The organism is Streptomyces sp. WM6386 (assembly GCF_000972385.1).
Lineage (GTDB): Bacteria > Actinomycetota > Actinomycetes > Streptomycetales > Streptomycetaceae > Streptomyces.
Genome location: NZ_JXTE01000011.1, coordinates 1 through 56,641, shown reverse-complemented (window position 1 = coordinate 56,641; position 56,641 = coordinate 1). Strand labels below are relative to the sequence as shown.

50 protein-coding genes (1 of these 50 cut by a window edge) are annotated in these 56,641 nt (G+C 71.4%); 22 read left to right on the top strand and 28 right to left on the bottom strand.

Annotation, left to right across the window (positions count from 1 at the left end; all coding sequences use genetic code 11):
• The 7 genes from TN53_RS09300 to TN53_RS09270 all read right to left on the bottom strand — a co-directional run.
• Window positions 1-195 carry the 5' portion of a prolyl oligopeptidase family serine peptidase gene (locus TN53_RS09300; RefSeq protein ID WP_046257963.1) on the bottom strand. 1,797 nt of this gene lie to the left of the window's left edge, so 195 of the gene's 1,992 nt are visible here — the first part of the coding sequence; the start codon lies at window positions 193-195; the stop codon falls past the left edge of the window.
• 15 nt (window positions 196-210) lie between these two features.
• The gene (locus tag TN53_RS09295; RefSeq protein WP_046257962.1) at window positions 211-1,515 is read right to left on the bottom strand and encodes a M20/M25/M40 family metallo-hydrolase; all 1,305 of its coding nucleotides are present in this window, start codon (window positions 1,513-1,515) and stop codon (window positions 211-213) included.
• A complete protein-coding gene (locus TN53_RS09290; RefSeq protein ID WP_046257961.1) occupies window positions 1,508-2,341 on the bottom strand; it encodes a M55 family metallopeptidase in 834 nt (277 codons plus the stop codon). Before TN53_RS09290 ends, TN53_RS09295 begins: the two co-directional genes overlap by 8 nt.
• 82 nt (window positions 2,342-2,423) lie before the next feature.
• Window positions 2,424-3,149 carry a class I SAM-dependent methyltransferase gene (locus TN53_RS09285; protein WP_046257960.1) on the bottom strand — a complete coding sequence of 242 codons (726 nt, stop codon included), beginning with the start codon at window positions 3,147-3,149 and terminating at the stop codon, window positions 2,424-2,426.
• Between the two features lie 153 nt (window positions 3,150-3,302).
• Window positions 3,303-5,762, bottom strand: coding sequence for a SpoIIE family protein phosphatase (locus TN53_RS09280; protein ID WP_046257959.1), 2,460 nt, complete (start codon window positions 5,760-5,762; stop codon window positions 3,303-3,305).
• Between the two features lie 188 nt (window positions 5,763-5,950).
• Window positions 5,951-8,341, bottom strand: coding sequence for an MFS transporter (locus tag TN53_RS09275; RefSeq protein WP_046257958.1), 2,391 nt, complete (start codon window positions 8,339-8,341; stop codon window positions 5,951-5,953).
• Window positions 8,342-8,491: 150 nt separating this feature from the next.
• Window positions 8,492-8,935 carry an SRPBCC family protein gene (locus TN53_RS09270; RefSeq protein ID WP_046257957.1) on the bottom strand — a complete coding sequence of 148 codons (444 nt, stop codon included), beginning with the start codon at window positions 8,933-8,935 and terminating at the stop codon, window positions 8,492-8,494.
• Between the two features lie 158 nt (window positions 8,936-9,093).
• Here TN53_RS09270 and TN53_RS09265 point away from each other — a divergent pair, with 158 nt between their 5' ends.
• The 4 genes from TN53_RS09265 to TN53_RS09250 all read left to right on the top strand — a co-directional run bounded on the left by TN53_RS09265 (window position 9,094) and on the right by TN53_RS09250 (window position 12,814).
• Window positions 9,094-10,134: an Rv2578c family radical SAM protein gene (locus tag TN53_RS09265; RefSeq protein ID WP_046257956.1), complete on the top strand. Its 1,041-nt coding sequence runs from the start codon at window positions 9,094-9,096 to the stop codon at window positions 10,132-10,134.
• Between the two features lie 135 nt (window positions 10,135-10,269).
• Window positions 10,270-11,844 (top strand): alpha/beta hydrolase, encoded by a 1,575-nt coding sequence (locus tag TN53_RS09260; RefSeq protein WP_046257955.1) that lies wholly within the window; start codon window positions 10,270-10,272, stop codon window positions 11,842-11,844.
• 56 nt (window positions 11,845-11,900) lie between these two features.
• Window positions 11,901-12,299, top strand: a complete 399-nt coding sequence (locus tag TN53_RS09255; protein ID WP_046257954.1) for a RidA family protein — start codon at window positions 11,901-11,903, stop codon at window positions 12,297-12,299.
• A gap of 20 nt (window positions 12,300-12,319) precedes the next feature.
• A complete protein-coding gene (locus TN53_RS09250; RefSeq protein ID WP_095046389.1) occupies window positions 12,320-12,814 on the top strand; it encodes a GNAT family N-acetyltransferase in 495 nt (164 codons plus the stop codon).
• Here the strand turns inward: TN53_RS09250 and TN53_RS09245 are convergent.
• Entirely contained in the window at window positions 12,811-13,386 is a 576-nt protein-coding gene (locus tag TN53_RS09245; protein WP_046257952.1) for an adenylosuccinate lyase, read from the bottom strand. The two genes, TN53_RS09250 and TN53_RS09245, sit on opposite strands and share 4 nt — an antisense overlap.
• Window positions 13,387-13,762: 376 nt before the next feature.
• On the opposite strand from TN53_RS09245, the gene TN53_RS09240 reads away from it, so the two are divergent.
• From TN53_RS09240 to pssA, 9 genes are all read left to right on the top strand, one after another.
• Window positions 13,763-15,568 carry a 3-hydroxyacyl-CoA dehydrogenase family protein gene (locus tag TN53_RS09240; protein ID WP_046257951.1) on the top strand — a complete coding sequence of 602 codons (1,806 nt, stop codon included), beginning with the start codon at window positions 13,763-13,765 and terminating at the stop codon, window positions 15,566-15,568.
• Window positions 15,569-15,704: 136 nt separating this feature from the next.
• Window positions 15,705-16,514 (top strand): TetR family transcriptional regulator, encoded by an 810-nt coding sequence (locus tag TN53_RS09235; RefSeq protein ID WP_046258040.1) that lies wholly within the window; start codon window positions 15,705-15,707, stop codon window positions 16,512-16,514.
• 410 nt (window positions 16,515-16,924) lie between these two features.
• Window positions 16,925-18,268, top strand: a complete 1,344-nt coding sequence (gene ccrA, locus TN53_RS09230) for a crotonyl-CoA carboxylase/reductase (RefSeq protein ID WP_046257950.1) — start codon at window positions 16,925-16,927, stop codon at window positions 18,266-18,268.
• 17 nt (window positions 18,269-18,285) lie between these two features.
• Window positions 18,286-20,334 (top strand): protein meaA, encoded by a 2,049-nt coding sequence (locus TN53_RS09225; protein ID WP_046257949.1) that lies wholly within the window; start codon window positions 18,286-18,288, stop codon window positions 20,332-20,334.
• A complete protein-coding gene (locus TN53_RS09220; protein WP_046257948.1) occupies window positions 20,331-21,290 on the top strand; it encodes an HpcH/HpaI aldolase/citrate lyase family protein in 960 nt (319 codons plus the stop codon). The genes TN53_RS09225 and TN53_RS09220 overlap by 4 nt, the downstream gene beginning before the upstream one ends.
• A gap of 5 nt (window positions 21,291-21,295) precedes the next feature.
• Entirely contained in the window at window positions 21,296-21,808 is a 513-nt protein-coding gene (locus TN53_RS09215; protein WP_046257947.1) for a MaoC family dehydratase, read from the top strand.
• 2 nt (window positions 21,809-21,810) lie between these two features.
• Window positions 21,811-23,025, top strand: coding sequence for an acyl-CoA dehydrogenase family protein (locus TN53_RS09210; RefSeq protein ID WP_046257946.1), 1,215 nt, complete (start codon window positions 21,811-21,813; stop codon window positions 23,023-23,025).
• 170 nt (window positions 23,026-23,195) lie between these two features.
• Window positions 23,196-23,855, top strand: coding sequence for a phosphatidylserine decarboxylase (locus TN53_RS09205; RefSeq protein WP_046257945.1), 660 nt, complete (start codon window positions 23,196-23,198; stop codon window positions 23,853-23,855).
• Between the two features lie 22 nt (window positions 23,856-23,877).
• Window positions 23,878-24,696 carry a CDP-diacylglycerol--serine O-phosphatidyltransferase gene (gene pssA, locus TN53_RS09200; RefSeq protein ID WP_046257944.1) on the top strand — a complete coding sequence of 273 codons (819 nt, stop codon included), beginning with the start codon at window positions 23,878-23,880 and terminating at the stop codon, window positions 24,694-24,696.
• 165 nt (window positions 24,697-24,861) lie between these two features.
• Here pssA and TN53_RS09195 read toward each other — a convergent pair whose 3' ends face one another.
• Genes TN53_RS09195 through TN53_RS09175 form a run of 5 tightly spaced genes read right to left on the bottom strand, consistent with a single transcriptional unit; the run spans window position 24,862 to window position 29,692 of the window.
• The gene (locus tag TN53_RS09195) at window positions 24,862-26,133 is read right to left on the bottom strand and encodes an ABC transporter substrate-binding protein (RefSeq protein ID WP_046257943.1); all 1,272 of its coding nucleotides are present in this window, start codon (window positions 26,131-26,133) and stop codon (window positions 24,862-24,864) included.
• Entirely contained in the window at window positions 26,130-27,248 is a 1,119-nt protein-coding gene (locus tag TN53_RS09190) for a branched-chain amino acid ABC transporter permease (protein ID WP_046257942.1), read from the bottom strand. Before TN53_RS09190 ends, TN53_RS09195 begins: the two co-directional genes overlap by 4 nt.
• Window positions 27,241-28,131 carry a branched-chain amino acid ABC transporter permease gene (locus TN53_RS09185; RefSeq protein WP_046257941.1) on the bottom strand — a complete coding sequence of 297 codons (891 nt, stop codon included), beginning with the start codon at window positions 28,129-28,131 and terminating at the stop codon, window positions 27,241-27,243. Before TN53_RS09185 ends, TN53_RS09190 begins: the two co-directional genes overlap by 8 nt.
• Complete coding sequence (locus tag TN53_RS09180) at window positions 28,128-28,892, bottom strand: ABC transporter ATP-binding protein (protein ID WP_095046397.1); 765 nt, start codon at window positions 28,890-28,892, stop codon at window positions 28,128-28,130. Before TN53_RS09180 ends, TN53_RS09185 begins: the two co-directional genes overlap by 4 nt.
• Window positions 28,893-28,897: 5 nt before the next feature.
• Window positions 28,898-29,692, bottom strand: coding sequence for an ABC transporter ATP-binding protein (locus TN53_RS09175; RefSeq protein ID WP_046257939.1), 795 nt, complete (start codon window positions 29,690-29,692; stop codon window positions 28,898-28,900).
• Window positions 29,693-29,873: 181 nt separating this feature from the next.
• On the opposite strand from TN53_RS09175, the gene TN53_RS09170 reads away from it, so the two are divergent.
• A complete protein-coding gene (locus tag TN53_RS09170; RefSeq protein WP_046257938.1) occupies window positions 29,874-31,070 on the top strand; it encodes a PucR family transcriptional regulator in 1,197 nt (398 codons plus the stop codon).
• Here TN53_RS09170 and TN53_RS09165 read toward each other — a convergent pair whose 3' ends face one another.
• Window positions 31,071-32,189, bottom strand: a complete 1,119-nt coding sequence (locus TN53_RS09165; RefSeq protein WP_046257937.1) for a glycerate kinase — start codon at window positions 32,187-32,189, stop codon at window positions 31,071-31,073. It lies immediately after the preceding gene.
• 281 nt (window positions 32,190-32,470) lie between these two features.
• Between TN53_RS09165 and TN53_RS09160 the strand changes: the two genes are divergently transcribed.
• Both TN53_RS09160 and TN53_RS09155 read left to right on the top strand, forming a co-directional pair.
• The gene (locus TN53_RS09160; protein ID WP_046257936.1) at window positions 32,471-33,541 is read left to right on the top strand and encodes an ADP-ribosylglycohydrolase family protein; all 1,071 of its coding nucleotides are present in this window, start codon (window positions 32,471-32,473) and stop codon (window positions 33,539-33,541) included.
• 105 nt (window positions 33,542-33,646) lie between these two features.
• Window positions 33,647-34,141, top strand: a complete 495-nt coding sequence (locus TN53_RS09155) for an NUDIX domain-containing protein (protein WP_046257935.1) — start codon at window positions 33,647-33,649, stop codon at window positions 34,139-34,141.
• 22 nt (window positions 34,142-34,163) lie between these two features.
• Here TN53_RS09155 and TN53_RS09150 read toward each other — a convergent pair whose 3' ends face one another.
• Together TN53_RS09150 and TN53_RS09145 are read right to left on the bottom strand one after the other, a co-directional pair.
• Complete coding sequence (locus TN53_RS09150; RefSeq protein WP_046257934.1) at window positions 34,164-35,309, bottom strand: RNA polymerase sigma factor; 1,146 nt, start codon at window positions 35,307-35,309, stop codon at window positions 34,164-34,166.
• Window positions 35,309-35,722: a YciI family protein gene (locus TN53_RS09145; RefSeq protein WP_046257933.1), complete on the bottom strand. Its 414-nt coding sequence runs from the start codon at window positions 35,720-35,722 to the stop codon at window positions 35,309-35,311. The genes TN53_RS09150 and TN53_RS09145 overlap by 1 nt, the downstream gene beginning before the upstream one ends.
• Before the next feature lie 186 nt (window positions 35,723-35,908).
• On the opposite strand from TN53_RS09145, the gene TN53_RS09140 reads away from it, so the two are divergent.
• Window positions 35,909-36,655: an SIR2 family NAD-dependent protein deacylase gene (locus tag TN53_RS09140; RefSeq protein ID WP_046257932.1), complete on the top strand. Its 747-nt coding sequence runs from the start codon at window positions 35,909-35,911 to the stop codon at window positions 36,653-36,655.
• Window positions 36,656-36,692: 37 nt separating this feature from the next.
• Here the strand turns inward: TN53_RS09140 and TN53_RS09135 are convergent, their stop codons facing one another.
• The 3 genes from TN53_RS09135 to TN53_RS09125 are packed head-to-tail and all read right to left on the bottom strand — an operon-like array spanning window position 36,693 to window position 40,842.
• Entirely contained in the window at window positions 36,693-37,220 is a 528-nt protein-coding gene (locus tag TN53_RS09135) for a methylated-DNA--[protein]-cysteine S-methyltransferase (RefSeq protein WP_046257931.1), read from the bottom strand.
• Between the two features lie 9 nt (window positions 37,221-37,229).
• Window positions 37,230-38,714 (bottom strand): AlkA N-terminal domain-containing protein, encoded by a 1,485-nt coding sequence (locus TN53_RS09130; RefSeq protein WP_324609608.1) that lies wholly within the window; start codon window positions 38,712-38,714, stop codon window positions 37,230-37,232.
• Between the two features lie 55 nt (window positions 38,715-38,769).
• Window positions 38,770-40,842 carry a heavy metal translocating P-type ATPase gene (locus TN53_RS09125; RefSeq protein WP_046257930.1) on the bottom strand — a complete coding sequence of 691 codons (2,073 nt, stop codon included), beginning with the start codon at window positions 40,840-40,842 and terminating at the stop codon, window positions 38,770-38,772.
• A gap of 57 nt (window positions 40,843-40,899) precedes the next feature.
• On the opposite strand from TN53_RS09125, the gene TN53_RS09120 reads away from it, so the two are divergent.
• Entirely contained in the window at window positions 40,900-41,256 is a 357-nt protein-coding gene (locus TN53_RS09120) for an ArsR/SmtB family transcription factor (protein WP_046257929.1), read from the top strand.
• A 16-nt stretch (window positions 41,257-41,272) separates the two neighbouring features.
• Window positions 41,273-42,424 carry an MFS transporter gene (locus TN53_RS09115; RefSeq protein WP_046257928.1) on the top strand — a complete coding sequence of 384 codons (1,152 nt, stop codon included), beginning with the start codon at window positions 41,273-41,275 and terminating at the stop codon, window positions 42,422-42,424.
• Between the two features lie 40 nt (window positions 42,425-42,464).
• Here TN53_RS09115 and TN53_RS09110 read toward each other — a convergent pair whose 3' ends face one another.
• Complete coding sequence (locus tag TN53_RS09110; protein ID WP_159038107.1) at window positions 42,465-44,207, bottom strand: SpoIIE family protein phosphatase; 1,743 nt, start codon at window positions 44,205-44,207, stop codon at window positions 42,465-42,467.
• Between the two features lie 272 nt (window positions 44,208-44,479).
• On the opposite strand from TN53_RS09110, the gene TN53_RS09105 reads away from it, so the two are divergent.
• Window positions 44,480-45,019: a hypothetical protein gene (locus tag TN53_RS09105; protein WP_046257927.1), complete on the top strand. Its 540-nt coding sequence runs from the start codon at window positions 44,480-44,482 to the stop codon at window positions 45,017-45,019.
• A 68-nt stretch (window positions 45,020-45,087) separates the two neighbouring features.
• Here TN53_RS09105 and TN53_RS09100 read toward each other — a convergent pair whose 3' ends face one another.
• The 7 genes from TN53_RS09100 to TN53_RS09070 form a co-directional block, all read right to left on the bottom strand.
• Window positions 45,088-45,597 carry an O-acetyl-ADP-ribose deacetylase gene (locus tag TN53_RS09100; RefSeq protein ID WP_046257926.1) on the bottom strand — a complete coding sequence of 170 codons (510 nt, stop codon included), beginning with the start codon at window positions 45,595-45,597 and terminating at the stop codon, window positions 45,088-45,090.
• A complete protein-coding gene (locus TN53_RS09095) occupies window positions 45,594-47,003 on the bottom strand; it encodes a phytoene desaturase family protein (protein WP_046257925.1) in 1,410 nt (469 codons plus the stop codon). The genes TN53_RS09100 and TN53_RS09095 overlap by 4 nt, the downstream gene beginning before the upstream one ends.
• A 165-nt stretch (window positions 47,004-47,168) precedes the next feature.
• Window positions 47,169-48,014: an inositol monophosphatase family protein gene (locus tag TN53_RS09090; protein WP_046257924.1), complete on the bottom strand. Its 846-nt coding sequence runs from the start codon at window positions 48,012-48,014 to the stop codon at window positions 47,169-47,171.
• Between the two features lie 115 nt (window positions 48,015-48,129).
• Window positions 48,130-49,956 (bottom strand): gamma-glutamyltransferase family protein, encoded by a 1,827-nt coding sequence (locus tag TN53_RS09085; protein ID WP_046257923.1) that lies wholly within the window; start codon window positions 49,954-49,956, stop codon window positions 48,130-48,132.
• 52 nt (window positions 49,957-50,008) lie between these two features.
• Window positions 50,009-50,836 carry a class I SAM-dependent methyltransferase gene (locus tag TN53_RS09080; RefSeq protein WP_046257922.1) on the bottom strand — a complete coding sequence of 276 codons (828 nt, stop codon included), beginning with the start codon at window positions 50,834-50,836 and terminating at the stop codon, window positions 50,009-50,011.
• Window positions 50,837-50,879: 43 nt separating this feature from the next.
• Entirely contained in the window at window positions 50,880-51,539 is a 660-nt protein-coding gene (locus tag TN53_RS09075; RefSeq protein WP_046257921.1) for a response regulator, read from the bottom strand.
• Window positions 51,536-52,639 carry a sensor histidine kinase gene (locus TN53_RS09070; RefSeq protein WP_046257920.1) on the bottom strand — a complete coding sequence of 368 codons (1,104 nt, stop codon included), beginning with the start codon at window positions 52,637-52,639 and terminating at the stop codon, window positions 51,536-51,538. The genes TN53_RS09075 and TN53_RS09070 overlap by 4 nt, the downstream gene beginning before the upstream one ends.
• A gap of 167 nt (window positions 52,640-52,806) precedes the next feature.
• Between TN53_RS09070 and TN53_RS09065 the strand changes: the two genes are divergently transcribed.
• Both TN53_RS09065 and TN53_RS09060 read left to right on the top strand, forming a co-directional pair.
• A complete protein-coding gene (locus TN53_RS09065; RefSeq protein ID WP_046257919.1) occupies window positions 52,807-53,811 on the top strand; it encodes a carboxymuconolactone decarboxylase family protein in 1,005 nt (334 codons plus the stop codon).
• Window positions 53,812-53,961: 150 nt separating this feature from the next.
• On the top strand, window positions 53,962-54,618 hold the full coding sequence (locus tag TN53_RS09060; protein ID WP_046257918.1) for a hypothetical protein: 657 nt from the start codon (window positions 53,962-53,964) through the stop codon (window positions 54,616-54,618).
• A gap of 25 nt (window positions 54,619-54,643) precedes the next feature.
• Here TN53_RS09060 and TN53_RS09055 read toward each other — a convergent pair whose 3' ends face one another.
• Window positions 54,644-56,140, bottom strand: coding sequence for an NCS1 family nucleobase:cation symporter-1 (locus TN53_RS09055; RefSeq protein WP_046258037.1), 1,497 nt, complete (start codon window positions 56,138-56,140; stop codon window positions 54,644-54,646).
• Between the last annotated feature and the right edge of the window lie 501 nt (window positions 56,141-56,641).

Genomic DNA, 56,641 nt, shown 5'->3' with positions numbered 1-56,641 from the left:
CGCCGGCAGCACCGACTCCGTCGCGCCGTCGGTGCGCCGCCGCACCAGCGTGCGCCGGCCGCCCTCGGTGGGGCGTGGCTCGGTCCACCAGGCCTCGTCGCCGACGAAGCCCACGAACTCGGGATGCCCGTCGTGCGCGGCGGCCAGTGCCGCGTCGATCGGCGAGGGCCAGGACCCGTACGCCAGCGTCTCCACTTCTCCCCCAGTCGCTCAGGCCGTGCGCAGAAAGCGGTCCAGGACCCGGACGCCGAAGTGCAGTGCCTCCACCGGGACCCGCTCGTCCACGCCGTGGAAGAGGGCCTGGTAGTCGAAGCCCTCCGGCAGCTTCAGCGGTGTGAATCCGTATCCGGTGATGCCGAGGCGCGAGAACTGCTTGGCGTCCGTGCCCCCGGACATGCAGTACGGCACCACGTGCCCCTCCGGGGCGAACTCCTCGACGGCGGCCCGCATCCTCGCGTACGTCGCCGAGTCCACCGGCGCCTGGAGCGCGACCTCGTGGTGCTGGAACTCCCACTCCACGTCCGGTCCGGTCAGCAGGTCGAGGGTGGTACGGAACTCGTCCTCGCCGCCGGGCAGATACCGTCCGTCGACGTGGGCCACGGCCTCGCCCGGGATGACATTGACCTTGTAACCGGCCTCCACCATGGTCGGGTTGGCGCTGTTGCGGACCGTCGCCTCGACGAGCTTCGCCGCCGGGCCGAGCTTCTCGAGGAGCCGGTCGACATTGTCCAGGTCGGGCTCGATGCCGTACAGGACGGCGAGTTCGGTGAGGGCGGCGCGGACGGTCGGGGTGAGCCGCAGCGGCCACTCGTGCGCGCCGATGCGGGCGATCGCGGCACAGAGGCGGGTGACCGCGTTCTCCTTGTTCACCTTGGAGCCGTGCCCGGCCCGTCCGCGCGCGGTGAGCTTCAGCCAGCCCGTGCCCCGCTCGCCGGCCGCGATCGGATAGATCTGGCGTCCGGCGCCGTCGTGGAAGGTGAACGCCCCGGACTCGCTGACGCCCTCGGTGCAGCCCTCGAAGAGCCCGGGGTGCTCATCCGCGAGGAACCCGGAGCCGTCCACGGCGCTGGCCTCCTCGTCGGCGGTGAACGCGACGACGATGTCGCGCCGGGGCCGGACCCCTTCGCGCGCCCAGGCTCGGACGATCGCCAGGATCATCGCGTTCATGTTCTTCATGTCGACCGCGCCCCGGCCCCAGACGACCCCGTCACGGATCTCCCCGGAGAAGGGATGCACGCTCCAGTCCCGGGCCTCGGCGGGCACCACGTCCAGGTGACCGTGGACGAGCAGCGCGTCCGCAAAGGGGTCGGTGCCCTCGATGCGCGCCACGACATTGGTGCGCCCCCTGGTCCGCTCCAGCAGCACCGGCTCCACGCCCGCCTCGGCCAGCCGCGCGGCCGCGTACTCGGCGGCCGGCCGCTCCTGGCAGTCGCCGCCGCCCCGGTTGGTGGTGTCGATGCGGATGAGGTCGGAGGTGAACGTCACGACCTCGTCCATTGCCTGTCCGTCAGCCATACTGCTCCTCCACCGCGGCCGAGACGATCGTGGTGACCGCCTTGAAGGTGCGAATTCCCTCGTACATGGTGGCGCTCGTGTACCCCACCTTCCGCTCACCGATCCCGCTCACACCCGGCACGACGGTCGCGGCCAGGGCGAGGTGTTCGGCGTCGAACTCCACGGCGACGGTGAACGGCCCCGCCTGCACGGGTTCGTGGCGCACCGCCAGCGCGGCCGCCTCCTTGGCCGCCGCGCGGATGTCGGCGGCGGTCCTGGCCGGTGTCCGGCACACCGCCGCGTACCGCGACACATGGTCCTTGACCGCGACCTTCAGCGCCTCGGGCGCGTAGCCGAGGGCGTCCTCGCAGGCCACGTCGTCGCCGGTGACGAGGACGACCGGCACGCCGTACTCGGCGACCACGTGCGCGTTGAGCAGGCCCTCGCTCGCGCGTACGTCGTTCAGCCACACCCCGGTGATGGAGTTGGCGAGGTAGGTGTGGGCGAGGACGCCCTCCGCGCCGGCGCCCGCGTGGTAACCGACGAAGGCGATGCCGTCCACGTCGCCGTGCTGCACGCCCTCCACCATGGACAGTGACTTGTGCCGTCCGGTGAGCATCTCCGCCCGGTCGTCGAGCCGCTCCAGGAGCAGGTTGCGCATGGTCCAGTGCGCCTCGTTGACCAGCACGTCGTCGGCGCCGCCGTCGAAGAAGCCCTGCACCGCCGCGTTCACGTCCGAGGTGAACATCGCGCGGCACCGCTCCCACTGCGGCGTCCCCGGCAGCACGTCGGCCGGCCAGGTGACGCCCGTGGCGCCCTCCATGTCGGCGCTGATGAGGATCTTCATGCCGACTCACGCTACGCGTTCGCGTCGCGTCCCGTCAGGCCTGTGGACAACCGTCACCGGCTCAGACCGGTTCGGGGATCCCTCAGGCCGTACGCCCCACCACCAGCCACTTCGACGGCAGCTCGATCCGGGCGCCGTCGGGGGTGTACTCGGTGGTCACGAGTGGCAGTTCGCCGCTCGCCAGGACAGTGAGCCCGGCCGTGCCCAGGTACTGGGACACCGCGTCGTCGGAGACCTCGCCGGGCGCGATGCCGTGCCGGAAGATCGGCGCCAGCTTGGGCGGCGGGCCCGAGGGGTGCTGGGCCAGGCCCACCAGGATGGGCTTGGCGGCTTCGGAGAGTTCGACGAGGAAGCCCCGCCCGTGCTCGCCGAGCAGCGCGGCGAGCCCGTCGACCAGTGGTTGCCGGTCGGCGGGCTCGCACTGGTGGAGCACGCCCCGCATATAGACGTTGGCGTCGCCCAGCTCCGCGTGCAGCGACTCCGCCCCGCCCTTCTCCACGGCGTCCAGCACCCGATAGGTGGCCTGGCCGGCCGGATCGGCGTCCCGGGCGCGGTCGACGGCTGCCTCGGACAGGTCGACGCCGAGGACGTGCCGGAAGCGGTCGGCGAGGAAACGTGTCTGGGTGCCGTTGCCACAGCCCAGGTCGACCATGGGCAGGGCCGGGGCGGTCACATGCGGTTCGAACAGGGCGAGGTGGAGGCCGGCCGTCAGCGCGGGCTCCGCGTCCCAGAACACCGCCCCCTGTCCGTCGGGAGCTTCGCTCCAGAAGCTCTCCCAGGCCTCCCGGTACCGACTCGTCACGCTCATGCCCAACTCCCCAGGATGCGGCAACGGCCCGCCGCAAGTGACGGGCCAGTACGGTCTATCGCGCCCCGGTCACGGCTACAAGCGCGCGGCGCAATCCTTCACGCCGTGTGCGACATGCGTACGCCCTTACGCCCCGTGCGCCCCTGGGGCGCCTCAGCGTCGCGGCAACGTCAGTTCGAACCAGACGGTCTTGCCGGCCTTCGTCCGGCTCGTACCCCACTCCCGGGCCAGGGTGGAGACGATGCGCAGACCACGCCCGAACTCGTCCTCGGGGTCGGCGCTCAGCAGGGTCGGCAGGTCGTGGTCGTCGTCGTCCACCTCGCACAGCAACGTGTCACCGCGGACGAGGCGCAGCTGGAGGGGACGGCTGCGGGAGTGCCGTACGGCGTTGGTGACAAGCTCGCTGACCATCAGCTCGGCCGCGTCGGCGAGCCTGGCCAGCCCCCAGTCGTGGAGCTGTTCCCGCACCACGGACCGCGCCCGGCCGACCTCGACCGGGTCCGGGGGGAGCCGCCACTCGGCGACGTCGTCCGGCTCGATGCCGTTGAGGCGGCTCATCAGGAGGGCGACGTCGTCCTTGCGGCCGCCACGCGTGTTGAGGGCGCGGATGATGGTGTCGCAGGCGTCGTCCATGGACGCGGCCGGGTGGGCGGCGGACTCGCACAGGGTCGCGAGGCCCACGCCGATGTCCTCGCCGCGCACCTCGACGAGGCCGTCGGTGCACATCACGAGCCGGTCGCCGGGTTGCACGCGCACGCGTACCGACTCGAAGGCCACCCCTCCGACGCCGATGGGCGCGCCCGTGGGCAGGTGCAGGAGTTCGCTGCGGCCGTCCTGGGCGTGCACGATCACCGGCGGGATGTGGCCGGCGTTGGCGATGTGCAGCTCGCTCGCGATCGGGTCGTACACGGCGTACAGACAGGTCGCGAGGTAGGTGTCGCCGAGACGCTGGGCGAGGTCGTCGAGGTTGCGCAGCAGCTGGGCGGGCGGCAGGTCGAGGGCGGCCATGGTCTGTACGGCCGTACGCAACTGGCCCATCATGGCGGCCGAGTTGAGGCCGTGGCCCATGACGTCGCCGACGACGAGGGCGGTGCGGGCGCCGGGCAGTTTCACCGAGTCGAACCAGTCGCCGCCGACCCGGCCGAGCAGGGTGCCCGGCAGATAGCGGGTGGCGATGTCGCAGCCCGCCATGCGCGGCGGGATGTGCGGCAGCATGCTGTCCTGGAGGGTCTCGGCGACGGACTCCTGGTAGGTGTACATGCGCGCGTTGTCGAGCACGAGGCCCGCGCGGGCGGCGAGTTCGGCGCCGGTGACCCGGTCCATGTCGTTGAACTCGACGCGCTCCGGGTGCCGCAGCAGGATCATGAAGCCGAGGACCACATTGCGGGCCTTGAGCGGTACCACCAGCATCGAACGGCCTGTGATCAGGGGCCGGATGTCACGCTTTTCGAACTGCGAGGCGATGGCGTGGCCCATCTGCTCGCTGATGCGCGGCACGAGGACGGGCTCACCGGTGGTCATGCACTGGAAGAACGGGGTGTGGGCCGGGAACGGCATGGCCTCGCCGACCGGCACGACGTCGTCCCAGCGGCCGGGTTCGTCGGTGTGCTCGAGGGCGACCCGGTGCCACATGGTGGTGGTGTCCGGCACCCCCTCGGGGAACCCCTCGCCCGCGACGACCTGCTCCCGCAGATAGGTGCCGGCGACATCGGTGAAGCGGGGCACGACGGCCCGGCTGACCTCGACGATGGTCCTGGACAGGTCGAGGGAGGTACCGATACGGCCGCTGACCTCGGTGAGGAACTCAAGGCGCTCGCGTACGGCGGTGTACTCCAGGTCCACGCCCTCGTCGGTGAGCTCCTGCGGGACGGGCCGCCCCTCGGCCACGGCCCGCGCGGCCCGCTCACGGCGCGCCCTGCGTTCGATACGGCGGGGCACGCCCCAGTCGGGGGTCACGGGCACCCGGTCGTTCTGGCTGAACTCGAGGACGGGATAGCCCAGTTCGAGGATCTGGGCGACGATCCGCGCGCCTTCCTCGACACTCATGCTGGGCAGGATCTCGGGAAGCCGGCGGGCCAGCTCCTCGGCGCCCGGGAAGTCGGTGTGCAGCGCGAAGGCGGGAGCGATGCGCTCACCGGCGATCTCGTCGTCCGGATCGTCCGCGTGCAGGGCGCCCGCGTCGGCGGCGAGCACCAGCAGCCGCTCCCGTCCGGGGCCCACCAGGGGGTAGGCCCACCACAGGACGTCGAGACGGTCGGGTTCGCAGACCGTGAGGCGGGCGCGGCCCGCGGCCGGGTAGGAGAGCCCGCTGTCGAGGGAGGACTCGAGATCGGGTCCCAACCCGTCGTAGGCCGCGTGCACGCCGTACGGCGTGGGGTCGTCCTCGTCGGGCAGGGCGCCGGCGACGGGCAGCAGGTCGGCCGCCGGGCGGCCGAGCGCCTCTTCCTTGGCGGCGCCGAACAGCCGTCGCGCACCCCTGCTCCAGTGGGACACCAGGCCGTCGCGGTCCACCACGACCACGGCCAGCGGGATACGGCCGGCCGCGGCGTGCTCCACCGCGCCGTCCCCGGCTCCGTGGCCGGGAGCTGCGTCCCTCTCGGTGCCATGGTCCATGACCCAGGCCCTCTCTCCCCACGGCTCCGCAAGATCTGTGCCGCCTAATCCACCGTAGGCCGTGGGCGGTTGTGATGTGCGGCAATGCGGGAATTGGCCGGGGTGGATCGCCCCGGCGTGCGCCCCCGCGCCCCCGTGCCGGGCAGAACCTGCCGGTTGGAGGCAGGTCGGGGTTACTGACGGGTTTTTCAGTCCTCGTGCCCGAGTTGGAGATCCCGTTCCGTACGGCCGCCGCCGGCGACCTGGAGGACGGTGGCGACGGGCGGGTAGCCCGCGGCGATGACGGTGTACTCGCCGGAGGACAGGTCGACGAACCGGAAGGTGCCGTCGGCGCCGGTGGTGAGGGTGTCCACGACGTTGCCCGCCGCGTCGAGGAGCGTCACGCGCGCGTCCTCGACCGGTCGTCCGCCGCCGGCCCGCACGGTGCCGCGCAGCACGGCGCCGCCCGCGAGTTCGACGTCCTGGCGGGTCTCCCGGGATGCCTGCACGGTGACGGGCAGGGCGGCGGGGCGGAAGGTGGGGGCACTGGCCGCGAGGGTGTACTCGCCGGCGACGAGTTCGGTGATGACGTAGCCGCCCTCGCGGCCGCTGCGGGTGGTGGCGACGACCTCGCCGTGGACGTTGGCGAGGGTGACGGTGGCGTCGCGCACGGGGGTGCCGTCGGCGGTCAGCACGTTTCCGGCGAGGCGTCCGGCGCCGCCGAGGACGACATCGAGCTCGACGGGCCGCTCGCCGACGGTCACGGAGACCGCCTGCGGCTGGTGTCCCCCGGCCGCGGCGATCAGGACGTACGCCCCCGAGCCGGGCGTCGACAGCGCGTAGCGCCCGTCCTCGCCGCTCGCCCCGCGCCCGATCTGCTGCCCTACGGCGTCGATCAGTGTGAGCGCCGCGCGCGGTACGACGGTTCCGTCGGGGTGCTGCACGGTGCCGCAGACGGGGATTCCGGCGGTGTATGACGAACGGGCTTGCGGGATCGGGGCGTTCACGGACGCGGTCTCGATTTCGGCGGCGTGGTGGGACACCAGTGGTTTCTCCTTGAGGAAGAAGGCGATGAGCAGGCCGAGGACGAGGACCGGCACGAGATAGAGGAAGATCCGCGGCATGGCGTCGGCGTACGCGCGGATGTACCCGTCCCGCAGCTCGGGCGGCAGCGCGTGGACGAGCTGCGGGGTGATGGCCTCGGCGTCGGGAAGCCCTGTCGTCTCCGGCAGGCGCTTCGCCAGGGCGTCGGTGAGCCGGTCGGCGAAGAGGGTGCCGAAGATCGCGGCGCCGACACTTCCGCCGATCTGCCGGAAGTAGTTGTTCGCGCTGGTGGCGGTGCCGAGGTCGGCGGGGCGCACCGAGTTCTGGACGGCGAGGATGAGGACCGGCATCACCATGCCGATGCCGGCGCCGAGGACGGCCATCCAGAGGCTGTAGTGCAGCCGGGGCGTGTCGGCCTCGAGCCGGGACAGCAGCCACATGCCGAAGACGGACAGGGCGCTGCCCAGCACCGGGTAGATCCGGTAGCGGCCGGTGTGGCTGATGAGCTGTCCGGCGATCACGGAGGCGCCGACGATGCCGCCCATCATGGGCAGCATCAGCAGCCCGGACTCGGTGGCGCTCGCGCCGTCCACCATCTGCAGGAAGGTGGGCAGATAGCTCGCGGCGCCGAAGAGTGCCACGCCCACCACGAGGCCCACCAGAGCGGTGATGTCGAAGACCGGGTCCCGGAACAGCCGCAGCGGGATGAGGGGTTCGGCCGCGAAGTGCTCGGCGACGAGGAACAGCAGGGCCGACGCCACCGCGCCCGCGCCGAGTCCCAGGATGACGCGCGAGTCCCACGCGTACTCGGTGCCGCCCCAGCTGGTCAGCAGCACCAGGCAGGTGGAGGCGGCGGCGAGCAGCAGCGCGCCGGGGATGTCGAGCCGGGGTTTCGCCGTCGGCTTGGGCAGCTTGAGGACGACGGTGACGACGGCCAGGGTGAGAACGCCGAAGGGGACGTTGAAGTAGAAGCACCAGCGCCAGGAGTGGTGGTCGGTGAAGTAGCCGCCCAGCAGGGGTCCGGCGACGGAGGCGAGGCCGAACGCGGCACCGATGAGGCCCATGAAGCGGCCGCGCTCCCGGGCGGGCACGATATCGGCGATGATCGCCTGCACACCGATCATGAGGCCGCCCGCCCCGACGCCCTGTACCGCGCGGAAGGCGATCAGCTGGTCCATGGTCTCGGCACGCCCCGCGAGGGCGGAGCCGACGACGAACACGACGATCGCGAACTGGAAGACGCCCTTGCGGCCGAGGAGGTCGCCGAGCTTGCCGTAGATCGGCAGACCGATCGTGGAGGTCAGCAGGTAGGCGGTGATCGCCCAGGACATCTTGTCCAGGCCGTGCAGTTCACCGACGATCTTCGGCAGCGCGGTGGCGACGATCATCTGCTCCAGGGCGGCCAGGAGCAGCGCGAGCATGAGCGCGAAGAAGATCAACCGCACCCTGCGCGGGCCGAGTTCGACGGCCTGGGCGGGTGCCGGGGCGGGGATCGGCGGTGGTTGCTCGGCCGGTTCTTCCCGCAGTCCGTCCTGTACCGGAGTGGTCCCGCGCACCTTGCCGCTCCCCTCGTCGCACCCTCACAATTCCCGCGTAAGCGACAACTGCGAGCAAGCGCGACGAGTTACGGCAGACCGGTGCGGCGCACGGAGATCCACTCGATCCGGTGAGGGGCTCAACACCCCTCGAACACCGGGGACTTGTTTCTACTTCTCGACCTCGGCGGCGAGCTTGTCGAGCACCTCGTCGTAGATCCGGCCGAGCCCCTTGGGGGCGAAGGTCTTCTCGAAGAAGCCGCCGATGCCGCCGGCGCCGTTCCAGACGGTGCTCACGACGACGCGGGACTTGCCCTCACCGGCCGGGGTGACCCGCCAGGTGGTGACCATGGAGGAGTTGCGGTCCTTCTCGACGAGCTCACCGTCGGTGGGCTCGCTGACCTCGAGCAGGCAGTCACGGATCCGCTTGCTGGTGGCCTGGAGCTTCCAGTGGACGAGGGTCCCCTCGCCGTCGCCGCCCTCGCGCACCTCGTACTCGCTGAAGTGCTGGGGCAGCACCTTCGCGCGCGTGCCGCTGTAGTCGGCGAGGGCGTCGAACACCTTCTCCGCGTCCGCCGCGACGACCCGCTCCGTAGTGGCCTCGACCTGCGCCATTTTTCCTCCAGCACCTGATTCATCGGGGGTTGGTGGCAAGCCAACCACCCCGGTCCCCGCCCGCCCAAATCGGGGCCCCGCAATCCCTTCACATACACACGCGCACGATCAAGGGAACATGTGTTCTATTCTGTGGGCAGTGCTACCGAGGAGGCGTCATGCGCTGGGAGAACCTCACAGCGGACTCCGGCCACAGCCGGGCCGACGACACCGCGCTGTTCGGCGCGGACGCGGTCGTCACCCGCACCTTCGACACACCGGAGTTCAGCGGGATCACCTTTCACGAGATCCGGGCCCGGTCGATCATCAACCGGGTGCCGGCGGTCTCCCGGATGTCCTTCCAGTGGACGGTCAACCCGTACCGGGGGTGCTCGCACGCGTGCGTGTACTGCTTCGCGCGCAAGACGCACAGCTATCTGGACCTCGACACGGGCCTCGGCTTCGACTCGCAGATCGTCGTCAAGACGAACGCTCCGGAGCTGCTGCGCCGCCAGCTCGGCTCGCCTCGCTGGCAGGGCGAGCACATCGCGATGGGCACGAACGTCGACTGCTACCAGCGCGCCGAGGGCCGCTACCGCCTGATGCCGGGCATCATCGGCGCCCTGCGCGACCACGCGAACCCCTTCTCGATCCTGACCAAGGGCACGCTGATCCTGCGCGACCTCGACCTGCTGAAGCAGGCGCACGCGGTGACGGACGTCGGTATCTCCGTCTCGGTCGGTTTCATCGATGCGGAGTTGTGGCGCACCGTGGAGCCGGGCACGCCCGCCCCTGAGCGCCGCCTCGAGGTCGTACGGACCCTGGCCGAGCACGGCATCGGGTGCGGTGTCCTGATGGCGCCGGTGATCCCGTTCCTCAGCGACGCACCGGAACAGCTCCGGGCCACCGTGCGGGCGATCGCCGCCGCCGGGGCCACGTCCGTGACCCCGCTGGTGCTGCATCTGCGGCCCGGGGCGCGGGAGTGGTTCATGGCCTGGCTGGGCCGGCACCATCCGCACCTGGTGCGCCGCTACGAGCGGCTGTACGCGGACGGCTCCTACGCGCCGAAGTGGTACCAGCGCCGGATCACCCGCCAGGTCCACGAGTTGGCCCGGGAGTACGGCATCGGACCCGCGGACGCGCCCATGCCCCGACGGATGCCCGAACCCGAGCCGCCCACGCCCGATCTGCCCGAAGGAACCCAACTCACTCTGATTTGACAGCATTCGAGGGCATACCACGACCCAGTAGGGTCAAGTCTTGCCAGAACGCGTTCTTCCGGACGCGCTTTCCGGGACGATGCGGCGTGGACCGTGACACTCGCGGTCCGAAACCCTCCGTCCTGGGAGGACTCCATGAGAAAACGCGCAGCCGTGCTGTGCGGCGTTTCCGTCGTCGTCGCCGGTTCGTTCACGGCCCTGCCCGCCGACGCGAGCACTCCGCGCACCGCGGACACCGCTCAGGCCGCGAAGCTCACCTGGAAGAGCTGCGGCACCACGAACTACCCGACGCTCCAGTGCGCGTCCCTCAAGGTCCCACTCGACCACCACAACCCGCACGGGCGGCAGATCACCCTCGCGCTGTCCCGTGTCCCGCACACCGCGAAGAAGTCACAGGGCCCGCTGCTGGTCAACCCCGGCGGTCCCGGCGGCAGCGGTCTGACCCTCGCGGGATTCGTCGCCGGCTCGCTGCCCAAGGCGGTCGCGGCGCAGTACGACGTCATCGGCTTCGACCCGCGCGGTGTGGGCAAGAGCAAGCCGGCGCTCGACTGCAAGCCCGGTTACTTCAACCCGGTCCGCCCCGACTCGGTGCCGAGCACTCCGGCCATCGAGAAGGCCAACCTCCAGCGGGCCAAGTCCTTCGCGCAGGCCTGCGGCAAGAAGTACGCCGATGTGCTGCCTTACATCAACACGGTCCAGGCCGTACGGGACATGGACTCGATCCGTGCCGCCCTGGGCGCGAAGAAGATCAATTACTTCGGTTACTCCTACGGCACCTATCTCGGCGCGGTCTACGCCAAGCTCTTCCCCGACCGGGTGCGGCGCCTCGTCCTCGACTCGATCGTCGACCCCACCGGTGTCTGGTACGACGACAACATCGCGCAGGACTACGCCTTCAACGACCGCCACCACGCGTTCCTCGCGTGGGTCGCCAAGTACGACTCCACGTACAAGCTCGGCACCGATCCGGCGAAGATCGAGGCCAAGTGGTACGCGATGCGGGCGGCCCTCGCCAAGACACCGGCCGGCGGGAAGGTGGGCGCCTCCGAGCTGGAGGACACCTTCATTCCGGGCGGCTACTACAACGGTTACTGGCCGTATCTGGCGGAGGCGTTCTCGGCGTACGTGAACGACAAGAACGCCGACCCGCTGGTCGAGGCGTACGAGAACTTCGCCGCCGTCGACGCCTCCGGCGACAACGGCTACAGCATCTACACCTCGGTGCAGTGCCGTGACGCCGACTGGCCGCGCGACTGGAGCCAGTGGCGCGACGACAACTGGGCGGTGTACAAGAAGGCGCCGTTCATGACCTGGAACAACGCCTGGTACAACGCGCCGTGCGCGTTCTGGCCGACGAAGTCGCTGCGGCCGGTGAACGTGGCCAACGCCCATCTGCCTCCGGCGCTGCTGTTCCAGGCGACGGACGACGCGGCCACCCCGTACGAGGGCGGCGTGAGGGTCCACCGTCTGCTGCGCGGCTCCAGCCTGGTGGTCGAGCAGGGCGGCGGCAACCACGGCATCACGCTGAGCGGGAACGCCTGCCTGGACAAGTACCTGGCGGCGTATCTGACCGACGGCACGGTGCCGCGCAGTGGCGGCGAGGTCGACGCGGTGTGCGACAAGCTGCCCGACCCCAAGCCGCTGAGCTCGGCGGCAGCCACGGCATCACGGGGCTCGACCCTGCACGGCATGCTCGGCTTCCGCGGCTGAGCACTGCCTGACGGTCCGTCGGGGGCGTTGTCAGTGCCATGGTCCACCATGGACGCATGAGTGAGCTGACCAGGATTCCCGCCCCCGACGGGCTCGCCCCCGCCGCCCAGTACTCCCATGTCGTACTGGGCACCGGCACGTTCGTCGCGATCTCCGGCCAGCTCGCCCTGGACGAGGACGGCAAGCTCGTCGGCGAGGGCGATCCGACCGCGCAGGCCCGCCAGGTCTTCGAGAACCTGCGCCGCGCTCTGGCCGCCGCGGACGCGACCTTCGACGACGTCGTCAAACTCACCTATTTCGTGACCGACATGGCGCACATGCCGGAGATCCGCACAGCCCGCGCCGAGCACATACCCGACGACCGCCTGCCGGCCGCGTCCGCGGTCCAGGTGGCTGCGCTGGTACGGCCCGAATTCCTGATGGAGGTCGAGGCGTTCGCGGTGGTGGGTTCGTGAGTGGCCCGCGGGTACGCGAGATGACACTCGCGGACTGCGACCGTGTGGCCGAGATCCGTGTCCGGGGCTGGCAGAGCGCGTACCGGGGCCTCATGCCGCAGCCGTATCTGGACGCGCTGAGCGTGACCGAGGACGCCGAGCGCCGTCGCGAACGTTTTCGGCAGTCGGACGGCAGCGTGGTGAACCTCGTCGCGGAACAGGACGGAGAGCTCTTCGGCTGGGCGGCGCACGGCCCCTACCGGGAGGATGAAGTGCGCACCGCGGACGCCGAGTTGTACGCGATCTACGTCGACCCCGGGCGGTACGGCGCGGGCATCGGCCGAGCCCTCCTCCAGGAGTCGATACGCCGTTGCACCGCCGCCGGGCACGACCGCATGTACCTCTGGGTCCTCAAGGGCAACACCCACGCCCGCGCCTTCTACGAACGGGCGGGATTCCGACCGGACGGCACCGAGGAACCCTTCGAGGTGGACGGGATCCCGGTGCCGGAGGTGCGGTACACGCGCAGCCTTTAAGTCCGCTCCGGGATCCGCGCCAGCGCATGCACCGCCGCCTCCGCCAGCGTCGGGTGGGCCAGTGCCTCGTTCAGTACGGGTCTGGCGCGGGCGTCGCCCAGCTCGCCGAGGCCCTCCACACAGGCGAGCGCCACCCGCCGGTACGGGTCGTGCGGGCGCAACCGCCGCTCCAGCGTGGTGACGAGGGCGGGCACCGACTCCGGCGCGCGCAGTTCGGTCAGGAGCCGGACCGGGTGCAGGGCGTAGGCGACGCGCAGTTCGTTGGTGGCGAGGGCCGCGGCCGCGCGGGCGGTGCGCGGGTCGCCGAGGCGGGCCAGGGCGTACGCGGCGGAGGCACAGCGCTGCGGTTCACGGTGGTTGAGCAGCAGGACGAGGGACTCGAAGGCACGGGCGTCCCCCGCGACCCCCAGCCGGAACGCGGCCAGCTCCCTCGCCCACAGCGGCTGCCCGGCCTCGATCAGCACTCCGGCCAGCTCGTCGAGGTCCTTCGTCTCCGCCAGCCGCCCGTAAGCCGCCGACGCCCCCGACTCCTGCCGTAAGCGCTCCGTGAGCGATCGCAACTCTTCGTCCATGACACGCAGCCTAGGTGGGTCGCGAGCGCCTCGGGACGTACATCACAAACACGAGGACTAGCGCGCTCGTTACCCGCCGGTTAAGCTCAGACGAGCGAGTTACCCACTCGTGGAACTCCTCGCGACGGCCTGGTGACGCAGCCGTCGTGAGCGCAGTCGGTTCGGTACCTCAGGTATCGCAGTACGACGTGGCCCCGGGACAGGGCCGGTCGGTCTCGCCGTTCTCCGGGCGTGTGCACGCCTGTGACGACGGCACCGCACCACCGGGCGTGTGCGCTTGCAGCCCGGCAACACCCGCATTCTCCACGCATCCGGTGCGCCTTCGGGCGTACCGGGTCGCGCTCCCAGTCGTCACCCTCATTCCTGGAGTCCCGCGATGGCCGCTCCCCTGTCCGACACCCCTCTGTCCCCGCTGCAGACCATTGCCGTCATCGGCCTCGGCACGATGGGCACCGGCATCGCCGAGGTCCTCGCCAAGGCCGGTCGCGAGGTCGTCGGCATCGACATCAGCGAGGCCGCGGCCGCCCAGGCCGTCACCGCCCTGGAGACCTCGACCGCCCGTGCCGTGGAGCGCGGCCGGCTGACCGAACAGGAGCGCGCCGGCATCCTCGCCCGGGTCCGCACCTCCACCGACCTGCGCACCGCGGCCGACGCCGACCTGGTCATCGAGGTGGCCCCGGAGTCGTACGAGATCAAGCACCAGATCTTCCGTGAACTCGACGGGATCGTGCGCCCCGGGACGATCCTGGCGACCGGCACCAACGCCCTGTCCGTCACCCGGCTCGCCGCCGACTCGGCCCGTCCCGAGCGCGTGCTCGGACTGCACTTCTTCAACCCGGCGCCGGCGATGAAGCTCGTCGAGGTCGTCTCCTCGGTGCTGACCGCGCCGGCCGCCGTCAGCGCGGTCACCGACCTCGCGCTCGCCCTCGGCAAGGAGCCCGTCGCGGTCGGCGACCGGCCCGGATTCGTCGCCGACGGGCTGCTGTTCGGCTATCTCAACCAGGCCGCCGCGATGTACGAGGCGAAGTACGCCTCCCGCGAGGACATCGACGCCGCGATGCGGCTCGGCTGCGGGCTGCCCATGGGTCCGCTCGCCCTGCTCGACCTGATCGGCGTCGACACCGCGCGCACCGTCCTGGAGGCCATGTACTCCGAGTCCCAGGACCGGCTGCACGCCCCCGCGCCGATCCTCAAGCAGCTCAGCGAGGCGGGGCTGACGGGCCGTAAGTCGGGCCGTGGCTTCTACTCGTACGAGGCTCCGGGCAGCGCCACGGTCGTGGCGGACACCCTGACGCCGGCCACCGGGGATTCCCAGGCCCCCGGCCGTCCGATCCGTTCCGTCGGTGTCGCGGGCTCCGGCACCATGGCGTCCGGGATCGCCGAGGTCTTCGCCAAGGCCGGCTACGAGGTCGTCCTCGCCGCCCGCAGCGAGGAGAAGGCCGAGACCGCCAAGGCCCGGATCGGCAAGTCCCTCTCGCGCTCCGTCGACAAGGGGCGGATGACCGCCGAGGCCGCCGCGCAGACCCTGGACCGGATCACGGCGGCGGGCTCGTACGACGCCTTCGCCGACGTCGATCTGGCCGTCGAGGCCGTCGCCGAGGACCTGGAGGTCAAGCAGCAGCTCTTCGCGGCGCTGGACAAGGTCTGCAAGCCGGGTGCGGTCCTGGCCACGACCACCTCGTCGCTGCCGGTCGTCGCCTGTGCCCGTGCCACCTCGCGTCCCCAGGACGTGATCGGCATGCACTTCTTCAACCCGGCGCCGGCGATGAAGCTGGTCGAGGTCGTCCGCACGGTGCTCACCGCCGACGACGTCCACGCCACGGTCCGCGAGGTCTGCGTGAAGATCAGGAAGCACGCGGTCGACTGCGGCGACCGAGCCGGCTTCATCGTGAACGCACTGCTCTTCCCGTACCTCAACAACGCCATCAAGATGGTCCAGGAACACTACGCGTCGCTCGACGACATCGACGCCGCGATGAAGCTGGGCGGCGGCTACCCGATGGGCCCCTTCGAGCTCCTGGACGTCGTCGGGCTCGATGTCTCGCTCGCGATCGAGAAGGTCCTGCACCGCGAGTTCCGGGACCCGGGCCTCGCTCCGGCCCCGCTCCTGGAGCACCTGGTGGCCGCGGGCTGCCTCGGCCGCAAGACGGGCCGAGGCTTCCGCGAATATGCCCGCCGCTGAGCCGTCCGGCGACTGGTCCAAGGACTCCGAGGCCTGGGGCGGACTGCTCGACCCCCACGGAACCCCCCTGCCCGCACCGGGCGGGGGGCACCCGGGACATGAGCGCCAACCTGCGCACATGCAGTACGTTCGGGTCATGTCCCAGCCCGCCAAGTCCTCACGCACACCAGCTACGCCCGACGCGCCGGAAAGTGCCGCAGGCGGTCGCGCCGCCGCCCAGCGGCTCAAGATGCGCCGAGAACTGGCGGCCGCGGCGATGGAGCTGTTCTCGACCAAGGGGTACGAGGCGACCACCGTCGACGAGATCGCGGCCGCGGCGGGAGTCGCGCGGCGCACCTTCTTCCGCCACTTCCGCTCCAAGGAAGAGGCGATCTTCCCCGACCACGACGACACGTTGATCCGCGCCGAGGCCGTCCTCAACGCCGCGCCCCCGCACGAGCATCCGCTCGACACGGTGTGCAACGGCATCAAGGAGGTCATGCGGATGTACGCGGCGCGGCCGGAGATCTCGGTCGCCCGCTACAAGCTGACGCGTGAGGTGCCCACCCTGCGCGAGGCGGAGATCGCGTCGGTGGCCCGCTACGAGCGGCTGTTCACCCGCTACCTCCTGGGCCACTTCGACGAGCACGCGCACGACGACGAGGCCAACGACGACCCGCTGCTCGCCGAGGTCGCCGCGTCCGCCGTGGTCACCGCCCACAACCACGTGCTGCGGCGCTGGCTCCGGGCCGGCGGCCAGGGCGACGTGGAGTCCCAGCTGGACCACGCCTTCGGGATCGTGCAGAAGACGTTCGGGACCGGCATCGGAGTGGGGCGGACCAGTACGCCCCAGCCGTCCGCCGCGACGGTCTCGACCCACGGCGAGGTCCTGGTGACGGTGGCCCGCACCGACGCCCCGCTCGACCAGGTCATGCGGACCATCGAAGAGGCGCTGAAGGGCCGCTGACCGCCCCTCACCCGTGTGATGACGGCCACCCCTCGGGGTGGCCGTTTTGGCATGTCAGGAACCCTTTTCCAGCAGATTTCAAGCCGCGTTCGATCGATCATCGCTCATTTGTTACGTAAAGATTTCACCTGAGAGCAATCAATGGCACTCAGTGCCTTGCGGCATGACACGCGGTGTCATACGTTGATGTTGTCCGGGCGGCCGGCGTGCAGAGACCTTTCGTACGTCGGCTGTCCCAACAAGTCATCGACTTGCCCGCCCGGACGCCTGCGTCACAGGCAACCTCCCGCGCCACAAAGCGCTGCCGAAGCACCACCTCGCCGAACCGACGGCACTTCAAAAAACCCTCAGCAGCACGACGTAACCCTCAGCGTCCCTCCCTCAGGACGCGTATCGCCGGAGGCAACACCGTGACCGTGAAGGACATCCTCGACGCGATCCAGTCGCCGGACTCGACGCCGGCCGACTTCGCCGCTCTGCCGATTCCCGAGTCGTACCGCGCGATCACCGTGCACAAGGACGAGACGGAGATGTTCGCGGGCCTCGAGAGCCGCGACAAGGACCCGCGCAAGTCCACCCACCTCGACGACGTCCCGGTGCCGGAGCTCGGTCCGGGCGAGGCCCTGGTCGCCGTCATGGCATCGAGCGTCAACTACAACTCGGTGTGGACCTCGATCTTCGAGCCGCTGTCGACCTTCGGGTTCCTGGAGCGCTACGGCCGCACCAACGACCTGGCCAAGCGGCACGACCTGCCGTACCACATCATCGGCTCCGACCTCGCGGGCGTCGTCCTGCGCACCGGCCCCGGCGTGAACGCCTGGAAGCCCGGTGACGAGGTCGTCGCACACTGCCTGTCCGTCGAGATGGAATCGTCGGACGGCCACAACGACACCATGCTCGACCCCGAGCAGCGCATCTGGGGCTTCGAGACCAACTTCGGCGGCCTCGCCGAGATCGCCCTGGTCAAGTCCAACCAGCTGATGCCCAAGCCGGGCCACCTCAGCTGGGAGGAGGCCGCCGCACCGGGCCTGGTGAACTCCACCGCGTACCGGCAGCTGGTCTCCCGCAACGGCGCCGGCATGAAGCAGGGCGACAACGTCCTGATCTGGGGCGCCAGCGGTGGCCTCGGCAGCTACGCCACCCAGTTCGCCCTGGCCGGCGGCGCCAACCCGATCTGTGTCGTCTCCAGCGACCAGAAGGCGGACATCTGCCGCTCGATGGGCGCCGAGGCGATCATCGACCGCAACGCCGAGGGCTACAAGTTCTGGAAGGACGAGCAGACCCAGGACCCCAAGGAGTGGAAGCGCTTCGGCAAGCGCATCCGCGAGCTCACCGGCGGCGAGGACATCGACATCGTCTTCGAGCACCCCGGCCGCGAGACCTTCGGCGCCTCCGTCTTCGTCACCCGCAAGGGCGGCACCATCACCACCTGCGCCTCGACCTCGGGCTACATGCACGAGTACGACAACCGCTACCTGTGGATGTCGCTGAAGCGGATCATCGGCTCGCATTTCGCCAACTACCGCGAGGCCTGGGAGGCCAACCGGCTCATCGCGAAGGGCAGGATCCACCCGACCCTGTCCAAGGTGTACTCCCTGGAGGAGACCGGCCAGGCCGCCTACGACGTGCACCGCAACCTCCACCAGGGCAAGGTCGGCGTGCTGTGCCTGTCCCCCGAGGAGGGTCTTGGCGTGCGCGACGAGGAGATGCGCGCCACGCACCTCGACGCCATCAACCGCTTCCGCAACATCTGAGACACCCGGGGTCATAGATGACTGAGCGTCAGCCCGCCGAAGGCAAGCGGGAGAAGGACCGGCCGTGGCTCATGCGCACGTACGCCGGCCACTCCACGGCCGAGGCGTCCAACGAGTTGTACCGGCGTAACCTCGCCAAGGGCCAGACCGGCCTGTCGGTGGCGTTCGACCTGCCGACGCAGACCGGCTACGACTCCGACCACATCCTCGCCCGCGGCGAGGTCGGTCGGGTCGGCGTGCCGGTCGCGCACCTCGGTGACATGCGCCGGCTGTTCCAGGACATCCCCCTGGAGCAGATGAACACCTCGATGACGATCAACGCCACCGCCATGTGGCTGCTGGCGCTCTACCAGGTCGTCGCCGAGGAGCAGGGCGCGGACATCACCAAGCTCCAGGGCACGACCCAGAACGACATCGTCAAGGAGTACCTGTCCCGGGGCACGCACGTGTTCCCGCCGGTGCCCTCGCTCCGCCTGACGACGGACATGATCTGCTACACGGTCAACCACATCCCCAAGTGGAACCCGATCAACATCTGCAGCTACCACCTCCAGGAGGCGGGAGCCACCCCCGTCCAGGAGATCGCGTACGCGATGTCGACGGCGATCGCGGTCCTGGACGCCGTCCGGGACTCCGGTCAGGTGCCGGAAGAGAAGTTCGGTGACGTCGTCGCCCGTATCTCCTTCTTCGTGAACGCGGGCGTCCGCTTCATCGAGGAGATGTGCAAGATGCGCGCCTTCGGCCGCATCTGGGACAAGGTCACCCGTGAGCGCTACGGCATCGAGAACGCCAAGCAGCGTCGTTTCCGCTACGGCGTCCAGGTCAACTCCCTCGGTCTGACCGAGGCGCAGCCGGAGAACAACGTCCAGCGGATCGTGCTGGAGATGCTGGCCGTCACCCTCTCCAAGGACGCACGCGCGCGTGCCGTGCAGCTGCCCGCCTGGAACGAGGCCCTCGGTCTTCCCCGGCCGTGGGACCAGCAGTGGTCGCTGCGCATCCAGCAGGTCCTCGCCCATGAGAGCGACCTGCTGGAGTACGAGGACATCTTCGAGGGCTCTCATGTCATCGAGGGGAAGGTCGAGAAGCTCGTCGAGGCGTCCCTCGCGGAGATCGACCGGATCCAGGAGATGGGCGGCGCGATGGCCGCCGTCGAGTCCGGCTACCTCAAGTCGCAGCTCGTCTCCTCGCACGCCGAGCGCCGGGCCCGGATCGAGTCCGGCCAGGAGAAGATCATCGGCGTCAACATCTTCGAGACGACCGAGCCCAACCCGCTCACCGCCGACCTGGACACCGCGATCCAGACGGTCGACCCGGCGGTCGAGGCCCGCGTGATAGCCGGTCTGCAGCACTGGCGCGACACCCGCTACCAGCCGCCCTTCAACCACCCGCGCCCGTGCAAGGCGCTGGAGAAGCTGAAGGAGGCCGCCAAGGGCACCGGCAACCTCATGGAGGCCACCCTGGAGTGCGCCCGCGCCGGTGTCACGACCGGTGAGTGGTCCGGGGCGCTGCGCGAGGTGTTCGGTGAGTTCCGGGCGCCGACCGGGGTCTCGTCGGCGCCGGTCGCGGTGCCGGCGGAGGAGGGCTCGGCCATGGCGGACGTGCGCCGCAAGGTCGACCTGACGGCCAAGGACATGGGTGTCGGCAAGCTCCGCTTCCTCGTCGGCAAGCCGGGCCTGGACGGGCACTCCAACGGTGCCGAGCAGATCGCCGTGCGGGCCCGTGACGCCGGGTTCGAGGTGGTCTACCAGGGCATCCGTCTGACGCCCGAACAGATCGTGGACGCGGCCCTCGCCGAGGACGTGCACGCGGTCGGGCTGTCCATCCTGTCGGGCTCGCACGCCCAGCTGGTGCCGGACGTCCTGGAGCGGCTCCATGTGGCCGGTGCCACAGACATACCTGTCATCGCCGGTGGGATCATCCCCAATGGAGACGCCGAACAGCTCAGGGCTGCGGGCGTGGCCGCGGTGTTCACCCCGAAGGACTTCGACATCACCGGAATCATCGGCCGCATCGTCGACGAGATCCGGAAAGCGAACAAGCTCGACCCCCTGGAGGTCCCCGCATGACCGTCAACCGTCTGCGTCCCCGCCGCTCGTGTCTCGCGGTGCCGGGAAGCAACCCCCGCTTCCTGGAGAAGGCGCAGGGCCTCCCGGCGGACCAGGTCTTCCTCGACCTGGAGGACGCGTGCGCCCCGCTCGCCAAGCCCGAGGCGCGGCACACCATCGTCAAGTTCCTCAACGAGGGTGACTGGACCGGCAAGACGCGCGTGGTCCGCGTCAACGACTGGACGACCGAGTGGACTTACCGCGACGTCGTGACCGTCGTCGAGGGTGCCGGGCAGAACCTCGACTGCATCATGCTGCCGAAGGTGCAGACCGCCCAGCAGGTCGTCGCCCTCGACCTGCTGCTGACCCAGATCGAGAAGACGATGGGCTTCGAGGTCGGCAAGATCGGCATCGAGGCGCAGATCGAGAACGCGCAGGGTCTGAACAACGTCAACGAGATCGCGACAGCTTCCCAGCGCGTCGAGACGATCATCTTCGGCCCGGCCGACTTCATGGCGTCCATCAACATGAAGTCGCTGGTCGTGGGCGAGCAGCCGCCCGGCTACCCGGCGGACGCCTATCACTACATCCTGATGAAGATCCTGATGGCGGCCCGCGCCAACAACCTCCAGGCGATCGACGGCCCCTACCTGCAGATCCGCAACGTCGACGGCTACCGCGAGGTCGCCCAGCGCGCCGCGGCCCTCGGTTTCGACGGCAAGTGGGTGCTGCACCCGGGCCAGGTCGAGGCGTCCAACGAGATCTTCTCGCCCTCGCAGGAGGACTTCGACCACGCCGAGCTGATCCTGGACGCGTACGAGTACTACACGTCCGAGGCGGGCGGCAAGAAGGGCTCCGCGATGATCGGCGACGAGATGATCGACGAGGCCAGCCGCAAGATGGCGCTGGTCATCTCCGGCAAGGGCCGCGCGGCCGGCATGCAGCGCACCTCGAAGTTCGAGATCCCGGAGGTCTGAGCGCGATGCAGTTCGGACGCACCTACGAGGAGTTCGAGGTCGGGGCGGTCTACAAGCACTGGCCCGGGAAGACGGTCACGGAGTACGACGACCACCTCTTCTGTCTTCTCACCATGAACCACCACCCGCTCCACATGGACACCAACTACGCGGAGAACACGACCGACTTCGGCAAGAACGTCGTCGTGGGGAACTACATCTACTCGTTGCTGCTGGGCATGTCCGTGCCGGACGTGTCGGGCAAGGCGATCGCCAACCTGGAGATCGAGTCGCTGCGACACGTGGCGCCGACCTTCCACGGCGACACGATCTACGGCGAGACGACGGTCCTCGACAAGACGCCCTCGAAGTCGAAGAACGACCGGGGCATCGTCTACGTGGAGACCAAGGGCTACAAGCAGGACGGCACGCTGGTCTGTGTGTTCCGCCGCAAGGTGATGGTGCCGACCGAGACGTACATCAAGGAGCGCGGCGGCGAGCAGCCCGGCCGCCCCACTCTGAAGCAGCAGGAGAAGTAGTCATGGCGCGACTCGCCCAGACCGCCGGTCTCACCGACATCCAGCAGGAAATCCTCTCCACCGTCCGCGACTTCGTGGACAAGGAGATCATCCCGGTCGCCACCGAGCTGGAGCACCGCGACGAGTACCCGCAGCAGATCGTCGACGGCCTCAAGGAGTTGGGCCTGTTCGGCCTGATGATCCCGGAGGAGTACGGCGGTCTGGGCGAGTCGCTCCTGACGTACGCGCTGTGCGTCGAGGAGATCGCCCGCGGCTGGATGTCGGTGTCCGGCATCATCAACACCCACTTCATCGTGGCGTACATGCTCAAGCAGCACGGCACACAGGAGCAGAAGGACCACTTCCTGCCGCGCATGGCGGCCGGCGACATCCGCGGCGCGTTCTCGATGTCGGAGCCGGCTCTGGGCTCGGACGTGTCGGCGATCACGTCGAAGGCGGTGAAGGACGGCGAGGAGTACGTCCTGAACGGCCAGAAAATGTGGCTGACGAACGGTGGGACGTCAAGTCTGGTCGCCGTACTCGTCCGAAGTGACGAAGGACTCACTCCCGAAGAGGCGGCTGCCAAGCCCCACAAGTCGATGACGACCTTCCTCGTCGAGAAGGAGCCCGGCTTCGGAGAGGTCCGCCCCGGCCTCACCATCCCGGGGAAGATCGACAAGATGGGCTACAAGGGTGTCGACACCACCGAGCTGATCATGGATGGCCTGCGCATTCCGGCCGATCGGGTGCTCGGCGGGGTCACCGGCCGAGGTTTTTACCAAATGATGGACGGCGTCGAAGTCGGCCGCGTCAACGTGGCGGCGCGTGGTTGCGGTGTCGCTCAGCGCGCTTTCGAGCTGGGCGTCTCGTATGCCCAGCAGCGTCACACTTTCGGCAAGCCGATCGCCCAGCACCAGGCAATCCAGTTCAAGCTCGCCGAGATGGCTACCAAGGTCGAGGCCGCTCATGCGATGATGGTCAACGCGGCACGCAAAAAGGACTCCGGGGAGCGAAACGACCTTGAGGCTGGGATGGCGAAGTACCTCGCCTCCGAGTACTGCAAGGAGGTCGTGGAAGACGCCTTCCGGATCCACGGCGGCTACGGCTTCTCCAAGGAGTACGAGATCGAGCGCCTCTACCGTGAGGCTCCGATGCTGCTGATCGGTGAAGGTACCGCCGAGATCCAGAAAATGATCATCGGTCGCAGGCTGCTCGAAGAGTATCGATTCCAGGGCTGATTGTCCGGATACGGGGTGTTTTCTTGGAGAAGAAGATCACACCCCGTCAACGCTCTTCAGCCGCCGACTCGGCTTCCTGGCTTGCCCAGTTGTGGCCCCCGACCGGTACGATCCCGGGAAAGCCGCCGTCCCCCGTTACCGCGCGGCGCCATCCGCTACGAAGGTCATCCATGCCCCACAGCCAAACCTCTGCACCACGCGACAGCCAGGTCGGCGGCGTACGCCTCGCGCGCGGAGCATCGCCGTGGCTTCTCCCGACCGTCGCCACCGCAGCCCTCAGCCTGGTGCGTGCGCGCAAGTCCGGCGCCGCCAAGGCCGTCGCCGTGCCCGCCACCGCGCTCGCGGCGGGCATGCTGTGGTTCTTCCGCGACCCCGAGCGCGAGATCACCCAGGGCCGGGTCATCTCGCCCGCCGACGGCGTGGTGCAGAGCATCATGCCGTGGAAGGACGGGCGCACCCGCGTCGCGATCTTCATGAGCCCGCTCAACGTCCACGTCAACCGCGCGCCTCTCTCCGGCACGGTGACGTCGGTCGAGCACATCCCGGGTGGGTTCGTTCCGGCGTTCAACAAGGAGAGCGAGAACAACGAGCGCGTAGTCTGGCACTTCGACACCGAACTCGGTGACATCGAGATGATCCAGATCGCCGGCGCGGTGGCCCGCCGCATCGTTCCCTACGTTCCGCAGGGCACGAAGGTCGAGCAGGGCGAGCGCATCGGTCTGATCCGCTTCGGCTCGCGCGTCGACATCTACCTGCCGGAGGGCGTGGACGTCGCGGTGGAGGTCGGTCAGAAGACCGTGGCGGGGGTGACTCGCATTGACCGTGATTGATCCTGAGACACAGGCGGGCTGGGTGCCCGAGGCCGAAGAGGTCGAGGACGAGGAGGAGATGCCTCTTTCTCTCCGCCTCTCAATAGCGGACACCCTCACGCTCGGCAATGCCACGTGCGGCTTCATGGCGGTGTACTTCACCACCACCGGCATCCTGATCCCGCACCTCACGGACAGCCAGGAGTCCGGCATGGCCCGCAACAGCGCGGCCACCGCTGTCATCCTGATGCTCTGTGCGGCGGTCTTCGACCTGTTCGACGGCCTGGTGGCGCGCAAGCTGCGCTCCTCGCCGATGGGCGCGGAGCTGGACAACCTCTCCGACCTGGTCAGCTTCGGCCTGGCACCGGCGTACTTCGTCCTCGTCTACGGCATGGTCGCCGCCGACGCCTCCCAGCGGGTGGCGGCGGTGGGGGCGATCGTGGTGCTCCTGGCGGTGGTGCTCAGACTTGCGCGGTTCTCCTGTGTGACGGTCAAGGACGGCACCTTCCAGGGCATGCCGTCACCGTTCGGGGCGCTGACCGTGGTCTCGATCGTGCTCCTCGAGCTGCCCTTCGAGGCGACGCTGATGGCGATCCTGGGGACGGCGTGGCTGATGGTGAGCCGGGTGGAGTACCCCAAGCCGCGGGGCATCCTCGCGGTGGCGATGCTCGGCTGGATCGTGTCGGCCATGGGCCTGCTGGCGGCCTGGGCGTTCGACGCGCCGGGCGGACAGCTGCTCCTCCAGACGGGCTGTGCCCTCCAGCTGGTCATGGGCGCGGTGATCCCGCTGTTCGCCACGGCCCGCCGGGTGCACAACTTCCGTGACAACCGGCGTGAGGCACGAGCGACACAGCTGCCGTAGGGCTCCGCCGTATCACACCGAGAGGCCCGAACCGGATGACGGTTCGGGCCCCTTGCTGTTGCGGCTGCCGGGTCGGCGTAGTTCGTCCGCTGCGGGCCGGTAGGGGCTGGTCGCGCCCACGCGGCGGAGCCGCACATGGACACAGCCCCGCGCCCCTGCGGGGCCTCAGGCCCCCGGTGTGTACGCCTCCGCCACCTCGGAGGCCTCCGCCTCCCGTACGACCTTCATGCCGCCCGTCACGCTCTTGTCCGGCTGCAGGATCACGCTCTGCCGGGAGGACGGGGACTTGGGATCGGTGAAGTTCTGGGTGGGGCCGAAGCCGAGGTCGAAGGAGTCGATGGCCAGCAGGGCCTTGTCGACGCCCTCCCTGGTGAGGTCCTTGCTCTCACAGGCCTTCTTCAGTGCCTCGCCGAAGGCCGACACCGCGGTCCAGCCGGCGACGATGCCGTTGTCGAGGGCGTCCTTCGGGTAGGCCGCCTGATAGTCGGCGACGAGCTTCTTCGCCTGCGGGGTGTCCGCGCCGATCGGGAGCGAGGGCGAGGCCACGTAGTAGTTCTTCATCAGGGCCGGTCCCGCCTGGGTGGCCAGGAGCTGGGGTGCGAAGGCGGAGTTGTTGCCGATGATCGGCACGTCGAAGCCGCCGGCCGCCGCGACGCCGACGAGCGAGGCCGCCTGGCGCGGACCCGCGCTGATGACGATCGCCTTGACGCCGGCCTGCTTGAGAGCGGCGACCTGGGCGGTCATGTCGTTGTCGGTGGGCTTGATCTTCTGTTCGACGACGGTCAGCCCCTTCTCCCGCGCGATGTGCTGGGAGCCGACCAGGGCGCTCTCGCCGTAGTCACCCTCGAAGTACACGTGGCCGATCTTGTCGCCCTTCTTGACGCCCTTCTCCTGGAGCAGGAAGTCGACGGCGTTGATCGTCTCGATGTCGTAGGTGGAGCCGATGACCCGGATGTACGGGCTGCCGAGCAGCGCCGCCGACCATGCCTGCGGCAGCACGAGCCCCTTGTCCTGGCCGTCGATGCGCTGCTTGACCGCGGCGACGAACGGGGAGCCGATGAACTGCGCGAAGCCCAGCACCTTCGGCTCCAGCTCGGTGTAGCCGGAGACAGCCTTCTGCGGGTCGTAGCCGTGGTCGCGGACCGTCAGCCGGACCTGGTAGCCGCAGACACCGCCGTCGGCGTTCAGCTGCTTCACATACAGCTGCTGGGCCTGGGTGACGCTCTTGCCGAGGGTGGCGTAGACGCCGGTCATGTCGGTGAGGGCGCCGAGTGTGATCGTCTTGCCGGAGATGCCGTCGCCGGTCTTCACCCCGCCCGCGGACTGTTTGTCACCGTCCCCATTTTCGGTGTTCTTGGCCTTTGAGCTGCATCCCGCCAGTACGAGCAGGGCGGCGAGCGCGCCCGCGGCGGCCCTGGCCGCGTACGTCCTGTTCATCGTTCCTCCCCTGGATGAGTTGTGACGCGACGCCGGGCGGCCACCCTGACCAGGCCGCCGGGCAGGAACAGCACCACCAGCACGACGGCGGCGCCGTAGAGGTACCGGGATGCCTCGCCCGGTGCGATCCCGCCCGTGCCGGGGGCGGAGACCAGGGGCAGCGCATCGCTGTAGCGGGTCAGCAGCTGCGGGAGCAGGGAGACGAAGACGGCCCCCGCGACCGCGCCGGAGACCGAGCCGAGCCCGCCGATGACGATCATGGCGAGGTATTCGAGGGACAGCGTGATGCCGAAGTAGTCGGGCACGGTCCGCTGGAAGACCAGAGCGAGGATCACGCCCGCCAGACCGGCGTACATCGACGACAGCACGAAGACGGCGGCCCGGTGCCGGGCCACGGGTACGCCGATCACTCCGGCGGCGATGCGGTGGTCACGGATGGCGTTCATGGCCCGGCCCGGACGGCCGCGCAGGACGCCACGGGCGAACAGGGCACCGGCCAGGAGGACTGCCAGACCGGCGTACCAGAGTTTCTCCGCGGACCCGAACGGCACGGCGGCCACGAGGAGTTCACGGTCGTCGAAGGTGAGGCCGAAGAGGTTCAGCGGCGGTACGTCACGACCGTTCGCCCCGCCGGTCAGATCGTGGGCGTTGAACATCACGTGCTGCCCGATGAAGACGAGCGCGAGCGTGGCGATGCCGAGGTAGGCGCCGCTGAGCCGCCCGGAGATGGGGCTGAACAGCCCGCCCGCCACCCCCGCGACCAGCACCGCGAGCACGGCCGCCAGCCACGTCGGCAGGCCGAGCCCGGTCAGTCCGTCGCCGCCGTCCGCCGCGAACACGCAGTAGCCGTAGGCGCCGACGGCGAGGAAGAAGGCGTGGCCCATGGAGAGCTGGCCGGTGGCGCCGGTGAGGAGGTTGATGCCGATCGCGCCGATGGCCGCGGCCATGGCGAAGAGCCCGGCCTGGAGCCAGAAGCGGTCGAGGTAGAAGGGCAGGGCGAGGAGGAGGACCGCCCCGGCGGCACCGACGTAGGAGCGGGGGCTCGTGGGCCAGGCGGGGCGGCGGGTGCCGGGCGGCGCCTCGCGGGCCTCGTCGCGGCCGAGAACCTCAGACACGGGCCAGCTCCTTCGTCCCGAACAGCCCGGCCGGGCGGATGAGCAGGATCGCGACCATCACCAGGTACGGCGCCAGGTCTCCGAGCCCACGCCCCAGGAACGTCAGGTCGCTCTGGTAGCCCGTCGCCAGCGACTCCGTGACGCCGACCAGCAGCCCGCCCACCAGCGCGCCCGTCGTGGAGTCCAGCCCGCCGAGAATCGCGGCCGGGAAGGCCTTGAGCGCGGCCAGCGAGGTGGCCCGTTCCAGCCCCGGCGTCGGGAAGACGGTGAGGAACAGCGCGGCCACCGCGGCCAGTCCCCCCGCCACCGCCCACGCTCCCAGCGACACCCGCCCCAGCCGTACGCCCATCAGGGCCGCGGTCTCCGCGCTCTCCGCGGCCGCCCGCATCGCCACGCCCCACGAGGTGTACCGGAAGACCAGCAGGAACGCGGTGATGAGCAGCGCCGCCGCCACGAACGCGGCGATCCGCGTGTGGGCGAGGGAGATCGGCCCGAGCTTGAGCACGGCGTCGCCCCACGGGTCCCCGAGCGGCAGCACGTCGGTGCCCATACGGCGGGTCAGTTCGGTGGTGAGCAGGATGTCGACCCCGATGGTGACAATGGCGAGGACGCTGTGGTCGGAGCCCCGGTAGCGCCGCATCACCAGGAACTCCACCGCCGCGCCGACCACGGCCGCACCCGCGATCCCGACCAGCAACGCGGGCCAGAAGCCGATGTCGTCGTGGAGGGTCGCGGTGACATAACCGCCCGCGAGCAGCAGCGAGGCATGGGCGAAGTTGACGACCTCGGTGGCCCGGAAGATCACCACGAAGCCCAGCGCGATGAGCGCGTACACGGAGCCCAGCGAGACACCGTTGAGGAGGATCTCGGCGAAGGTGCTCATGACGCGTCCCCCAGATACGCCCGTACGACGGCCGGATCGTTCTGTACGTCGGCGGGGGCGCCGTCGGCGATCCGGCGCCCGAAGTCGAGTACGGTCACGGCGTCCGCGAGCCGCATCACCACCCCCATGTCGTGTTCCACCAGCACGATCGAGATGCCGAGCCCGTCACGGACTCCCGCGATCACGGCGGCTGTCCGGCGCCGCTCACCGGCGGTCATCCCGGCCACGGGCTCGTCGAGAAGCAGCAGGCGCGGCTCCATGCAGAGCGCGCGGGCGAGTTCGGCAAGCTTCTGCTGCCCGTACGGCAGGGAGCCCGCCGGGCGGTCCAGACAGTCCGCGATGCCGACGAACTCGGCGATCTCGCGGACGCGTTCACGGTGCGTGCGTTCCTCTCGGGCCGCCGAGGGCAGCCGGAGTCCCGCCGCCAGAAAGCCGGTCCGGGTCAGCCGATGCCTGCCGAGGAGCAGGCTGTCCTCGACCGAGGCGAGCGGCGGCAGGGCGAGGTTCTGGAAGATACGGGCGACGCCGAGGCCGGCGATGCGGTGCGCGGGCATGCCGGTGAGCTCGTGGTCACCGAAGCGGACGCTGCCCGCGGTGGCCCGGTAAACGCCGGACAGGACGTTGAAGCAGGTGGACTTTCCGGCGCCGTTGGGGCCGATGAGGGCGTGCACGGTGCCGGGGCGGACGGTGAAGCTCACCTCGTCCAGGGCGGTGAGCCCGGCGAACCGGACGGTGAGGTCGCGTACTTCGAGGGCATCCACGGCGCTCACCCCTTCCACCGACCGAGGGTGCGCCCGCCCGCCGTCTCCGCGTCCGCCGCCGCGTCCTCGTCGACGACACCCAGATAGCGGCGGCGGACCTCGTCGGAGGCGGCCAGTTCGGCGGCCGGGCCGGACAGGGTCACCTCGCCGACCTCGAGGACGTACGCGCGCGTGGCGAGCCGCAGAGCGAGGGCGGCGTTCTGTTCGACGAGGAGGACCGAGGTGCCCTGTTCGTTGATCTCGCGGACGGTGTCGGCGATCCGCCGGGCCATGAGCGGGGCGAGTCCGAGGGAGGGCTCGTCGAGGAGGAGAACCTTCGGGCCGGCCATCAGGGCCCGGGCGACGGCGAGCATCTGCTGTTCACCGCCGGAGAGCAGGCCCGCGCGTTGCTGTGCGCGCTCCGCGAGGACGGGGAACAGTTCGTGGACGCGGGCGAGGGCTTTCGGCCGGCCCGCGCGGCTGCCGCCGAGGGCGCCCGCGCGCAGGTTGTCGGCGACCGTCATCCGGGCGAACACCCGCCGCCCTTCCGGTACTTGGGAGACGCCGACGGCGACCACGCGGTCCGGTGAGAGCTGGTCGAGCCGTCGGTCGCCCAGGGTCACACCGCCCTCGGTGACCGCGCCGCCGTGGAAGGACAGCGTGCGGCTGATCGCCCGCAGCAGCGTGGACTTGCCGGCGCCGTTGGAGCCGAGGACGGTCACCACGGCTGCCTCGGGCACCTCCAGGGACACCCGGCGCAGGGCGCGCACGGGTCCGTATCCGACCGACAGATCCCGTATCACGAGTCCGGAACCCCCCATGGACTTCCCCCCTGTCCTCACTCGGTGTGGCGCTCACCCCAGCACCGGCGAGGGCGTCCGTCCACGGCCCGCGGCGGAATCGCTGCGGGTGCCCAGCGGGCCGGGCGGGGCGTTGTGCGTGTGCACAACACCGCGTGTCAGGGGCCTGTGCGCGGCCGCGTCCCGGTGTCATCCTGCGGTCATGGGAGGGCGACGGCCGCGCACCGGTCATGACTGGAAGCTGCTCGCGGAGTCCTGCACGGCTCTGCTGGAACGGGTGCCCGAGCTCGTCGACGAGCACCTACGGCAACTCACCGAGCACTCCCCCGTGTACGGGCTGGTGCTCCCGCACGACGCGCAGTGGAGGGAGGCGGAGGAGGCGTTCCGGGTCGGCATCGAGACGATCTCCGCGCCCCGGGACTCGCCGCGCCGGGACCTGGAGTACGCGGAGGACGCGGGCCGGCGCCGGGCCCAGCAGGGACTGCCGCTGGATCTGCTGGTGCACGCCTATCGCAACGCCGGCTATCTGGTGTGGGACGCGCTGGTGGAGGGCGCGGCCGGGCGGGAGCCGGAGCGGCTGGCGGCGCTGATGCGGTCGACGACGATGGTGTGGTCGGCGGTGGACGCACAGGCCCAGGCCGCGTCGGAGGCGTACCGGGCGACCGAGGCGGAGCTGCGGCGGCGGACCGACGAGCAGTTGCAGGCGTTGCTCGACGCGCTCCTGGAGGGGCAGGCGTCGCCGGGGCTCGCGGCGCGGGCGGCGGCGGGTCTTGATCTGCCGGAGCACGGGCCGTACGCGGTGGTGGTGCTGCGGACCGAGCGGCGGGACGGCGGTGCGCGGCCGTTGCGGGGGGCCGGGTTCCGGTTCATCTGGCGGATGCGGGCGGACTGCGAGGTCGGGGTCGTCGCGCTCACCCCGGGCCAGGGCCTGGACGGGGTGGCCCGGGCGCTCGACGGGCGGTGCTCGGGGCCCGGCGGGATCAGTCCGGTGGTACCGGGGCTGGCCGAGCTGGGGCGGGCCCGGCGGCTCGCGGAACTGGCGCTGCGGACGTGTCCGGCGGACGCGACCGAGGTCGTACGGCTGGATCAGCGGATGCCGACGGCGCTGGTGGTGAGCCAGCCGGAGCTGGCCGACCGGCTGGTGTCGGACGTGTTCGGCGAGCTGCTGGCGCTGGAGCCCACCGATCGGGCCGTGCTCCTTGAGACCCTCGATGTGTGGCTGGCGTGCGAGGGCTCCGCGGGGCGGGCCGCGGGACGGCTGTACTGCCATCGCAATACGGTCTTCAACCGGCTACGACGACTGGAACAGCTGACGTCCCGGTCACTGGCCCGGCCCCGGGATCTGATCGAGATGACGTTGGCGCTGGACGCGTACCGGCTCTCGGGTGCCCGGAGGTGATCAGGTCAGGAAGTCCCGGCCGATCTGCTCCGCCACCCGCTCCAGGATCGGCCCGGCGTCCGCGATGCACTTCGCCACGTCGGGCTCGACCTCGGTGAGCGGGTACGCCCGTCGGATACCCGCCCTGCCGAGCGCCTCCGGAGGCAGGGCCAGGCGGCCGCAGACCGCGACGACCTCCTTGTCCGCGGCGCGGGCCGCGGCGGCGACGCCCGCGGGGGCCTTGCCGTGGAGGGTCTGCTCGTCGAGGGAGCCCTCGCCGGTGATGACCAGGGTGGCCTTCTCCAGCGCGGGGGCGAAGCCGAGGACGTCGAGCATGACCTCGATGCCGGGGCGGAACCGGGCGCCGACCAGCAGCGCGCCGTAGCCGATGCCTCCCGCGGCGCCCGCGCCCGGGGAGGCCGCGTGCCCGGCGGCCTTGGGGCCGACGGCCTCCTCCAGCACCCGTGCGTAGTGGGCGAGGGCCTCGTCGAGAGCCGCCACGTCGTCCGGCGAGGCGCCCTTCTGCGGGCCGTAGACCGCGGGCGCGCCCTTCGGGCCGGTCAGCGGGTTGTCGACGTCGCTGGCGAGAACCAGCTCGACGTCGGCCAGGCGCGGCTCCAGGCCCGACAGGTCGGCCGTGGCGAGGTCGGCGAGACCGCCGCCGCCCGGGGCGACCGGCTCGCCGTCCTTGTCGAGGAACCGGGCACCGAGCGCGGTCAGCATGCCGGCGCCGCCGTCCGTGGTGGCGCTGCCGCCGACGCCGAAGACGATGGTGCGGGCGCCCGCGTCGAGCGCGGCCCGCAGCAGCTCGCCGGAGCCGTACGTGGAGGACGTGAGCGGCGCGAAGACGCCCTTGGGGAGGCGCTGGAGGCCGCTGGCCTCCGCCATCTCCACCACGGCCGTGTCGCCGCGCAGCGCGAAGGCGGCCGTGACCTCCTGGCCGAGGGGTCCGGCGGCCTTGATCTCGTGTCGCTCGAAGCCGGCCGCGACCGCCGCGTCCACGGTCCCGTCACCGCCGTCGGCCACGGGCAACGCCTCGACCTCGACACTCGGCACGGCCCGGCGCAGCCCGGCCGTCACCCGCTCCGCGACCTGCACGGCCGTCAGCGACCCCTTGAACTTGTCCGCGGCGATGAGCACCCTCTGGGCACCGTTGCCTGCAGCGTTCGCCACCTTGCATTCCCCTTGCTCTCCGGGCCTCACGCATGTCAGGCCAGTCGCGCCGCTGCGACCTTAACCGGAGGTGCCCCTCGCCGTCATGCCCCGCCCGGACCCTGAGAAGCCGCTGCGACCCCACTGTGCGGTGGCCCGTCATCGAGTGCTGTGCTTTTCCGGGGGACAACCCCCGGACCCCCAGCAGAAAAACACGTCCCGCGTGACCGGTGTGGACATCGCCAGGCGAACCTGAGTAAACCGGTCCTATGACCCCTGTGGGTACCGCACCAGAGCTCGCCGACCGCGTCCTCGGGGGCTGGCTGGGCCGGATCGCCGGCAACATGCTCGGCAAGCCGGTCGAGCAGGGCGACCTGTGGACGCGGGACCGGATCGACCGCTATCTGAGGCAGGCCGCCGCCCTGCCGCTGACCGACTATCTGCCCGAGCCGCCCAGCGAGAGCGACGGCTTCGAGCTGCGCCCGGAGTGGCGCCAGTGCGTGCGCGGCCGGATCCACGGCAGCTGCCGTGACGACGACGTGGACTACGCCATCCTCGGCCTGGACCTGCTGGAGACGCACGGCTTCGCCTTCAGTACCGAGCAGGTCGGGGACCGGTGGCTGCTCAGGCTGCCTTATCTGCAGACGTTCACGGCGGAACGGGCCGCCTACCGCAACCTCGCCAACGGGCTGAAACCGCCGCTGACGGCGACGTACGACAATCCCTACCAGGAGTGGATCGGCGCCCTGATCCGCGCCGACATCTACGGCTGGACCTGTCCCGGCGTCCCGCGCCGCGCGGCCTCGCTGGCCCGTCGGGACGCGGTGCTCTCGCACACCGGCAACGGTGTGTACGGCGCGATGTGGGCGGCCGCGCTGGTCTCGGCGGCGTTCACCGCGTCGACCGTGCGCCAGGCCCTGGACCAGGCGCTGACCGTGATCCCGGGCAGCAGCCGTCTTGCCCGGACCGTGCGCCGGGTGATCTCCCTCCACGACACCCGGATGACCTGGGAGGACACCCTCGGCACGGTGGCCGAGGAGACCTCCGGGATGGGCTGGATCCACACCGTGCCGAACGCCGCGGTGCTCACCGCCGGGCTCCTGTACGGCGACGGCGACTTCACCCGCACCGTCACGCTGACGGTCCGCGGCGGCCTGGACACCGACTCCAACGGGGCGACCGCCGGGTCGGTGGCCGGGGTGCTGAGCGGAGCCGAGGCGATTCCGGCGCAGTGGAAGGAGCCGCTGGAGGACACGGTGCGCAGCGCGGTCTTCGGGTTCGACGGGGTACGGATCAGTGAACTGGCGGAGCGCACACTGCGGTTGGTGGGCACCGAGTGACACCGGTTGTGCGGCGCGCGGGAGGCGCGCGGCCGTCCTCGCGGGCCTGCGGGAGCCGCTCGGCGCGCTCTCCCCGCTCCGGGACGGCCTGGCTACCCTTCGTGGATGACCGCTACTGACTTCGCCACGTACATCGCGGGCCTCCCCCGTGTCCTCGCCGGTGCCGCCGCCCTCTTCCGGGACGCGGCGGGCCGGGTGCTGCTCGTCGAGCCCAACTACCGTGACGGCTGGGCGCTTCCGGGCGGCACCGTCGAGTCCGACGACGGCGAGACCCCCCGCCAGGGTGCGCGCCGGGAGACCGCGGAGGAGATCGGCCTCGACCGGGAGCTCGGCCGGCTGCTCGCGGTGGACTGGGTGCACGGGACGGCGGCACGGCCGCCGCTGGTGGCGTACCTCTACGACGGCGGGGTGCTCGGCGAGGACGACTTCAAGGCGATCCGGCTGCAGGAGGAGGAGCTGCTGTCCTGGCGGCTCGTACCGCGCGAGGAGCTGGCCGAATATCTGCCGGGTGCCTTGGGCCGCCGGGTACTGGCCGCGCTGGACGTGCTCGTGGGCGGGGCGGGGACGGCCGAACTGGAGAACGGGCACCGGGTCGGCTGACGCCGCGTGGGAGCGCGGCGCGTCAGTGCCGCAGACGGGTGTTGAGGCGGGCGGCCTGTCGGGTCAGGTGGTCGCGTTCGGCGAGGTCGGTGGCCTTGCGGGCCGCCTCGGCGTACAGCCGTGCCGCCGTCGTCAGATCGCCGTCGCGCTCGTGGAGGTACGCCGCCACCGCGGTGTGGCGGGGCAGGGAGTCCGCCAGCGCCGCGAGTGCCGCGAGGCCCGCGCGCGGTCCGTCGGCCTCCCCGACGGCGACGGCGCGGTTGAGCCGGACGACGGGGCTGTCGGTCAGCCGGGCGAGTTCGTCGTACCACTCGACGATCTGTACCCAGTCGGTCTCCCCGGCGGTGGGCGCGTCCGCGTGGAGGGCCGCGATGGCGGCCTGGGCCTGGAACTCGCCCAGCCGGTCGCGGGCCAGCGCGGCTTGGAGGATCTCGACACCCTCGGCGATCGCCCCGGTGTCCCAGCGGCCGCGGTCCTGCTCGGCGAGCGGCACCAGGCTGCCGTCGGGCGCGGTCCGGGCGGCACGGCGGGCGTGGTGGAGCAGCATGAGGGCGAGCAGCCCCGCCACCTCGGGGTGGTCGATGACGGCCGCGAGCTGCCGGGTGAGCCGGATGGCCTCGGCGGCGAGGTCGACGTCGCCGGAGTAGCCCTCGTTGAAGACCAGGTAGAGGACGCGCAGCACGGTGGCGACGTCACCGGGCCGGTCGAACCGTACGCCGGAGACGGTGCGCTTGGCGCGGCTGATGCGCTGCGCCATGGTCGCCTCGGGCACCAGGTAGGCCTGGGCGATCTGGCGGGTGGTGAGGCCGCCGACGGCGCGCAGGGTGAGGGCGACCGCGGACGACGGTGTCAGCGAGGGGTGGGCGCACAGGAAGTAGAGCTGGAGCGTCTCGTCCACCGCGGGCGCGGGTCCGGGCGCCGGTTCCTCGTCGAGGCGGTCCTCACGTCTGCGCCGGGCGGTGTCCGCGCGGGTGGCGTCGAGGAACTTGCGCCAGGCCACGGTGACCAGCCAGCCCTTCCCGTCCCGCGGAGGGTCGGCCGGCCAGACGCGGACCGCCTCCACGAGCGCGTCCTGCACGGCGTCCTCGGCCGCCGCGAAGTCGGCTCCGCGGCGGACGAGGACGGTGAGCACGCTCGGCGTGAGGCTCCTCAGCAGGGCCTCGTCCATCAATGACAGTCCGCGGTGGTGGAAGGCGCGGACAGGAACGGGCGCAGTTCGAGCCACTCGTGGATCGGCTTCCCGCCCGCCCCGGGAGCGGCGGACAGCTCCCCGGCGAGCTCGACGGCGCGCTCGTAGGTGTCGACGTCGATCACCATCCAGCCGGCGATGACGTCCTTGGTCTCGGCGAAGGGACCGTCGGTGACCGGCGGGCGGCCCTCACCGTCGTAGCGGACCCACGCGCCCTCGGGGGCGAGGGCCTGCCCGTCGACGAACTCGCCGCTCTTCTCCAGCCGGTCCGCGAAGTCCCGCATGTACTGCACATGCGCCGAGATCTCCTGCGGCGTCCACTGGTCCATGGGGACGTCGTTCACCGCGGCCGGGGCTCCCCGGTAGTGCTTCAGCAGCAGGTACTTGGCCATGGTGGTTCTCCTCGGTACTGGTGCGGCCCATTGTGGTCGCGTTCACCCCTGGGACGGAGCGGGTCACGGGTTCTCGACATCGCCGCCCAAGATTTTTTTGGAGCCGGGTGCGGCCGTACGACGACGGGGACGACGGCCGGCATAACCGCTCGCTCCCGACAACCCCGCCGATCTACCCTCGGCCCCATGGACAAGCCTCTCGTCGCCCTGCTCAGTGGCGCAGGTATTTCGACCGATTCCGGGATCCCGGACTATCGCGGCCCCAATGGCCTGTGGCGGCGGGATCCGGAGGCCGAGAAGCTCGTGACGTACGGGTACTACATGGACGATCCGGAGATCCGGCGCCGCTCGTGGCGGATGCGGCGCGAGAACCGGACGCTCAAGGCCGAGCCGAACGCCGCGCACATCGCCGTGGCCGAGCTGGAGCGGTCCGGCGTGCCGGTGCGGGTCATCACGCAGAACGTGGACGGGCTGCACCAGCTCGCCGGGATGCCGGCCCGCAAGGTGCTCGAACTGCACGGCTCCGCACGGAGTTTCGTGTGTACGAAGTGTCATGCGCGCGGGCCCATGGAGGACGCCCTCGCCCGGGTCGAGGCCGGCGAGGAGGATCCGGCGTGCCGGGAGTGCGGCGGGATCCTCAAGTCGGCGACCGTGATGTTCGGCGAACGGCTCGACCCGGTGGTGCTCGGCGAGGCGTTCTCGATCACCAAGGCGTGTCAGGTGTTCATCGCCGTCGGCAGCACCCTCCAGGTCCAGCCCGCGGCCGGGCTCGCCGGTGTCGCGGCCGACCACGGGGCGCGGCTGATCATCGTCAACGCCGAGCCGACGCCGTACGACGATCGCGCCGACGAGGTGGTGCGGGAGCCGATCGGGACGGCACTGCCGAAGCTGCTGCGGCGGCTTCGGGAGGAGGGCTCTCCTCGTCCGGTGTGACGCGGTGCCGTCCAGGGCGCGTCCCGGGCCGGCCGCCTCAGAACAGTGCCGCTCCCCGCTCGAAGTCCAGGAGTCGCTGCTTGCGTTCCAGACCGCCGCCGTAGCCGGTCAGGCTGCCGTCGGCGCCTACGACGCGGTGGCAGGGGACGATGATGCCGATCGGGTTCTTGCCGTTGGCGAGGCCGACCGCGCGGGAGGCGCCGGGCTTGCCGAGGGCGTCGGCGAGGTCGCCGTAGGTGCGGGTCTCGCCGTGGGGGATGCGGAGCAGCCGCTGCCAGACGCTGCGCTGGAACGGGGTGCCGTCCAGGTGCAGTTCGAGCGTGAACTCCTTCAGCTCCCCGGCGAAGTAGGCCGCCAGCTGGTCGGCCGCCTCGCCGAAGGAGCGGTCGTCGCTCCCCCGCGCTCGGCTTCGCTCGCGCGGGGGGACCCACATGCCGAAGGTCTCCTGGGGCGGGCGGTGGCGCTGGTCGGTCATGTAGAGACCGCTGAGGGTGCCGTCCGTCGCGACGAGGGTCAGCGGGCCGTACGGACTGTCGATGGTGGTGTGCTGTTTCGCTGAACTCACGGAACGTCCTTATACCGGGAGGAAGTTGATCGGGTGACTGTCGGTCGCCCACAGGTACTGGACCGCGTACGCCCGCCAGGGCCGCCAGGCCGCCGCCCGCGCGGTCAGCGCGGCCGGGGTCGACGGGAGGCCCAGCTCCTGGGCGGCCTTGCGGATGCCGAGGTCGGTGGGGAGGAAGGCGTCGGGGTCCCCGAGCGCGCGCATCGCGATGACGTCGACCGTCCAGGCGCCGAAGCCGGGCAGGGCGAGGAGGCGGGCGCGGGTTTCCGTCCAGTCGCCCTCCACGCCCAGGTTGAGTGATCCTTCGGCGAGTTGGGCCACCAGGGTGGTGAAGGTGGCCCGGCGGGTGCGCGGCATCGCCAGTGACTGCGGATCGAGGGCGGCGAGCGCCTGAGGGGACGGGAAGAGGTGCGTCAGGCCGCCCTCGGGGTCCTCCAGCGGCTCGCCGTGCGCGGTCACCAGTCGGGCCGCGTGGGTACGGGCCGCCGCCGTGGACACCTGCTGCCCGAGGACCGCCCGTACGGCGAACTCCGCCTCGTCGACCGTCCGCGGCACCCGCCGCCCCGGAGCCTTGTCGACCAGCGGCGCCAGCACCGGGTCCGTGCGCAACTGGTCGTCGATCGCGACCGGATCGGCGTCCAGGTCGAGCATGCGCCGGCAGCGGCTGATGGCGACGGTCAGGTCGCGCAGGTCGCTGAGGGTGAGGCGGCAGGCGATGTGGTCGGGGTTGGGGGTGAGCGTCACGATGCCGTGGCCGTACGGCAGTCGGAGCGTGCGCCGGTACGCGCCGTCCCGCCACTCCTCCACCCCCGGTACGGCGGTCGCCGCGAGGTGACCGAAGAGGTTGTCGGGGTTGAGAGGGGCGCGGAACGGCAGACGCAGGGTGAGGGCGCCCGGGGTGCTCGCGGGGGTGCCCTTCTTCGGTGCCCGGGTGCGCAGTTCGCTCGGCGAGAGGGCGAAGACCTCGCGCACGGTGTCGTTGAAGGTGCGGATGGAGGAGAAGCCGGCGGCGAAGGCGATCTCCGCCATCGGCAGCGGGGTCGTCTCGATCAACAGCCTTGCCGTCTGGGCGCGTTGGGCCCTGGCGAGGGCGAGCGGGCCCGCGCCGAGCTCGGCGCGGAGCTGGCGTTCGATCTGCCGGGTGCTGTAGCCGAGCCGGGAGGCGAGTCCGGGCACGCCCTCGCGGTCGACGATGCCGTCGGCGATCAGCCGCATCGCCCGGGCGACCAGGTCCGCGCGCTGGTTCCACTCGGGGGAGCCGGGGCTGGTGTCCGGACGGCAGCGTTTGCAGGCCCGGAAGCCGGCCTGCTGACAGGCGGCCGCGCTCGGATAGAACGTCATGTTCTCCGGCTTGGGCGGCACCACCGGGCAACTGGGCCGGCAGTAGATCCGGGTGGTCAGGACCGCCGTGAAGAACCACCCGTCGAACCGGGCGTCCTTGGACTGGACTGCGCGCACGCAGCGCTCGGTGTCGCTGTGCATCCCCTTCTGCATACGTTCAGCATGGTGCAGCCACCCGGCATGGGCTGGCGGGAATCCGACATCAACCTCACGCTTCCTGCGCCGTCCCGGATCGCCACGCGGATTCGCGCAGCAGCCGCAGCCCGTTCAGCCCGACCAGCACGGTCGAGCCCTCGTGACCTGCGACGCCGAGCGGCAGGGGGAGATGACCGACGAGGTCCCACACGACGAGCACGGTGATGCACGTCCCCGCGATGAGGAGATTCTGCACCACGAGGCGACGGGCGGCCCGGGACAGCCGTACGACCGCGGGCACGGCCGCCAGCTCGTCGCGCACCACGACCGCGTCCGCCGTCTCCAGCGCCAGGTCGGACCCGGCACGCCCCATCGCGACCCCGGCGTGCGCGGCGGCGAGGGCAGGCGCGTCGTTGACCCCGTCGCCGACGAACAGCACCTTGCGGCCCGCGTCCTGCATACCGCGTACGGCCTTCACCTTGTCCTCGGGGAGGAGGTCCGCGCGGACGTCACTCAGGCCGGTCGCCTCGGCGACGCGCGCGGCGGCGGACGGGTTGTCACCGGTGAGGAGGACCGGGGCGGTGCCGGTCAGCGCGGTGAGGGCGGCGGTCGCGGAGGGGGCGGCCGGGCGGAGGCGGTCGGTGAGGGCGAGGGTGCCCACGGGGGTTCGGTCGCGGGTGACGAGGACGGCGGTTTCGCCGCCGGCTGCGGTGGCGGCGAAGACGGTACCGGCGGCCGTGGCGGTGAGGTCCGTGCCGACAGCCAAGGCGTGCATACGATCGCCAAGATCGTGCATACCGTCCACGGCCGAGTGCATACGGTCGCCCGTCTCCCCCGTCCCGCCGACGAGAGCCTCCACCCCCCCGACCCTCACCACCCGCCCCTCGACCACGGCAGCGACCCCGCGCCCCGGCTCCGCCACGAAGTCCTCCGCGGCAGCGATCCGCAGCCCCCTCCCCCGCGCGGCCCCCACGATCGCCCGGGCCAACGGATGCTCACTGGGGTGTTCGGCCGCGGCGGCCAGGGCGAGCAGCCCGTCCGCGTCCAGCCCGGAATCCGGCAGCGGCCGCACGTCCGTCACCTCCGGCACCCCCTCCGTCAGCGTCCCCGTCTTGTCGAGCGCGGCCATGTCGATCTCCCCCAGCCGCTCCATCGCCACGGCCGACTTGACCAGCACACCGTGCCGGCCGGCGTTGGCGATGGCCGACAGCAGGGGTGGCATCGTCGCGAGTACGACCGCACACGGCGAGGCGACGATCATGAAGGTCATCGCCCGCAGCAGCGCGCCCGTGAGGTCGGCGCCGAAGGCCAACGGCACGGCGAACACGGCGAGCGTGGCGGCCACCACGGCCACCGCGTACCGCTGCTCGGCCTTCTCGATGAACAGCTGGGTCGGCGCCTTGGTGCGGGACGCCTCCTCGACCAGCGTGACGATGCGGGCGATGACCGAGTCGGCGGGGTCGCGTTCGACGCGGACACGCAGGGCGCCGGTGCCGTTGAGGGTGCCGGCGAAGACCTCGTCGCCGGGGCGCTTGAGCACCGGCAGCGGTTCGCCGGTGATGGTGGCCTGGTCGGCCTCGCTCGTGCCGTCGAGCACCCGGCCGTCGGCGCCGATGCGCTCGCCCGGGCGGATCAACAGGACGTCCCCGACGGCGAGTTCGGTGGTAGGGACCGTCTCCTCGGTGTCGGCGCCCGTGACCCGGGTCGCGGTGGTGGGTGCGAGATCCAGCAGGCCTCGTACCGAATCCGCGGTGCGGGCCGTGGCCAGGGCCTCCAGTGCGCCGGAGGTGGCGAAGATGACGATCAGCAGGGCGCCGTCCAGTACCTGCCCGATGGCTGCCGCACCGAGGGCGGCGACGATCATCAGCAGGTCGACGTCGAGGGTCTTGTCGCGCAGAGCCCGCAGGCCTTCCAGCGCGGGCTCCCAGCCGCCCGCCGCATAGGCGATCGCATACAGAAGCCCGTAGACCCACGACGAGCTGTCGACGACGGTATCCAGGAGCAGGCCGGCCAGGAACGACACTGTCGCCCCCAGCGCCCACCGGGCCTCCGGCAGGGCGAGGACACGGGTGCGGCGGCGTGGAGCCGTCCGGGCGGACGAAGGGGCACGGCTGGGGGCGAGGGTCGCTGACACCCGGCACACCATACAGGAACACATGAAGACTCATTCATCTGTTCATGTGCGATGAGTAAGATACCCCGCATGGGTCATGGAGCCGTCACCACCACCGACGACGAGCGGGTACGCCTCGACGCGGGCAACGTCGCGAAGGTCGCCACCACGCTCCAGGCCCTCTCGACCCCCTCCCGGCTGCTGATCCTCGCGCGGCTGCGTGAAGGCCCTTTGCCCGCAACGGAGTTGGCGTCCGAGGTGGGGATGGAGCAGTCGGCGTGTTCGCACCAGTTGCGGCTGCTGCGCAATCTCGGGCTCGTCGTCGGCGAGCGGCGCGGCCGGTCCGTCGTGTACGCGCTCCACGACCACCATGTCGCCGAGTTGCTCGACCAGGCCGTCTACCACGTGGAGCATCTGCGTCTTGGCCTCAGTGACGCCACCGAGTGAGGCGCCCGCGCGCCGGATGTGGCCGCTGTACGCGGCCGGTTTCACCACCGCGTTCGGGGCGCACGGCATCGCCGCGAACCTCGGCGGGGACAGGGAGGACGCGGTCACCTCGCTGCTGGTGCTGGGCGGGCTGCTCGCGCTGTACGACGGCGCCGAGGTCCTGCTGAAGCCGGTGTTCGGCACGATCGCCGACCGGATCGGGGCGCGCCCCGTACTGCTGGGCGGGCTGGTGGCGTTCGCCGTGGCGTCCGCGCTGTACGCCCTCGCCGACAGTCCGGGATGGCTGTGGGCCGCGCGGCTCGGCCAGGGCGCGGCCGCCTCGGCCTTCTCCCCGGCCGCCTCCGCGCTGGTGGCCCGGCTCAATCCGGCGGCCAAGCACGGGCGGGCGTTCGGGAGTTACGGCTTCTACAAGTCCATCGGCTACACGCTCGGTCCGCTGCTCGGCGGGGTCCTGGTGTGGGCGGGCGGACTGCGGCTGCTGTTCACGGTGCTGGCAGTGCTGGGGGCGTCCGTGGCGGTGTGGGCGCTGGTCGCCGTACCCGTCGTACCGCCGCTTCCCCGGGCCCGGCAGACGGTTGTCGACCTGGCGCGACGGCTGGCCGATCCGGTGTTCCTCGTGCCGACGGCCGCGCTCGCGGGGGCGACCGCCGCACTGTCGGTGGGCGTCGGGTTCCTTCCCGTATCGGGGGCGGTGGCCGGGCTCGGGACCGTGGCGACGGGTGCGGCGGTGTCGGTGCTGGCGGCGTGTGCGGCGGTCGTACAGCCGCGGGCGGGGCGGGCGTTGGACGCGGGGCGCATCACGGCGCGGGGCGGGCTCGTCGTGGGGCTGCTGCTCGCGGCGGCGGGCCTGGCCTGTGCGATGCTGCCGGGTCTGACGGGCGTACTGCTCGCCGCGGCCCTCATCGGCGCGGGCACGGGCCTGATCACCCCGCTGGGCTTCGCCGCCCTCGCCTCGGCGACCCCTCCGGAACGGCTGGGGCAGACCATGGGCGCGGCCGAGCTGGGACGTGAACTGGGCGACGCGGGCGGGCCGTTGCTGGTCGCGGGGGTGGCTGCGGCGGCGACGCTGGCCTACGGGTACGGGACGCTGGCGCTACTGCTGGCGTGCGGGCCGGCGGTGGCCGTGGTGGTGGGGGTACGACGACGGGCGGGCGCCGGACGCGGCTGACGGCCCCGAGCCGATACGGGCACCCTGTGGGCGGGCCCGCTCACGCCCCCCGCGTCCGCGCCGCCAGCAAGGCGATGTCGTCGCGCGCCGATCCTGTCGCGGCGTGCGCCAGGATTCCGTCGAGGATCTCGTCCAGGCCTCCGCCGGGCTGCAGGCGCAGTTCCGTCAGTCGGTGCAGGGAGACGTCGATGTCCTCGCCCCGGCGTTCCACGAGGCCGTCGGTGTAGAGGAGCAGGACCCCGCCCGGGATGCCCGGGCGGGTGACCGTCTCGTAGACGCCCATGCCGGTGCCCAGGGGTGGGCCGGCCGGCAGCGGGACCAGTTCGACGCGGCCGTCGGGCAGGATCCGCAGCGGTGGCAGGTGGCCGGCGTTCGCGTAGCTGACCGTGTCCGTGGCCGGGTCGCCCAACGCCAGCAGGCAGGTGGCTACGCGCTCGAAGCCGGACCCGGCGACCATGCGGTCGGCGGCGGCGAGCATCTCGTGCAGGGGCATTCCGGAGGAGGCGAGGGCGCGCAGCATGGAGCGGTAGTGGCTCATCGCGACGGCGGCCTCGACGCCGTGGCCCATGACATCGCCGATGACCAGGAGGTTGCGGCCGTGCGGAAGCGCCAGCGAGTCGTACCAGTCGCCGCCCACGACCGCGCTGTCGTCGGCCGGGAGATAGCGGGAGGCGGTCTCCAGGTCCGGGTGCGGCAGGGTCGGCTCGCTGAGCAGGGCCCGCTGGAGCTCCAGGGCCATGGTGTGCTCGCGGGTGTAGCGCTGGGCGCGTTCCATGGCGTGGGAGGCGCGCCCCGCGATTTCCTGTGCCACCACGGCGTCCTCGGCGGTGAAGGCGGGTGAGGAGCCCGCCCGGACCAGGGCGAGGACGCCCACGCTGCGGGAGTCGGTCCGCAGGGGCACGACCAGCGTGGAGTGGATCCCGGCAGCGCGGTAGCGCTCCAGCCGCTCCGCGTAGGGCCCCCTGGGCCGGACCCGGGTCGGCATGCTCGTCACGAAGGGCCGCCCGCGTTCCAGACAGCGGCGCATGGGGGACGTCGGCCCGTGGTCGTTCACGTCGTCCGGGCCCGCCAGTCCGCCGAGCCGCACCGCGAGCTCCGGCCGGGCGCTCACGGCGGCCCGCCGCATCCGCATCACCCCGGCCGTAGGGGCCCGCGGGGAGCTCACCGGTTCGTTCTCCACGACCAGCTCGACCGAGGCCCCGTCCGCGAGGTCGCGGACGGCGAAGTCGACGAGTTCCTGGCAGGTGGTCTCCAGGTCCAGCGTGGTGCCGATCCGCAGGGTGGCGGCGTGCAGCATGGCCATCCGGCCGTGGGCCCGTTCCAGCTCGTTGAGATAGCGGCGCGGCTCGGTGATCTCGACGCCGATGGCCACGAGTCCGACGATCTCGCCGCGCTCGTTCTGGAGCCGGTGGTACGTGCTGTGCCACTCCCGCGGCTCACGGGACATCCCGGCGCCCATGTCCCCGGCGATGAGGACATCGCGCGGCCGGCCGTCCCGCAGCACGGCCCGCGGCACTTCCTCCGGCCTCTCCACTCCCGGGATGACCTCGGCGAGGGTCCGTCCGAGCTGGTCCTCGGCCGGTACGCCGACGATCCGGGCCATGTGGGGGTTGACGTACACATAGCGCAGCTGCGTGTCGAGGACCGCCACGGCCGCTGCCCCGCCCTCCACGATCTCCCGCAGCACGCGGTATTCACGCCCCAGCTCCGCGGTCGCGCCCGCCAGCAGCGTCTCGACGTCCTCGGACAGCAGGGTCCGTGGGAGGGGGAAGTCCGACCCCACAGGAACCTCCCGTTCTCCAGGGCAGTGGGTCCCATGATCCGGCGGCGGCAGCCGAGGTGCACCCGGACACGCTCCGGTCGCGGCACCCTCTGACGGCGGAACGTGGGGCTGACACCCGTAAGGAGCCGCGTTCCGCGGCAAAGACCCTGGTCAGGGTCGCCGTGGGGTGGCGCTGAGGCCGGTGCGGGCGAGCTGATCGGTTTGCGGGGTGCCGGGGCGGTTCCCACCGTGGGCGCAAGAGCAGCAGCTTCCAGCGCGTCGAAAGGAACTCCATGCGCGCCCTAGTCTCCCGCGGCCTCCTCGTGCCGCCCCTGGTCTGTGCCGCACTGGTCCTCGGACCGGTCGGCACCGCCGCCGCCGTCGGCGACGCGGGCCGAGCGGTGCCGGGCCTGAGCATCAGCGAGGCCGCCCAGCGCTCCGGCGCCGAGACGGACACGCTCCTCGGCCACGACGGCGCACTGGCGCCCCTCCTCGACACGGTCGCGGACCTCGGCGAGGCGGACGGCACCCGGCTCGACCCGGAGGCGGCGGCCGCGTACGCGCAGGAGTTGCGGGCCTGGAACCTGACCGTCCAGGAGCGCCTGAAGAGCCTGGACCGTCCCGCCGACCGGTCCGTGGCCGCGGCGGCCGATCCCGTGGGTGACCTGCTGGCCTCGCTCACGTCCGCGGTCCAGGGGCTGATCAGCGCGTTGACCTCGCTCGACCTCGGCGGAGTGCTGAGCGCGGTCACCGGCCTGCTGTCCCCGGTGCTGGGACTGGTCACCGGGCTCCTCGGCGCCCTGCCGGAGGTGCCGGCGCCACCCGTGGCGTAGTGACGGTTTCGCCTGCCGGGCCGCTCGGAATCCCACCCTGGCGGCCCGGTCGCGTGCGGTCGCCCGCGTCAGCCGACCTCTGCGGCGAACACCCCGTACGCGCCCTCGTCGAACAGGACGAACCTGATCTCCTCGACCTCGGTCTTCGCGGCCCGTACCGTCTCGACGGCGATGCGGGCCGCGTCCTGCATCGGCCAGCGGTAGACGCCGGTGGAGATGGCGGGGAACGCGACGGTGCGGGCGCCGAGTTCGTCGGCTACGCGCAGGGATTCGCGGTAGCAGGAGGCCAGCAGGTCGGAGCGGTCCTCGGACCGGCTGAACACGGGTCCCACGGTGTGGATCACCCAGCGGGCGTGCAGATTGCCCGCCGTGGTCGCCACGGCGCGGCCCGTCTGCAGGCCCTTGCCGTACTGAGAGGCACGGAGCTTGCGGCAGTCCTCCAGGATCGCCGGGCCGCCGCGGCGGTGGATGGCGCCGTCGACGCCTCCGCCGCCGAGCAGCGAGGAGTTCGCCGCGTTGACGATGGCGTCGGCGCTCTCGCCGGTGATGTCGCCCTGGACGAGCGTGATGGTGGTCATGTCTGCCGCAGCCTCCTCCACACCGCTTTCGCCGCATTGTGCCCGGACATGCCGTGCACGCCCGGGCCCGGCGGGGTGGCGGACGAGCAGATGAAGACGGCCGGGTGCGGGGTGGCGTACGGGGACAGGGACAGCTTGGGGCGCAGCAGGATCTGCAGTCCGGTGACCGCGCCGGAGCCGATGTCGCCGCCGACGTAGTTGGCGTTGCGGGCGGCCAGTTCGGGCGGGCCGGCGGTGGCGCGGGCCAGGACCAGGTCGCGGAACCCCGGGGCGAAACGCTCCAGTTGGCGCTCGATGGCGTCGGTGAGGTCCCCGGTCCAGCCGCTGGGGACATGGCCGTAGGCCCAGAAGACGTGTTTGCCCTCGGGGGCCCGGGTGGGGTCCACCACGCTGGGCTGCACGGTGATCATGAACGGTTTGCCGGGGGCCGTGCCCTCCCGGGACGCCGCGCGCAGGGCGGTGCTGATCTCGGCGGCGTTCGCGCCGATCTGCACGGTGCCGGCGGTGCGGGGCTCCGGCGCGGTCCAGGGCACCGGGCCGTCGAGGGCGTAGTCGACCTTGAAGACGCCCGGGCCGTACCGGTAGCTGTCGTAGTAGCGGCCGAAGCCGGCGATGCGGGCCAGCGCGGTGGGCGAGGTGTCGAAGATGTAGGCGCGGGCGGGCGGCAGGTCGTCGAGCCGTTTGACCTCGTAGTCGGTGTGGATGGCGCCGCCGAGGTCCTTGAGGTAGGCCGCGAGCGCGTCGGAGATGGACTGGGAGCCGCCACGGGCGACGGGCCAGCCGCGTGCGTGCGCGGCGAGCGCGAAGACCAGGCCGATGGCGCCGGTGGCGAAGCCGGAGAGGGGCGCCATGACGTGCGCGACGAGACCGGCGAACAGCGCCTTGGCGCGCTCGTCGCGGAAGCGGCGCAACAGCCAGGTCGACGGGGGCAGACCGACGAGGCCGAAGCGGGCGAGGGTCACCGGGTCGCGGGGCAGCGCGGTGAGCGGCAGCGACATGAAGTCCCGGACCAGGGTGTCCCATCGGGGCAGGAACGGCTCGACCAGCCTGCGGTACGCCCCCGCGTCGCGCGGCCCCAACGAGGCGGCCGTCTCGGCGACCGAACGGGACAGCACGGCGGCGGTGCCGTCGGTGAAGGGGTGGGCCATGGGGAGGTCGGGGTGCAGCCACTCCAGGCCGTACCGCTCCAGCGGAAGGGCGCGGAACGCGGGCGAGTTGATGCCGAGGGGGTGTGCGGCGGAGCACGGGTCGTGCCGGAAGCCCGGCAGTGTGAGTTCCTCGGTGCGGGCTCCCCCGCCGACGGTGTCGCGGGCCTCGAAGAGGGCCACGGAGAAGCCGCGGCGGGCCAGCTCCACGGCAGCGGTCAGTCCGTTCGGTCCCGCACCCACCACGCATGCATCAAGCATCGACGGCACCTTCGGACCCCTTCGTCAGCCGATGGCCACTGGATCAGGATAGGACGGGGCACCGTCGGTCCCGGGTCGCGGGGGACTCGAGCGCGGGCGGTGTCCGGACGGTCACCGTCGGTGGCGCACCCCGGGCCCACGCGCACCCGCCCGTCGAGCCGTGCCTCAGACCCCGCCCGCCAGCAGCGCCACGATCCGCCGTGCCGTCGCCGCGTCCCGTGCCGTGGTGAACGGCAGGGTGTTGCCGCCGGTGATGCGGAACGGCTCGCCGGTGACGGTCAGATGGGCGCCGCCCGCCTCCTCGACGAGGAGCAGGCCCGCCGCGTGGTCCCAGGCCGCCTCCCAGGAGAAGGCGGTGGCGTCCAGCCGGCCACGGGCGATGGCGAGATACTCCAGGCCGGCGGAACCGCAGGCGCGGGGAGCGATGCCGTCCGTCCACAGTCCCAGCAGGGCGCGCTTCTGCTCGTCCGTCGTGTAGTCCGGGTGGGAGGTGGTCACTTCGAGGTCCCGGCCGGGCTCCGGCGGTCCGGCGAACAGCCGCTCGCCGTCGAGGAACGCGCCCTGGCCCCGTACGGCGGTGGCGAGTTGATCACGAGCCGGCGCGTAGATCCACGAGGCGCGCAGCACGCCGCCCTGGGCGAGCGCGACCAGGGTGCTGAAGCCGTCCTCCCCGCGCACGAACTGACGTGTCCCGTCGACCGGGTCGACGATCCAGACCGGGGCGTCGCCCCGTATCGCCTCGTACGAGGCCGGGTTGGCGTGCACCGCCTCCTCGCCGACCACGACGGAGCCGGGCAGGAGGGCGCCGAGCGCGTCGGTGAGGTGCTGCTCGGCCAGCCGGTCGGCGTCCGTCACCAGGTCGTGCGGCCCGCTCTTCTGGTCGACCTCGTGCGCGGCGAGCTGACGGAAGCGGGGCATGATCTCGGCCGCGGCGGCCTTGCGGAGGGCCTCCTCCACGTCGGCCGAGTGGCGGGCGAGAAACTCGTCGATGGTTTCCGTGTCTTCGATCATGACTCCATAAGAGCACGCCCCACTGACAATCCCCACCCGATGGGTGGACTGTGGGTGGAATCACGCTGAATACCGGGATATGGGAGCAACGGCCGGGAGTGAGCGCGGCGTGGGTTCAGCGGCCGACCGCGTACCCCTGCATCCCCCGCGGATTCGCCGCCGCCGACAGGATCCCCGTCTCCGGGTCCCGGGCGACCGCGCACAGCCGTCCCTCCGACCAGGCGTCGGCGACCGTCACGTCATGCCCGCGCCGGCGCAGCTCCTCGACGACCTCGGTGTCCGTGCGCGCCTCGACCGTCACGCTGCCGGGCCGCATGCCGCGCGGGTAGAAGGACCCCGGGAAGCTGTCGTTGTGCCAGTTGGGAGCGTCGATCGCGCCCTGCAGGTCGAGGCTTCCGCGCACCGCCGGGCGCAGCGCGACCGCGAGGAAGAAGTGCAGCTGCCACTGGTCCTGCTGGTCCCCGCCGGGTGTGCCGAAGGCCATGACGGGGAGGCCGTCGCGCAGCGCGATCGAGGGCGTGAGGGTGGTCCGGGGGCGGCGGCCCGGCGTGAGCGAGTTCGGCAGACCTTCTTCCAGCCAGGTCATCTGGAGCCGGGTGCCGAGCGGGAAGCCCAGTTCGGGAACGACGGGGTTGGACTGGAGCCAGCCGCCGCTGGGGGTGGCGGCGACCATGTTGCCCCAGCGGTCGACGACGTCGAGGTGGCAGGTGTCGCCGCGGGTGGTGCCGTCGGCGGCGACCTCGGGCTCGCCGGGCACCGGGGAGGCCGGACCCTTGGCGACGGTGGGCTCCCCCGCCCCCAGGGGGCTGGAGCCGGGGTCGTCCGTGGCGACCACGTGCGCGTGCGCGCACAGCCGGGGAGCGCGCCCGCCGGGGCTGCCGGGCCGCAGTTCGTACGAGGCCTTGTCGCCGATCAGGGCCCGCCGTCCCGCGTTGTACGCGACCGTGAGCAGCTCGTCGAGCGGCACTTCGGCCGCGTCGCCGTACCAGGCCTCGCGGTCGGCCATGGCGAGCTTGCAGCCCTCGATCAGCAGGTGGACGTAGTCGGCGGACCCGTATGCGGGCAGCTCGGCCGGGAGCAGCGCGAGTTGCTGGAGGAGCGCCGGGCCCTGGCTCCAGGGGCCGGCCTTGCAGAGCGTCCACCCCTTCCAGTCGTACGTCGCCGGGGCCTCGTACGTCGCGGACCACCCGGCGAGGTCGCCGGCCGTCAGCGTGCCGGTGTGCCGTTCCCCGCTGGTGTCCATGGTGGGTCGCCGCGCCTGCCGTACGAGCGCCTCGCCGATGAACCCGGCCCGCCAGATCTCCCGCGCCGCCTCGATCTGCGCGACCCGGTCGCCGGCCGCGTCGACCTCGGCGAGGAGCCGCTTCCAGGTGGCGGCCAGCGCGGGGTTGCGGAACAGCTCGCCGGGCCGGGGAGGCTGTCCGCCGGGCAGGTAGATCTCCGCCGACGAGGTCCACTCGGTCTCGAACAGCTCCCGGACCGTCTCGACGGTCGCCCCGACGTTGTCCACGGGCGCGTGCCCGTCCTCGGCGTAGCCGGTGGCGTACCGGAGCACCTCGGCGAGGGGCTTGGTCCCGTGATCGCGGAGCAGGAGCATCCAGGCGTCGAAGGCACCGGGGACAGCGGCCGCGAGGGGTCCCGTTCCGGGGACGAGATCCAGCCCGAGCTCCTTGTAGTGCGCGACGGACGCTCCGGCCGGGGCGACGCCCTGTCCGCACAGCACCCGTACCTCGCCGCCCGCCGGGGCGAGCAGGATCGGCACCTCACCGGCGGGCCCGTTGAGGTGCGGCTCGACCACGTGCAGCACGAACGCCCCCGCCACGGCCGCGTCGTAGGCGTTGCCGCCGTCCTCCAGCACGGCCATCGCCGACTGCGAGGCGAGCCAGTGGGTGGACGACACCATGCCGAAGGTGCCCTGGAGGGTGGGTCGGGTGGTGAACACGGGCGGACTCCTCACGGCGGGGGCGGCGCTGCGCATGATCGTACGAAGGAAGCTATGCGGGCCGTGTGCCCGCCGTGAGGAGATGTCCACTGATCCCCAGGAGCGTCGGTTCCGACTCGATGCGTCGGCTCGCCGCCAGGACGGCCTCGCGGCGTGCCGGGTCGTCCAGCCAGTCCTCGACGCCGCCCATCAGCCAGGCGGCGCCCTCCAGACCGTACTGGCCGTCCACGGTCAGCCCGGCGGCGGTGAACTCGGCGGGCGCCTCGTCGGGTCGGGCGAAGTAGGCGGTGGTGAACAGGCCGCCCTCGGTGCCGTGCCGGCCGTGGTCGCCGACCGTGTCGGTGCGGGCGCGTTGCGCCGGGTCGAAGTAGCGCTCCTCACGTAGCACGTCGTGCAGTCCCGCGAACCGGTTGATGGTCGCCGCGACCACCAGTCCGCCGGGCCGGACCGTCCGGTATGCCTCGGTCAACGCCCTTACCCGGTCGGCGCGTTCGGGCAGGTGGTACAGCGGGCCGAGCAGCAGTACCACGTCGTGGGCGGCGTCGGCGGCGGGCAGTTCGCGGGCGTCTCCGGAACGCGCGGTGACGCCGGGGATCCGTGCCGCCTGCTCCACGTGGAGCGGTACGGGATCGACGAGGTCGACCTCGTACCCGTCCCGCACCAGCCACTCCGCGTGCACCCCGCTGCCGCCGCCGACGTCCAGCACGCGGGCCGGTGCCGGGGGCAGCAGCCGTCGCAGCACGTCCTGCGTGCGCCAGAACTCCAGCCGCCCGGCGGGTGCCCCTCCGTCCCTCAGGCGGGCGTCCTCGTTGCCGCGTGCGTAGTAGGCGAGGATCTCGTCACGGACGGCGGGCCGCCGGGGCTGTGTCGTCTCTGTCATGGCACCAGGTTGCTGATCGGTGCCCGTACCACGCAACGGGAATTCACTCCCGCGCCCGCACCAGCCCCGACTCGTAGGCGAACACGACCAGTTGGGCCCGGTCGCGCGCCCCCAGTTTCGTCATCGCGCGGCTGACGTGCGTCTTGACCGTGAACGGGCTGATGACCATGTGCGCGGCGATCTCCTCGTTGGTCAGTCCCCGCGCTGCCAGGGCCGTCACCTCGCGTTCGCGAGGGGTGAGGCACTCCAGGCCGGGGGCCGTGGCGCGGTCCGGGGGTCTGGAGACGAACTCGCCGATCAGGGTGCGGGTGACCGACGGCGACAGCAACGCCTCGCCGCCCGCGACCACGTCGATCGCCTGCAGCAGGTCGGCCGGGTCCGTGTCCTTCAGCAGGAAGCCGCTGGCGCCCGCGCGCAACGCCTCGAACACATAGCTGTCGAGGCCGTAGTTGGTGAGGATCACCACGCGTACACCGGCCAGTGCGGGGTCCGCGGCGATGTGGCGGGTCGCCTCGATGCCCGTCATCACCGGCATCTGTACGTCGACCAGCGCGATGTCGGGCACCTCGGCCCGCACCAGCGCCAGGCCCTGTTCCCCGTCGGCCGCCTCACCGACCACCTCGATGCCGTCCTCGGCCTCCAGCAGGGCCCGGAAACCGGCCCGCATCAGCGCCTGGTCGTCGACGAGCGCCACCCGGATCATCCGGCCTCCCCCACCGGCAGCTCGGCCCGCACCGCGAAGCCGCCCTCCGTGCGCGGTGCGGCGTGCAGGGTCCCGCCGAGCGCCGTCACCCGCTCCCGCATGCCGGTCAGGCCGATGCCCGGCGCGAAGGGCCGGTCCGGGGCGGCGTTCCCGTCGTCCTCCACGGCCACCGTCACCTGGCCCTCCCCGTAGGCGAGCCGCACCCGCACCTTCGCCGGGCCGGCATGCCGTGCCGCGTTCGTCAGCGCCTCCTGGACGGTGCGGTACACCGCCTTCTCTACCGTCGCGCCCAGCTCGCACTCCTCGCCCGTCACCGTCAGGTCCACCGCGAGCCCGGCGGCTCGCGCCCGCTCCACCAGCAGTGCGGGCGTGCCGACGACCTCGTCGGTGCGCAGGATCTCCAGCGTGGACCGCAGTTCCCGCATGGCCTCGCCGCTCGCCTCCTGGATGGCCAGCAGGGCGGGCGGTATCTCCTCGCCCCGTTTGCGGGCGAGGTGCACCGCGACGCCCGCCTGGAGCTTGACGATCGAGATGCTGTGGGTGAGGGAGTCGTGCAACTCCCGGGCGATGCGCAGGCGTTCCTCGCCGGCCCGGCGCAGCGCCGCCTCCTCACGGGTGCGTTCCGCCTCCAGGGCGCGCTGTTCGGTCTGGCGCAGATACGCCTGCCAGTTGCGGTCGGCGAGGCCGGTCACCGCGGCGAACAGGAACCAGCCCGCGAGCAGTGCCGCGTTCTCCACGATGTCCCGGGTGGCAGGGCCCGTCGCCACGTACGCCGCCAGGTACAGCCCGCTCGCCAGCAGGGCCCAGCCGCGGTGCCCCACCCGTGCCGCCGTGTGCACGGCGGCCAGGACGGGCAGGGCGGCCGGCAGTCCCGGCTGCGCGTGCAGGACGTACGCCGCGCCGAAGGCGGTCGACACGGCCAACACCGCCCGTGGGGCCGCCCGGTAGAAGCCGAGCGCGGCCGAACTCACCGCCACCAGGCCGTAGTCCAGCCATCCCATGTCCCCGTCGAAGGCGACCGTGGTCATTGCCAACGCGCCGACCACGACCGCCAGCGCCGCGTCGGCCGGCCTGCTCTGTGTGACCATGTGCCCGCCCATGTCCGCACAGTAGAGGCCCGCGCCGACACCCGCGTCAGCCCTGTGGACAACTCTGCGACTACTCCCGCCGTAGTACGCCGAGCGCTCGTCCCGCCCAGCCGACGCAGCGTCAACTCCCTTCGGACGTACGACGACCGAGGGCTTCCACCCGGCGCACGCTGCTTCCCATGTCCACACCCTTCCGCTACACCGAGCCACAGCCGCCCAGGGCGGCCACCGGTCGCGTCGCCGAGGTCTACGAACAGCTCGCCCGCGAGTTCGGGATCGACGAACCGGTCACCTTCGTGGTCCTCTCCTCCGCCCCCGAACTCCTCGCCCCCGCCTGGGCGCTGATGCGCGAGTCGTTGATCGCGGGCCCCGGCAGCCGCACCGGCAAGGAGCTGGCGGCGCTCGGGGTGTCGCTCGCCAACCGGTGCCCGTTCTGCGTGGACGCGCACACCGTGCTGCTGCACGCCACCGGCGACCACGCCCTGGCCGAACGCCTCGCGCGCGGGGAGCGGCCCGAGAACGAGGAGCACGCGCGCGTGCTGGAGTGGGGGAAGCTGACCCGCGTACCGGGCGGCCTGGGCCCCGAGCCGTATCCGTTCCCGGGCGAGGACGCCCCCGGCTACCTCGGCACCGCGCTCGCCTTCCACTTCATCAACCGGATCGTCTCCGCGCTGGTGACCGAGAACCTGCTGCCGGGCAACGCCCAGCGCTTCCGTGCAGTCCGCAGTCTCGCGGGCCGCACACTGGCCCGCACCGTACGCCGCCCGGCCAGGCCAGGCGCCGCACTCGCGCTGCTCGACCTCCCCGACCCCGGCGAGTCCCCCGCCTGGGCGGGCGGCACGGCTGTCGGTCCCGCCTACGCGGCGCTGCTCAGGGCGGCCATGGCGGGTGGCGCCCTGCTGGACGCCGACGACCAGGATCTCGTGGAAGAGGTCCTGCTGGACTGGGACGGAGCACACCCGTCCCTCGCCCCCGACCCGTTTCCCGACCGGCGCGAGCGGCCCGGGGCCCGCCTCGCGCTGCTGGCCGCCCTCGCGCCGTACCGCATCACCGACGAGGACGTCGCCGCCTGGCGCCGCCCCGAACACGGCGACCACTGTCTGGTGCACCTCGTCGCGTACGGGGCGTTCCTGGCCGTGGACCGGATCGAATCGGCGTTCACCCGCAACTCCGTGCGGACATAACAGGACACACGACGCGTCAACAACGGGCCGCTGTCACCGCACATGTACGGAGCGAGTTGGCGCTTCCGCCCCACAGGGAGTCGTGTGACACTGGCGTCCGTCCGCAGTTTGGACACCCTTCCGCACCGTCCCCCACGGAAAAGTGCGCCTGTGCGTTCCCTTCCTCTGCCGCTCGCCCTGACCGCGCGTCTGTCCCCGGTCGTCGTGCTCGCCGCCGCGGGCTGGTCGCTCTCCTCAGGACCGGCCCCGACCGCCGACAACGACTCCGCGTCGAAGGGCGGCGGTACGCGATCCGCGTCGGCCCCGGCGACGGCGGCGGCCTCGAAGGCGTACTCCGCGGCCCCCTCGCCCTGCGGCAGCGTCTCGACGAAGAACGTCAAGTCCCTGGTTCCGGGCGCCAAGACGGCCGGCAAGGAGATCCCGTCGACGGACACGAAGCTCCGCCGCACCTGCTCCTGGAACGCGCTCAAGGGGTACGACTACCGCTGGCTCGACGTGTCCTTCGAGATCATGGACTCGGACGAAGCGGCGCAGACGTCGTACAAGGAGCGCGTCGAGGAGAAGAGCGGCGGAGGGGACGTTCCGGGCCTGGGTGACCAGGGCTACTCGGTCGTGAACCTCACCACCGAGGACAAGCAGCAGACCCGCGAGGGCACGGTCATCGTCCAGGCCTCCAACGCGCTGGTGATCGTCACCTACAACGGCAGCGACTTCGAGTCGAAGAAGGCGCCCGACACGGATGTGATCAACAAGGGCGCCATCAAGGCGGCCAAGGACGCGGTGGCAGCACTGGAGGGCGGTCAGTAGCACCGACCGCCCTCCGTTGTGGACGTCAGACCTCGATGCCCTCCTGCGCCCTGCCCGTCGGCAGCATCAGCGCGACGTACAGCACCAGTGAGGCGCCCAGGCCCACGGCCCAGCCGTAGTCGGACAGCGGCTTGAGGAACGGGATCAGACCGTCGGTCGGGAACGGCCCCGTCTTGACCCCGTCCGCGCCGACAGCCGAGTGCGACCCGCCGACCGCGAGGATGCCGCCGACCAGGAAGGCGGCGATCGCCCGCCAGTTCCAGCCGTTGGAGTACCAGTAGCGCCCGCCGGGCGTGTACAGGTCCGCCAGGTGCAGCACCGTCCTGCGCACGATCCAGTAGTCGGCGATGAGGATGCCCGCGACCGTGCCGAGCAGACCGCCGACCACACCGAGCCAGGTGAAGATGTAGAACTCGGGCGTCGAGATCAGCTTCCACGGGAAGATCAGGATGCCGACGACACCCGTGATCAGCGCGCCCGTACGGAAGTTGATGAGCTTCGGTGCCAGGTTCGCCAGGTCGTACGCCGGTGAGACGACGTTCGCCGCGATGTTCACGGAGATGGTCGCGACGAGGACGATGATCAGCGCGAAGAGGAGACCGAAGGCGTTGTCCGCCTTGGCGGCGAGCGCGACCGGGTCCCAGATCGCCTCGCCGTAGACGACCTCGGAGCCGGAGGTGACCAGCACGGCGAGGACCGCGAAGAGCGTCATGGTCGTGGGCAGACCGAGGGACTGCCCCCAGGTCTGTGCCTTCTGACTGGCGCCGAAGCGCGTGAAGTCGGGGATGTTGAGCGACAGCGTCGCCCAGAAGCCGATCATGCCCATGAGCGACGGGAAGAAGACCGGCCAGAAGTCCGGGCCCCAGCCCAGCTTGGACGGCTGGTCGAGCAGCGCGCCGAAGCCGTCCGCCTTGACCGCGACCCAGATCAGCAGCACGAGCGCGCCGACGATGACGAAGGGCGCGGCCCAGTTCTCGAAGTGCCGCAGGAAGTCCATGCCGCGGTAGATGATGGCGATCTGCAGCGCCCAGAAGAGCAGGAAGCACAGCCACAGCGGCCACGGGTTACCGGCGATCTTCCCCGCGTTCTCCCAGTGCCCGCCGGTGAGCTTGGAGCCCAGCGCGAAGATGCCGCTGCCGCCGATCCAGGTCTGGATGCCGAACCAGCCGCAGGCCACGGCCGCCCGGATCAGTGCCGGGATGTTGGCGCCGCGCAGACCGAAGGAGGCGCGGGCCAGCACCGGGAAGGGGATGCCGTACTTGGGTCCGGCGTGCCCGGTGGCCAGCATCGGCAGCAGCACGATGATGTTGGCCAGGGCGATGGTGAAGACGGCCTGCTTCCAGTCCATGCCGAGCGCGACCAGGCCGGAGGCCAGGGTCCAGCTGGGGATGCAGTGGGCCATGGAGATCCACAGGGCCGCGAAGTTGTACGTCGTCCACTTGCGCTCGGAGAGCGGTACGGGACGCAGGTCCTCGTTGGCGAAGGGACTGTCGGCGGGGTAGGCCCCGGGGCTGAGTTCGATCCGGCCGTCGGGGCCGGCGGGAGTCGGCCCCGAGGCGAACCCGTCGCAAGGACAAGGGCCGGGGCTGCTGCGGCTCCCTCTGCGGGAGGCAGCTCCGGTCCGCGAGGCGGGCACCTGCCCCCGATACCGGCTTCGGAACCACGCCTACGCTTTCGGCGGGCAGGCCAGGTTGCTTCCTGGGTTCCTCGCTCCCGGGGCAGCACGAGACCTCGGACCGTGTCATGACAGGCCGGGGTCTCGCTACGGGAGCTCGCCCGCTGTGGCCGCCCTGCTGCGTCCTCGGGGCCTGACCAGGGCGGGTCGTCGTCGACCCGGAGGGCCTGAGCGGCCGATGGGGATATGTCAGGGCGGTGTTGGGCCAGGCTGGCCGGGGTCGGTGAGCAGCAGTTCGTCCGCGCCGCTGATCTCCAACAGCCGTCGGATGGACGATGAGGCGGCGACGATGTGCAGACTGCCGGCTTCGGCGAGGGCGTGGCGGGGGCCCCGGGTTGGGGGAATTTT

Excerpts from the sequence above, each read along its gene's own strand:
- TN53_RS09295 (WP_046257962.1), bottom strand. The coding sequence starts at position 1,515 with ATGGCTGACGGACAGGCAATGGACGAGGTCGTGACGTTCACCTCCGAC.
- TN53_RS09290 (WP_046257961.1), bottom strand. The coding sequence starts at position 2,341 with ATGAAGATCCTCATCAGCGCCGACATGGAGGGCGCCACGGGCGTCACC.
- TN53_RS09285 (WP_046257960.1), bottom strand. The coding sequence starts at position 3,149 with ATGAGCGTGACGAGTCGGTACCGGGAGGCCTGGGAGAGCTTCTGGAGC.
- TN53_RS09280 (WP_046257959.1), bottom strand. The coding sequence starts at position 5,762 with ATGGACCATGGCACCGAGAGGGACGCAGCTCCCGGCCACGGAGCCGGG.
- TN53_RS09270 (WP_046257957.1), bottom strand. The coding sequence starts at position 8,935 with ATGGCGCAGGTCGAGGCCACTACGGAGCGGGTCGTCGCGGCGGACGCG.
- TN53_RS09265 (WP_046257956.1), top strand. The coding sequence starts at position 9,094 with ATGCGCTGGGAGAACCTCACAGCGGACTCCGGCCACAGCCGGGCCGAC.
- TN53_RS09260 (WP_046257955.1), top strand. The coding sequence starts at position 10,270 with ATGAGAAAACGCGCAGCCGTGCTGTGCGGCGTTTCCGTCGTCGTCGCC.
- TN53_RS09255 (WP_046257954.1), top strand. The coding sequence starts at position 11,901 with ATGAGTGAGCTGACCAGGATTCCCGCCCCCGACGGGCTCGCCCCCGCC.
- TN53_RS09250 (WP_095046389.1), top strand. The coding sequence starts at position 12,320 with ATGACACTCGCGGACTGCGACCGTGTGGCCGAGATCCGTGTCCGGGGC.
- TN53_RS09245 (WP_046257952.1), bottom strand. The coding sequence starts at position 13,386 with ATGGACGAAGAGTTGCGATCGCTCACGGAGCGCTTACGGCAGGAGTCG.
- TN53_RS09240 (WP_046257951.1), top strand. The coding sequence starts at position 13,763 with ATGGCCGCTCCCCTGTCCGACACCCCTCTGTCCCCGCTGCAGACCATT.
- TN53_RS09235 (WP_046258040.1), top strand. The coding sequence starts at position 15,705 with ATGTCCCAGCCCGCCAAGTCCTCACGCACACCAGCTACGCCCGACGCG.
- TN53_RS09225 (WP_046257949.1), top strand. The coding sequence starts at position 18,286 with ATGACTGAGCGTCAGCCCGCCGAAGGCAAGCGGGAGAAGGACCGGCCG.
- TN53_RS09220 (WP_046257948.1), top strand. The coding sequence starts at position 20,331 with ATGACCGTCAACCGTCTGCGTCCCCGCCGCTCGTGTCTCGCGGTGCCG.
- TN53_RS09215 (WP_046257947.1), top strand. The coding sequence starts at position 21,296 with ATGCAGTTCGGACGCACCTACGAGGAGTTCGAGGTCGGGGCGGTCTAC.
- TN53_RS09210 (WP_046257946.1), top strand. The coding sequence starts at position 21,811 with ATGGCGCGACTCGCCCAGACCGCCGGTCTCACCGACATCCAGCAGGAA.
- TN53_RS09205 (WP_046257945.1), top strand. The coding sequence starts at position 23,196 with ATGCCCCACAGCCAAACCTCTGCACCACGCGACAGCCAGGTCGGCGGC.
- TN53_RS09195 (WP_046257943.1), bottom strand. The coding sequence starts at position 26,133 with ATGAACAGGACGTACGCGGCCAGGGCCGCCGCGGGCGCGCTCGCCGCC.
- TN53_RS09185 (WP_046257941.1), bottom strand. The coding sequence starts at position 28,131 with ATGAGCACCTTCGCCGAGATCCTCCTCAACGGTGTCTCGCTGGGCTCC.
- TN53_RS09175 (WP_046257939.1), bottom strand. The coding sequence starts at position 29,692 with ATGGGGGGTTCCGGACTCGTGATACGGGATCTGTCGGTCGGATACGGA.
- TN53_RS09170 (WP_046257938.1), top strand. The coding sequence starts at position 29,874 with ATGGGAGGGCGACGGCCGCGCACCGGTCATGACTGGAAGCTGCTCGCG.
- TN53_RS09160 (WP_046257936.1), top strand. The coding sequence starts at position 32,471 with ATGACCCCTGTGGGTACCGCACCAGAGCTCGCCGACCGCGTCCTCGGG.
- TN53_RS09155 (WP_046257935.1), top strand. The coding sequence starts at position 33,647 with ATGACCGCTACTGACTTCGCCACGTACATCGCGGGCCTCCCCCGTGTC.
- TN53_RS09150 (WP_046257934.1), bottom strand. The coding sequence starts at position 35,309 with ATGGACGAGGCCCTGCTGAGGAGCCTCACGCCGAGCGTGCTCACCGTC.
- TN53_RS09145 (WP_046257933.1), bottom strand. The coding sequence starts at position 35,722 with ATGGCCAAGTACCTGCTGCTGAAGCACTACCGGGGAGCCCCGGCCGCG.
- TN53_RS09140 (WP_046257932.1), top strand. The coding sequence starts at position 35,909 with ATGGACAAGCCTCTCGTCGCCCTGCTCAGTGGCGCAGGTATTTCGACC.
- TN53_RS09130 (WP_324609608.1), bottom strand. The coding sequence starts at position 38,714 with ATGCAGAAGGGGATGCACAGCGACACCGAGCGCTGCGTGCGCGCAGTC.
- TN53_RS09125 (WP_046257930.1), bottom strand. The coding sequence starts at position 40,842 with ATGGTGTGCCGGGTGTCAGCGACCCTCGCCCCCAGCCGTGCCCCTTCG.
- TN53_RS09120 (WP_046257929.1), top strand. The coding sequence starts at position 40,900 with ATGGGTCATGGAGCCGTCACCACCACCGACGACGAGCGGGTACGCCTC.
- TN53_RS09115 (WP_046257928.1), top strand. The coding sequence starts at position 41,273 with ATGTGGCCGCTGTACGCGGCCGGTTTCACCACCGCGTTCGGGGCGCAC.
- TN53_RS09105 (WP_046257927.1), top strand. The coding sequence starts at position 44,480 with ATGCGCGCCCTAGTCTCCCGCGGCCTCCTCGTGCCGCCCCTGGTCTGT.
- TN53_RS09100 (WP_046257926.1), bottom strand. The coding sequence starts at position 45,597 with ATGACCACCATCACGCTCGTCCAGGGCGACATCACCGGCGAGAGCGCC.
- TN53_RS09095 (WP_046257925.1), bottom strand. The coding sequence starts at position 47,003 with ATGCTTGATGCATGCGTGGTGGGTGCGGGACCGAACGGACTGACCGCT.
- TN53_RS09090 (WP_046257924.1), bottom strand. The coding sequence starts at position 48,014 with ATGATCGAAGACACGGAAACCATCGACGAGTTTCTCGCCCGCCACTCG.
- TN53_RS09080 (WP_046257922.1), bottom strand. The coding sequence starts at position 50,836 with ATGACAGAGACGACACAGCCCCGGCGGCCCGCCGTCCGTGACGAGATC.
- TN53_RS09075 (WP_046257921.1), bottom strand. The coding sequence starts at position 51,539 with ATGATCCGGGTGGCGCTCGTCGACGACCAGGCGCTGATGCGGGCCGGT.
- TN53_RS09070 (WP_046257920.1), bottom strand. The coding sequence starts at position 52,639 with ATGGGCGGGCACATGGTCACACAGAGCAGGCCGGCCGACGCGGCGCTG.
- TN53_RS09065 (WP_046257919.1), top strand. The coding sequence starts at position 52,807 with ATGTCCACACCCTTCCGCTACACCGAGCCACAGCCGCCCAGGGCGGCC.